The 56,230-nt window shown below is 57.0% G+C and carries 54 protein-coding genes and 1 tRNA gene (2 of these 55 running past the window's edge); 26 read left to right on the top strand and 29 right to left on the bottom strand.

Annotated elements, in window-relative coordinates:
- Positions 1-2,248, top strand: the 3' portion of a protein-coding gene (locus ACYVHC_RS06685; RefSeq protein ID WP_460612889.1) for a S8 family serine peptidase. The gene continues 386 nt to the left of window position 1, outside the view; the window shows 2,248 of its 2,634 coding nt (coding positions 387-2,634); its start codon lies off the left edge, out of view; its stop codon occupies positions 2,246-2,248.
- A gap of 513 nt (positions 2,249-2,761) precedes the next feature.
- On the opposite strand, the gene ACYVHC_RS06680 is transcribed toward ACYVHC_RS06685, so the two are convergent.
- Positions 2,762-3,565 (bottom strand): zinc metalloprotease, encoded by an 804-nt coding sequence (locus ACYVHC_RS06680; protein WP_460612888.1) that lies wholly within the window; start codon positions 3,563-3,565, stop codon positions 2,762-2,764.
- Positions 3,566-3,965: 400 nt separating this feature from the next.
- Between ACYVHC_RS06680 and ACYVHC_RS06675 the strand changes: the two genes are divergently transcribed.
- Together ACYVHC_RS06675 and ACYVHC_RS06670 are read left to right on the top strand one after the other, a co-directional pair.
- Positions 3,966-5,531: a PSP1 domain-containing protein gene (locus tag ACYVHC_RS06675; protein WP_460612887.1), complete on the top strand. Its 1,566-nt coding sequence runs from the start codon at positions 3,966-3,968 to the stop codon at positions 5,529-5,531.
- 12 nt (positions 5,532-5,543) lie between these two features.
- On the top strand, positions 5,544-6,047 hold the full coding sequence (locus ACYVHC_RS06670) for a gliding motility lipoprotein GldH (RefSeq protein WP_460612886.1): 504 nt from the start codon (positions 5,544-5,546) through the stop codon (positions 6,045-6,047).
- A gap of 82 nt (positions 6,048-6,129) precedes the next feature.
- Here ACYVHC_RS06670 and ACYVHC_RS06665 read toward each other — a convergent pair whose 3' ends face one another.
- On the bottom strand, positions 6,130-6,321 hold the full coding sequence (locus tag ACYVHC_RS06665; RefSeq protein WP_045688855.1) for a cold-shock protein: 192 nt from the start codon (positions 6,319-6,321) through the stop codon (positions 6,130-6,132).
- Positions 6,322-6,465: 144 nt separating this feature from the next.
- On the opposite strand from ACYVHC_RS06665, the gene ACYVHC_RS06660 reads away from it, so the two are divergent.
- Entirely contained in the window at positions 6,466-7,437 is a 972-nt protein-coding gene (locus ACYVHC_RS06660; RefSeq protein WP_460612885.1) for a hypothetical protein, read from the top strand.
- A 62-nt stretch (positions 7,438-7,499) separates the two neighbouring features.
- Here the strand turns inward: ACYVHC_RS06660 and ACYVHC_RS06655 are convergent, their stop codons facing one another.
- The gene (locus ACYVHC_RS06655) at positions 7,500-8,366 is read right to left on the bottom strand and encodes a hypothetical protein (RefSeq protein WP_460612884.1); all 867 of its coding nucleotides are present in this window, start codon (positions 8,364-8,366) and stop codon (positions 7,500-7,502) included.
- A 249-nt stretch (positions 8,367-8,615) separates the two neighbouring features.
- Here ACYVHC_RS06655 and ACYVHC_RS06650 point away from each other — a divergent pair, with 249 nt between their 5' ends.
- Entirely contained in the window at positions 8,616-9,194 is a 579-nt protein-coding gene (locus ACYVHC_RS06650; protein WP_460612883.1) for a hypothetical protein, read from the top strand.
- 458 nt (positions 9,195-9,652) lie between these two features.
- Positions 9,653-10,135: a phosphatase PAP2 family protein gene (locus ACYVHC_RS06645; protein WP_460612882.1), complete on the top strand. Its 483-nt coding sequence runs from the start codon at positions 9,653-9,655 to the stop codon at positions 10,133-10,135.
- A 1-nt stretch (position 10,136) separates the two neighbouring features.
- On the opposite strand, the gene ACYVHC_RS06640 is transcribed toward ACYVHC_RS06645, so the two are convergent.
- Complete coding sequence (locus ACYVHC_RS06640; protein WP_460612881.1) at positions 10,137-11,027, bottom strand: ComEA family DNA-binding protein; 891 nt, start codon at positions 11,025-11,027, stop codon at positions 10,137-10,139.
- Between the two features lie 559 nt (positions 11,028-11,586).
- On the opposite strand from ACYVHC_RS06640, the gene ACYVHC_RS06635 reads away from it, so the two are divergent.
- The 3 genes from ACYVHC_RS06635 (at position 11,587) to ACYVHC_RS06625 (ending at position 15,249) form a co-directional block, all read left to right on the top strand.
- On the top strand, positions 11,587-12,156 hold the full coding sequence (locus tag ACYVHC_RS06635; protein ID WP_460612880.1) for a DinB family protein: 570 nt from the start codon (positions 11,587-11,589) through the stop codon (positions 12,154-12,156).
- Positions 12,157-12,240: 84 nt separating this feature from the next.
- On the top strand, positions 12,241-13,437 hold the full coding sequence (locus ACYVHC_RS06630; RefSeq protein WP_460612879.1) for a threonine synthase: 1,197 nt from the start codon (positions 12,241-12,243) through the stop codon (positions 13,435-13,437).
- A gap of 429 nt (positions 13,438-13,866) precedes the next feature.
- On the top strand, positions 13,867-15,249 hold the full coding sequence (locus ACYVHC_RS06625) for an ammonium transporter (RefSeq protein ID WP_460612878.1): 1,383 nt from the start codon (positions 13,867-13,869) through the stop codon (positions 15,247-15,249).
- Positions 15,250-15,375: 126 nt separating this feature from the next.
- On the opposite strand, the gene ACYVHC_RS06620 is transcribed toward ACYVHC_RS06625, so the two are convergent.
- From ACYVHC_RS06620 to ACYVHC_RS06575, 10 genes are all read right to left on the bottom strand, one after another.
- Positions 15,376-16,590, bottom strand: coding sequence for a tetratricopeptide repeat protein (locus ACYVHC_RS06620; protein ID WP_460612877.1), 1,215 nt, complete (start codon positions 16,588-16,590; stop codon positions 15,376-15,378).
- Between the two features lie 33 nt (positions 16,591-16,623).
- Positions 16,624-17,835 (bottom strand): tetratricopeptide repeat protein, encoded by a 1,212-nt coding sequence (locus ACYVHC_RS06615; RefSeq protein ID WP_460612876.1) that lies wholly within the window; start codon positions 17,833-17,835, stop codon positions 16,624-16,626.
- A 22-nt stretch (positions 17,836-17,857) separates the two neighbouring features.
- Positions 17,858-19,243: an ATP-binding protein gene (locus ACYVHC_RS06610; protein ID WP_460612875.1), complete on the bottom strand. Its 1,386-nt coding sequence runs from the start codon at positions 19,241-19,243 to the stop codon at positions 17,858-17,860.
- Positions 19,244-19,352: 109 nt separating this feature from the next.
- Positions 19,353-20,153, bottom strand: a complete 801-nt coding sequence (locus ACYVHC_RS06605) for a ZIP family metal transporter (protein WP_460612874.1) — start codon at positions 20,151-20,153, stop codon at positions 19,353-19,355.
- 93 nt (positions 20,154-20,246) lie between these two features.
- On the bottom strand, positions 20,247-20,519 hold the full coding sequence (locus ACYVHC_RS06600) for a DUF167 domain-containing protein (protein ID WP_460612873.1): 273 nt from the start codon (positions 20,517-20,519) through the stop codon (positions 20,247-20,249).
- A gap of 3 nt (positions 20,520-20,522) precedes the next feature.
- Positions 20,523-20,723: a hypothetical protein gene (locus tag ACYVHC_RS06595; RefSeq protein WP_460612872.1), complete on the bottom strand. Its 201-nt coding sequence runs from the start codon at positions 20,721-20,723 to the stop codon at positions 20,523-20,525.
- Between the two features lie 34 nt (positions 20,724-20,757).
- The gene (locus ACYVHC_RS06590; RefSeq protein WP_460612871.1) at positions 20,758-21,471 is read right to left on the bottom strand and encodes an endonuclease III domain-containing protein; all 714 of its coding nucleotides are present in this window, start codon (positions 21,469-21,471) and stop codon (positions 20,758-20,760) included.
- A gap of 116 nt (positions 21,472-21,587) precedes the next feature.
- The gene (locus ACYVHC_RS06585; protein ID WP_460612870.1) at positions 21,588-22,544 is read right to left on the bottom strand and encodes a hypothetical protein; all 957 of its coding nucleotides are present in this window, start codon (positions 22,542-22,544) and stop codon (positions 21,588-21,590) included.
- Between the two features lie 351 nt (positions 22,545-22,895).
- Positions 22,896-23,306 (bottom strand): response regulator, encoded by a 411-nt coding sequence (locus tag ACYVHC_RS06580; RefSeq protein WP_460612869.1) that lies wholly within the window; start codon positions 23,304-23,306, stop codon positions 22,896-22,898.
- A gap of 76 nt (positions 23,307-23,382) precedes the next feature.
- Positions 23,383-24,867, bottom strand: a complete 1,485-nt coding sequence (locus tag ACYVHC_RS06575) for a sensor histidine kinase (protein WP_460612868.1) — start codon at positions 24,865-24,867, stop codon at positions 23,383-23,385.
- A 172-nt stretch (positions 24,868-25,039) separates the two neighbouring features.
- Here ACYVHC_RS06575 and ACYVHC_RS06570 point away from each other — a divergent pair, with 172 nt between their 5' ends.
- The 4 genes from ACYVHC_RS06570 (at position 25,040) to ACYVHC_RS06555 (ending at position 28,358) form a co-directional block, all read left to right on the top strand.
- Positions 25,040-25,846, top strand: coding sequence for a TrmH family RNA methyltransferase (locus ACYVHC_RS06570; RefSeq protein WP_460612867.1), 807 nt, complete (start codon positions 25,040-25,042; stop codon positions 25,844-25,846).
- 208 nt (positions 25,847-26,054) lie between these two features.
- A complete protein-coding gene (locus tag ACYVHC_RS06565; protein WP_460612866.1) occupies positions 26,055-27,560 on the top strand; it encodes a hypothetical protein in 1,506 nt (501 codons plus the stop codon).
- 170 nt (positions 27,561-27,730) lie between these two features.
- Entirely contained in the window at positions 27,731-28,021 is a 291-nt protein-coding gene (locus tag ACYVHC_RS06560) for an acylphosphatase (protein ID WP_460612865.1), read from the top strand.
- A 4-nt stretch (positions 28,022-28,025) separates the two neighbouring features.
- Entirely contained in the window at positions 28,026-28,358 is a 333-nt protein-coding gene (locus ACYVHC_RS06555; RefSeq protein ID WP_460612864.1) for a DMT family transporter, read from the top strand.
- An 11-nt stretch (positions 28,359-28,369) separates the two neighbouring features.
- Here the strand turns inward: ACYVHC_RS06555 and ACYVHC_RS06550 are convergent, their stop codons facing one another.
- Together ACYVHC_RS06550 and typA are read right to left on the bottom strand one after the other, a co-directional pair.
- Positions 28,370-29,113 carry a YqjF family protein gene (locus tag ACYVHC_RS06550; protein WP_460612863.1) on the bottom strand — a complete coding sequence of 248 codons (744 nt, stop codon included), beginning with the start codon at positions 29,111-29,113 and terminating at the stop codon, positions 28,370-28,372.
- Positions 29,114-29,205: 92 nt separating this feature from the next.
- Entirely contained in the window at positions 29,206-31,014 is a 1,809-nt protein-coding gene (gene typA / locus ACYVHC_RS06545) for a GTP-binding protein TypA/BipA (protein WP_460612862.1), read from the bottom strand.
- Positions 31,015-31,268: 254 nt separating this feature from the next.
- Between typA and msrB the strand changes: the two genes are divergently transcribed.
- The 3 genes from msrB to ACYVHC_RS06530 all read left to right on the top strand — a co-directional run bounded on the left by msrB (position 31,269) and on the right by ACYVHC_RS06530 (position 33,141).
- Positions 31,269-31,811 (top strand): peptide-methionine (R)-S-oxide reductase, encoded by a 543-nt coding sequence (gene msrB, locus ACYVHC_RS06540; protein WP_460612861.1) that lies wholly within the window; start codon positions 31,269-31,271, stop codon positions 31,809-31,811.
- 108 nt (positions 31,812-31,919) lie between these two features.
- Positions 31,920-32,714, top strand: a complete 795-nt coding sequence (locus ACYVHC_RS06535) for a DUF3050 domain-containing protein (protein ID WP_460612860.1) — start codon at positions 31,920-31,922, stop codon at positions 32,712-32,714.
- A gap of 76 nt (positions 32,715-32,790) precedes the next feature.
- A complete protein-coding gene (locus ACYVHC_RS06530) occupies positions 32,791-33,141 on the top strand; it encodes a hypothetical protein (RefSeq protein ID WP_460612859.1) in 351 nt (116 codons plus the stop codon).
- Between the two features lie 94 nt (positions 33,142-33,235).
- On the opposite strand, the gene ACYVHC_RS06525 is transcribed toward ACYVHC_RS06530, so the two are convergent.
- Positions 33,236-33,856: a hypothetical protein gene (locus ACYVHC_RS06525; protein WP_460612858.1), complete on the bottom strand. Its 621-nt coding sequence runs from the start codon at positions 33,854-33,856 to the stop codon at positions 33,236-33,238.
- A gap of 289 nt (positions 33,857-34,145) precedes the next feature.
- On the opposite strand from ACYVHC_RS06525, the gene metG reads away from it, so the two are divergent.
- A complete protein-coding gene (metG, locus tag ACYVHC_RS06520; RefSeq protein ID WP_460612857.1) occupies positions 34,146-36,191 on the top strand; it encodes a methionine--tRNA ligase in 2,046 nt (681 codons plus the stop codon).
- 131 nt (positions 36,192-36,322) lie between these two features.
- Here the strand turns inward: metG and pth are convergent, their stop codons facing one another.
- From pth to ACYVHC_RS06500, 4 genes are all read right to left on the bottom strand, one after another.
- Positions 36,323-36,886, bottom strand: coding sequence for an aminoacyl-tRNA hydrolase (gene pth / locus ACYVHC_RS06515; RefSeq protein ID WP_460612856.1), 564 nt, complete (start codon positions 36,884-36,886; stop codon positions 36,323-36,325).
- A 202-nt stretch (positions 36,887-37,088) separates the two neighbouring features.
- On the bottom strand, positions 37,089-37,661 hold the full coding sequence (locus ACYVHC_RS06510) for a 50S ribosomal protein L25/general stress protein Ctc (protein ID WP_460612855.1): 573 nt from the start codon (positions 37,659-37,661) through the stop codon (positions 37,089-37,091).
- Positions 37,662-37,893: 232 nt separating this feature from the next.
- Complete coding sequence (locus tag ACYVHC_RS06505) at positions 37,894-38,823, bottom strand: ribose-phosphate pyrophosphokinase (RefSeq protein WP_460612854.1); 930 nt, start codon at positions 38,821-38,823, stop codon at positions 37,894-37,896.
- A 91-nt stretch (positions 38,824-38,914) separates the two neighbouring features.
- Positions 38,915-38,987: transfer RNA gene (locus ACYVHC_RS06500), tRNA-Gln, on the bottom strand.
- A gap of 267 nt (positions 38,988-39,254) precedes the next feature.
- Here ACYVHC_RS06500 and atpD point away from each other — a divergent pair.
- From atpD to ACYVHC_RS06485, 3 genes are all read left to right on the top strand, one after another.
- A complete protein-coding gene (gene atpD / locus ACYVHC_RS06495; RefSeq protein ID WP_460612853.1) occupies positions 39,255-40,760 on the top strand; it encodes a F0F1 ATP synthase subunit beta in 1,506 nt (501 codons plus the stop codon).
- 92 nt (positions 40,761-40,852) lie between these two features.
- Complete coding sequence (gene atpC, locus ACYVHC_RS06490; RefSeq protein ID WP_460612852.1) at positions 40,853-41,092, top strand: FoF1 ATP synthase subunit delta/epsilon; 240 nt, start codon at positions 40,853-40,855, stop codon at positions 41,090-41,092.
- A gap of 120 nt (positions 41,093-41,212) precedes the next feature.
- Positions 41,213-42,334 carry a trans-sulfuration enzyme family protein gene (locus ACYVHC_RS06485; protein ID WP_460612851.1) on the top strand — a complete coding sequence of 374 codons (1,122 nt, stop codon included), beginning with the start codon at positions 41,213-41,215 and terminating at the stop codon, positions 42,332-42,334.
- Positions 42,335-42,524: 190 nt separating this feature from the next.
- On the opposite strand, the gene ACYVHC_RS06480 is transcribed toward ACYVHC_RS06485, so the two are convergent.
- The 3 genes from ACYVHC_RS06480 to ACYVHC_RS06470 form a co-directional block, all read right to left on the bottom strand.
- Complete coding sequence (locus tag ACYVHC_RS06480) at positions 42,525-43,667, bottom strand: DegT/DnrJ/EryC1/StrS family aminotransferase (RefSeq protein ID WP_460612850.1); 1,143 nt, start codon at positions 43,665-43,667, stop codon at positions 42,525-42,527.
- 90 nt (positions 43,668-43,757) lie between these two features.
- Entirely contained in the window at positions 43,758-44,450 is a 693-nt protein-coding gene (locus tag ACYVHC_RS06475; protein ID WP_460612849.1) for an acetyltransferase, read from the bottom strand.
- Positions 44,447-45,100 (bottom strand): sugar transferase, encoded by a 654-nt coding sequence (locus ACYVHC_RS06470; RefSeq protein ID WP_460612848.1) that lies wholly within the window; start codon positions 45,098-45,100, stop codon positions 44,447-44,449. Before ACYVHC_RS06470 ends, ACYVHC_RS06475 begins: the two co-directional genes overlap by 4 nt.
- Before the next feature lie 82 nt (positions 45,101-45,182).
- On the opposite strand from ACYVHC_RS06470, the gene ispE reads away from it, so the two are divergent.
- On the top strand, positions 45,183-45,995 hold the full coding sequence (gene ispE / locus ACYVHC_RS06465) for a 4-(cytidine 5'-diphospho)-2-C-methyl-D-erythritol kinase (protein WP_460612847.1): 813 nt from the start codon (positions 45,183-45,185) through the stop codon (positions 45,993-45,995).
- Between the two features lie 50 nt (positions 45,996-46,045).
- On the opposite strand, the gene ACYVHC_RS06460 is transcribed toward ispE, so the two are convergent.
- From ACYVHC_RS06460 to tgt, 3 genes are all read right to left on the bottom strand, one after another.
- Complete coding sequence (locus ACYVHC_RS06460; protein WP_460612846.1) at positions 46,046-46,981, bottom strand: DMT family transporter; 936 nt, start codon at positions 46,979-46,981, stop codon at positions 46,046-46,048.
- Positions 46,982-47,039: 58 nt separating this feature from the next.
- Positions 47,040-48,116: an LptF/LptG family permease gene (locus tag ACYVHC_RS06455; protein WP_460612845.1), complete on the bottom strand. Its 1,077-nt coding sequence runs from the start codon at positions 48,114-48,116 to the stop codon at positions 47,040-47,042.
- 711 nt (positions 48,117-48,827) lie between these two features.
- The gene (gene tgt, locus ACYVHC_RS06450) at positions 48,828-49,958 is read right to left on the bottom strand and encodes a tRNA guanosine(34) transglycosylase Tgt (RefSeq protein WP_460612844.1); all 1,131 of its coding nucleotides are present in this window, start codon (positions 49,956-49,958) and stop codon (positions 48,828-48,830) included.
- A 132-nt stretch (positions 49,959-50,090) separates the two neighbouring features.
- Here tgt and ACYVHC_RS06445 point away from each other — a divergent pair, with 132 nt between their 5' ends.
- The 3 genes from ACYVHC_RS06445 to rsmG all read left to right on the top strand — a co-directional run bounded on the left by ACYVHC_RS06445 (position 50,091) and on the right by rsmG (position 52,576).
- Positions 50,091-51,248: a glycosyltransferase family protein gene (locus tag ACYVHC_RS06445; RefSeq protein WP_460612843.1), complete on the top strand. Its 1,158-nt coding sequence runs from the start codon at positions 50,091-50,093 to the stop codon at positions 51,246-51,248.
- Positions 51,239-51,856, top strand: coding sequence for an RNA polymerase sigma factor (locus ACYVHC_RS06440; RefSeq protein WP_460612842.1), 618 nt, complete (start codon positions 51,239-51,241; stop codon positions 51,854-51,856). Before ACYVHC_RS06445 ends, ACYVHC_RS06440 begins: the two co-directional genes overlap by 10 nt.
- 96 nt (positions 51,857-51,952) lie before the next feature.
- A complete protein-coding gene (rsmG, locus tag ACYVHC_RS06435; protein WP_460612841.1) occupies positions 51,953-52,576 on the top strand; it encodes a 16S rRNA (guanine(527)-N(7))-methyltransferase RsmG in 624 nt (207 codons plus the stop codon).
- A gap of 90 nt (positions 52,577-52,666) precedes the next feature.
- On the opposite strand, the gene ACYVHC_RS06430 is transcribed toward rsmG, so the two are convergent.
- Positions 52,667-53,656, bottom strand: a complete 990-nt coding sequence (locus tag ACYVHC_RS06430) for a YheT family hydrolase (protein WP_460612840.1) — start codon at positions 53,654-53,656, stop codon at positions 52,667-52,669.
- A gap of 409 nt (positions 53,657-54,065) precedes the next feature.
- Here ACYVHC_RS06430 and ACYVHC_RS06425 point away from each other — a divergent pair, with 409 nt between their 5' ends.
- Positions 54,066-54,722, top strand: coding sequence for a DUF4142 domain-containing protein (locus tag ACYVHC_RS06425; protein WP_460612839.1), 657 nt, complete (start codon positions 54,066-54,068; stop codon positions 54,720-54,722).
- 348 nt (positions 54,723-55,070) lie between these two features.
- The gene (gene rpsT, locus ACYVHC_RS06420; RefSeq protein ID WP_460612838.1) at positions 55,071-55,328 is read left to right on the top strand and encodes a 30S ribosomal protein S20; all 258 of its coding nucleotides are present in this window, start codon (positions 55,071-55,073) and stop codon (positions 55,326-55,328) included.
- Positions 55,329-55,592: 264 nt separating this feature from the next.
- Here the strand turns inward: rpsT and pyk are convergent, their stop codons facing one another.
- Positions 55,593-56,230 carry the 3' portion of a pyruvate kinase gene (gene pyk, locus ACYVHC_RS06415; protein WP_460612837.1) on the bottom strand. The gene runs 802 nt beyond the window's last position, so only the last 638 of its 1,440 coding nucleotides appear in the window; the start codon falls outside the window, past its right edge — the gene reads right to left on this strand; its stop codon occupies positions 55,593-55,595.

Genomic DNA, 56,230 nt, shown 5'->3' with positions numbered 1-56,230 from the left:
GACCACGCACGCCCGCTACCCCCAGCTCACGGGCAAAGGCCTGACCGTCTCGGTAAAGGAAGACCCTTTCGATATTGAGGATATCGACTTCAAAGGCCGCCTGGTTAACCCCGATCCGCAGGCCAAGCTGCTGAACTCCCACGCTACGATGATGGCCACCCTGATTGCGGGCGGCGGCAACTCTTCGCCGAATGGCAAAGGCGGCGCGTGGCAGGCCCGCATTGCCCAGTCCAGCTACGATAACCTGCTGCCCGATGATGGTGCTACCCTGGCGGCGCAGGGCGTATCGGTGCAAAACCACTCGTATGGCGTGAGTGTTGAGAACTTTTACGGCCTCGAGGCTCGTGCTTACGACCAGCAAGTGCGCCAGTACCCGGCGTTGCTGCACGTATTTTCGTCGGGTAACTCCGGCACTCAGCCAGCCGCGGCCGGACCGTATGCGGCCCTAAGCGGGGTAGCCAACCTAACCGGGCAGTTTAAAAACTCGAAAAACACGCTGAGTGTGGGTGCTACTGATGCCCTAGGACAGGTAGTGCCGCTAAGCTCCCGCGGCCCCGCCGCCGATGGCCGCGTGAAGCCGGAACTGGTAGCCTTCGGCGATGGCGGCACATCCGATGCGGCCGCCCTAGTTTCGGGGATCAGCCTATTAGTGCAGCAGGCTTACCGCGACCAGCGGGGTACCGTGCCATCAGCATCCTTGGTGAAAGCTGCGCTGCTGAATGCGGCTGATGATACCGGGCGCCCGAACGTTGATTTTGTGGCGGGTTACGGTCAGGCGGATGCACTGGGAGCCGTGCAGGCCATTCTGGAAAACCGCTACGCCGAAGCCACCGCCACGCAGAACCAGGAGCGAGTGTTCATGATTACCGTGCCCGCCGGTACGCACCGCCTGAAAGCCACTCTGGCCTGGACCGACCCAGAAGCCGCGCCCGATGCCAGTCCTACTCTCATCAACGACCTCGACCTCAAGCTGACCAATACGGCCACCAATCAGCAGTGGCTGCCCTGGACGCTCAGCACCTTCCCGCACCTCGATTCGCTGGCATTGCCGGCCCGTCGCCGCCCTAACCACCTCGATAACACTGAGCAAATTACCCTGGATCTGCCCGCTGCCGGTACCTATGAGCTGCGGGTGCGGGGTTTTGGGGTGCCGCAGGGGCCGCAAGCATTTAGTCTGGTGTATGAGTTCGAGTCGGGCCTGACGTGGGTGCACCCCTCGGAGGCCCGAAACGTGCGGGCGGCGGAGTCGGCCTGGCTGCGCTGGCAGTGGGCCGGGCCGGCCACGGCGGCTCGGCTCGAATACCGGCTCGTAAACCAGGCTACCTGGACTACCCTTAGTCCATCCGTAAACCTTCAGGAGCAAAGTTTCCGCTGGGCCGTGCCGGAAGCAGTAGAAGGTATGGCACAGGTGCGGCTGCTTACCGGTGCCGGCGCCGTAGCCTCCGATACATTTTTCATAGCCCGCCCCCTAGCCCTAAATGTGGCCTATACCTGCCCTGATGAAACCTTACTAACCTGGGCCAAAGTGCCCGGCGCTACGCAGTACCAAGTGTATGTGCTTGGGGCTACGAACCTGCAGCCTTTCCGCCTGCTCCCTGATACCGCCTTGTTTCTGACGGCGGCTCAGGCGGCCGCCCAGTACTATGCGGTTGCGCCGGTAAGTGGGGGTAGGGTAGGAGAGCGGGGGAGTATCAGCAACGTCACGCAGGAAGCCTACGGCTGTTATATCCGTTCCTTCCTGCCCCAGCAGCTTGTAACCGACACGGTGCGCTTTAACCTGAACTTGGGTACTACCTACCAGCTTAGGGCCGTGGTGCTGGAGCGGCGTAATGCGGATGGCTCTTTTCAGCCGGTGCAAACCCAACGGTTAATTGCTGGAACCAGCCTAGTACTTACGGATCCGGCCCCGGTACCCGGCCGCTCCGAATACCGCGCTAGCGTGGTGCTGGCCAGCAACCGTACTTTCTATAGCCAGACTGAAGAAGTGTACTTTATTCGCAACACCGCCGATGTGCAGGTGTATCCGGTGCCCGTAACCAGTGGTGAGCCGCTGAACTTGGTTGGCCCCCGCGACCAGCCCCTGCACGTGCGCCTGTTTGACATGACCGGCCGCCTACAGCGCGATGTACTCACTGAAATCGGAACCATTCAGCCGTTGGATACGCACGGGCTCCAGCCCGGAACATACTTGCTGCGCATAAGCACTCCGGGCGGCCGTGAGGTTACGCGCCGGGTAGTAATCCTGTAAGTATAGGCGTTGAGGAGGCTTCTGGATGGTTTGTAGTAGAAACCACCCTAGGCGAAACCATGCCTGTACCTCCCTGGCGCTTGTTTCGGCTTAGCTTTCTGCAAGCCGAGTTCAGTAGCTTTCATACTTATATAGCTGGGTCGAAGGCCGCGCCCAGTTATAGATAGTGAAACATGTGATGCAGTGTGAACAGCTGGTGTAAAGAGCGTACTGCTTGATCTAGCGTCCGCGCAGTCGCAGCATCTCGCGTGCTGATGTTGTCAAACCAACCGTCCTGCTGAGCTTGCCGAAGCATCTCTACCCCTTCGTTGCAAAAGGCCTAGGCCTGTTGGTTGGTCAGAGGGAGAGATGCTTCGACAAGCTCAGCATGATTAATTGATTTCGCCTCCAAGCAATGACCACTTCGGCTTCACTTCTACCAGGTACTCTGAGTAGCCAAACCTCCCAAACTCGACAAAACAAAAAGCCCCGGCTCTGGGAAGAGCCGGGGCTTGGTTTGCGACTAGCGGAGGGCTAGTACACGTAGTTCAGGGCAGTTACGTCGTTCGTGTTGAACGGACGGTTAGCACCGGAGCCGATGCAAGCCAGCATCCAAGAGTTCGGATCTGGGCCCGATGGCGTGCCGGGGATGTAGATAGCGCCTACCGTGCTGGCACCCTCGTTTACCGCCGAACCACCGCAGCTATACTGACGGCTCATGTAGTCGGTGTGACGGAAGCCGATGCAGTGACCCACTTCGTGCGCCAGAATGGTAGCAATGTAGGTAGAGGCGTTGGCCGTGCCGATAGCGCCTACGTTCACCGAAACCGAGCCGTAAGGATTACCACCCGACGGGAAGCCAGCCGAAGCCAAGTAGCTAGAACCGGAAGGAGCAGCAGTCATCACAATGTTGCCACCCGAAGTAACACGAGCAAAGCGTACCCGCAGGTTTTGCGCGTTGTAGCGGCGGATCAGCTCATCAGTAGCCGTGATGTAAGCCGAAGGCAGGCTAGTGGAAACACGGATGGTGAGGGTGCGGGGCAGGCCGCCAACCAGGTTCGTGGTGCGGTACTGCTCGGCGTCACCTACGCGCAGCATCTTGTAGTCGGGGGTGCTAGCCAACATTTCGTTGGTCAGAACGATGTCGCCTTCAACCAGCACACCGCCTTCAACCAGCTTGGCGCCTTCTGCGGTAAAGCCCAGGGCTTTAATCTGGCCGATGGTCTTTTCTGAAACTTCATTCTTTACCTGAACACCGGCTTCTTCTTGGCACGAAGACAGGGAAAGGGTGGTGGCTGCGAGCAGCGCAAGGGGGGCGAGGAATCTGAGTGTTTTCATTAGGGTTTGGTTGTGGAGTAGTAAAAGAACGAGGTAAACTTAGGGTATTATTGATGATATTTCAAAATTGAGCCTGTATAATTATCATAATTATATACAATGGCCTGTATCGTTACTTTATTCCTAAAAGTGGAAAAAAGCACTAGCTTGCCTCCTTTTTGCACCTGCAGAATGCAGGAGTAGCTGCTGGCTTATCGGTAGGAAACCATGTAAAAACGGCTTTGGTTAAGGGGGTACCTAGTATTGCGCTGGAGTTCTCATTTTAGGAAAAAGCGCGTTTATGACTCAGTTCTGCCACTTCAGCATACCTGATCCTGGGCCGCTCTATTTTCCTATCTTTGTCCATAACCGTTTTCACGCAAAGGCATCGCCTTCGCTTTACCTATAGATCTTTCAAGCCGTGGCTTGCACATCCTGCTCCTCCTCCGGCGGGGGCTGCTCCACTACTTCTGCTCAGGGCTGCGGCTCTAAAGGCAGTTGTAGCAGCGGCTGTACCCGCCTTAATGTATTCGACTGGCTCCAGGACCTGGATATGCCCAGTGATTTTAAAGAATTTGACCTTGTGGAAATCCGCTTTAAAGGCGGCCGCAAGGATTTTTACCGCAACAAAAGCCGCTTACCCCTTATTACCGGCGACGCCGTTGTGATTGAAGCCGCCGGCAATGGCTGGCACTTGGGGCACGTTTCGCTGAAAGGTGAACTGGTGCGCCTCCAGATGAAAAAGAAGAAGGTGCCCGAAGACTCCAAGGACATCCGCAACATTCTGCGGGTAGCTACAGAGCAGGATGCCGAGCGTTGGCAGGCCGTCCGCGACCTGGAAACCGGCACCATGTTTAAGGCCCGGGCCGTGGTAGATGAGCTGCGCCTGAAAATGAAGCTCTCGGATGTAGAGTACCAGGCCGACCGTACCCGCGCTACGTTCTTTTACTCAGCCGATGACCGGGTTGACTTCCGCGACCTGATTAAGCGCCTGGCCGATGAGTTTCGGGTGCGGGTAGAAATGCGCCAGATTTCGTTGCGCCACGAAGCCGGCCGCCTCGGCGGTATTGGCTCCTGTGGCCGCGAGTTGTGCTGCTCTACCTGGCTCACCGACTTCAAGAGCGTAAGCACCACCGCGGCTCGCTACCAGAACCTGAGCCTGAACCCGGCTAAGCTTTCGGGCCAGTGCGGGCGCCTTAAGTGCTGCCTCAACTATGAGTTGGACACGTACTTGGATGCCCTGAAGGATATCCCGCAGGTGCAACGCCCTCTGCTGACGGAAAAAGGCGAATACACGCTTCAGAAGACCGATATCTTCAAGAAGAAGATGTGGTTTGCCGTGCGTGGCGACAATAACTGGGTGGTAGTGCCCACGGAGCGCGTGCGCGAAGTACTGGAACTGAACAAGCGCGGCGAAAAGCCCGAAAGCCTGTTGCAGCCCGTGCGGGAAGAAGAGAAAGCGCCCGAGGTTACGGCCATTGTAGAAGGCTCCCTAGAGCGCCTCGATGACAAAATCAAGGCCTCGAAGCGCAGCAAACGCGGCAAAAAGAAGAAAGAGCCAGAAGCCGCTGCCCCCACCGGCGAGCGGGTTTCTCGCTCGGGCCGTGGTGCTAGCACACGTGCGGCCGCCGTGGAGGTGGTTTCTCCTGACCCTTCTGTCAGCAATGAAGCTGATGCTCCTGCCAACAGCGAAGAACGGGCTCGTCCGCGGGGCGCGGCGGCCCGGCCGCTGAACCGCCGGGGCCGCGGCCGTGGGGAAGGCAAGCGCTCTGATGCTGCCCGCTCCGCCGATGGAACCGCTCCGGCTTCGGATGCTCCGCGTCCGCCGCGTGGCGACTCAGGCCGAGCTGCACGCAATGCTTCCGATACGCCCGATGCTGCTGGTAACCGGCCCGCCGGCGAGGGTGGCCGTAGCCGCTCGGGCCGCCGGGGGGCACGCCCTTCGCGGGGCGGAAGCGCTGATGCTTCACCTCCAACGGCTTCTTAAGTAATGCTGAGTATGCGCGCACTCCCTCGCCTGCTGCCGGCCTTACTAGGCCTTGCCTTGCTGACAACCGCCTGCGACCCCAACCAGGTGTATGAAAAAAACATTGATCTGAAGTCGCCGAGCGGCGAGCCTTATGTATGGGCCGTGCAGGAAAAGCCCACGTTTGAGTTTGATATTCCGGACACCACGCAGCGCTACGATATTTACTTCAATATCCGCAACGCCGCCGATTACGAGTATTATAACCTCTACGTGAAGCACACGCTCACGGGGCCCGATGGCAAACCTGTGTCGAGGTTGCTGCACCAAATGCTGCTGCTGGATCCGCAAACCGGCGAGCCCCACGGCCACGGCACCGGCGACATCTACGACCATCAGATTCTGGCCCTGCCCAACCAGCAGTTTCGCCAAACCGGCACGTATAAGATCATGCTGGAGCAGTACATGCGCCAGGATCAGCTTCGGGGAATTATGGCCGTGGGCGTGCGGGTAGCTAAAGACGCGCCCGGCAAGTAGGTAGTCTAGCTCGGTTCCCGATAAAAGCAAAAAGCCTCATCAGATGCATCTGATGAGGCTTTTTCGGTAGGTACTACCTGCGCTAGATGCGCTCAACCTTCACGGCGTTCTGACCTTTTTTGCCGTCGATAACATCAAACGATACCCGATCATTCTCGCGGATTTCGTGCACAAGGCCGGTCTGGTGTACGAAGATTTCTTGGCCATTTTCATCCTGAACGATGAAGCCATAGCCTTTCGATTCGTTGAAAAACTTCACTTTGCCGGTTTTCATAGCGGGGGGTAAGCGGTTGTGGGGTGAAAGAATGGCGGTAAATCTACATGGTTTTCCAGATTGACAAAACCCCTGAGCTCGGAACGTGTGCTCAACGGTTGCGTATGAAAGCCTAATTGTACGCATCCCTACTACACTACTGCCATGGCTGATACCCCGAATTCCACCGACAATACACCCACTACCCCTGCTTCCGGCACCAACCCACCGGCGGCCTCCGCTGCCGGCACACCTGCGCAGAACAAAGCAACGGCCCAACCCGGCGAGCCGGAAAACCAGGAACTCACGCTGCCTGAGTGGCAGGCGCCAGCCAATACAGTAGGGCAGCAACCTTTCGCTCACGACCCCAACCATTACCAAAATGAAGTAGCCGGGGCCAGCCGCGGTGAGTTTGGCCGGCAATCAGACCTAGGCACTACCCAGGGGGGCTACGGCAATGAGCTAAGCCGCGGCAACGCTACCTACGCTGGCTCTCTCGATACGCCCGCCGCTACCACCGGCTACATCGGCGAGCGGGAGCAGCGCCCAGGTGGGTTCCCCGATGCGGGCAACGGGAGCTTTGGTACGCAGCCGGTTGGAGCTGCCATGCCAGCTAGCTCGGCCGTAGGCCCGGAATTCGCGAACGATAATGCTGCCCCCAAAGGCCCCGACTCAGGCTATGCTGATTCGTATGGTACCTCTTCCTTAGGCGGCGGTACTACCGCTGGTGCGCAGCCCAACTCTACGCACCGCAACCAGCAGGAAGATTATTTGCCAAACCGCCCAGAAGGTGGGCCGCAGGGCCAGCAGACCGGGGTAGCGCCTTCCAACAGTAGCCAGGGCACCCAAGAGGCCGATGCCACGCCTACTTCCGGCTCTCGGAGCGGCTACGATGCTGCCCCCGGCACCAGCGCTCAGGGCAGCGAAGAAAGCGGCTTCGGCACCAAAGGCGGCTCCTACAACGACGAATACGACTCGGCTACCCCCAATGACACTGCCGACGGCTCGCCCTCCCGCGGTGACTACAACCGGCAAGATGCCGCCCAAAACTATGGCGGTGCTTCTGACGACCGCACTGGAAAAGACAAAGGCGCAGACTATGGCCCCATGCCGGGCCGCACCAGCACCCCCGACTAGGTTCTCATCGGCCTCAAACCCTGCCGCCCGGCTACGTACGTTGCGTAGCCGGGCGGTTTAGGTTAGGGCTTACGGGCTGCCGAGAACAGCTTGCCTTTTTCGTTGCTGAAAATAAAATCCTGGTCATTCACGAAAACCAGGGCTTCGGCTTGCCCGGAACTGGGCAGGTTCAAGCAGGTTTTCAGGCCATCGAAAAGCCGCCGGCCGGGTAGCCGCTCAAACAGATATACATGGCCGTAGCCCAGCAGCGCCACGCGCTTGCCATCGGGGCTGATGTCGGCGGAGGTTACCCAACTGGTGAGTTCCAGGCTGTCGGTGAGGCGAGCCGTGTGGCGGCCGGGCCGGGCGGGTAGCACGTACTGCTTTACCCATTGGCCCTCGCCCCGGTTTTTGGTGAACAGGTACAGGCTGTCTTGATAGTAATAAAAGGCTTCGCAGTCGAAGTTGCGGTTAGGCTTGCGGGGCGGAAATGCCCGCTGATCGGAGTAGCTGAACTGGATGGTATCTACCTGGTCTAGCTTGGGGCCGCTGAGCCGGTAAATGCACAGGTTGCGGCGCTTGTTCTGGTTGTTGCCAAAGTCGCCGACGTAAATCCGGCGCTCATCGTCTTGGGTCAGGTCTTCCCAATCAATATTCGGAAGCGGCGCTAGGTCAACGGATTGCAGCAAGTCGCCTTGCTGCGTTACCTTGTACAGCCGCGAGGAGTTACCGCCATCGGCATTGGTCCATAGGTCGCCTTCGGGACTGGCGATTTCAATGCCCGAGCTTTCGGCCACTTTCTCTTTGTCAAGCCGCCCGAGCTCCTCCACAGTATACTGGTCCGTGATGGTGGCAAACTCGCCTCGGCCTTGGTCGCGAGAGCATCCACATAGCACCGAGTGCAAAAAAACGAACACCGGAAACAGCTTATCGCGCAGTAGATAGAGCATAGGGAAAGGCAAAGGTTAGCCAGAAAACAACCCAAAAGTAGGCTGCTTACGCAGTGCAAGCTGAAGCAGCCGGCCCGGAGTGTGCTTATCTTAAGGTACAAGCTTTGCTATACCCGTGAATATAGGGTTCAGCAACTTGGCAGGCCTAGTACCTAAATGGGTTCCGGTTTCAGAAAGAAATAGGGGTAGTACGGAATCCTATTCACTTCTTTGCATCAGCATGTAATGTCATGCTCCCCGCCATATTTTATGAAATTTCTACTGACCTGTAAACCCTGGCAACTCATACTATTCCTGCTAGGAGGATTTATTCTGGTGCCAGTTATTGCAACGGTCATACTTACTGTCGGTACTGCCGAACTGCTACCGATTACACTTCCGGTGCTGGCGGTGCTGAGCGTGGTGCCGTTTTTTTGCTGGCTCTACACCTTGGCTACCAACCTGCACACTAGGCTCCCGGCAACAGCCAACCTCAATCTAACGCGGTTTAAGATGGCGTTATTCTTCCCGGTGGTTTATCTGCTGATGGTGTGTAGCGTTGGGTTCTGGGTGGCCTCAACAACCAACGGAGGAGCACCGAATCTGGCCCTCTTGGCTCTGATAGTGCCCTTTCACCTGCTCTCTATCGGGTTCATCTTGTATAGTTTGAAGTTCACAGCCAAAGCCCTGAAATCTGTTGAGCTGCAAGCGCCCGCGCACTTGGGTTCGTATGTGGGTGAGTTTTTTATGCTCTGGTTTTTCCCAATTGGTCTTTGGGTGCTACAGCCCCGCATCAACCACCTGTTTTCAGATGCAGAAGCGGAACAGCAGTTTCAGCGGCTTGCCTAGGCTCCGCTGTAGCGCAAAGCGTTCCGGGAGCTACACAGGCTCCAGCAGACTATTTGGCGAAAAATACGCTTTCCTGAACCAGCGTTGGTGCACAAGGGGGCCGGAAAGGCCTATCTTGTAGAACTGTCGTGTCTATATCCGGCACCATTCCCCGTATGCGTTTTCTGCTTGGTGTTCTCCTGCTGTTTCTCTCAGGGCCGGTTGCGTGGGCCCAACAGTTCGCTCCCGCTTCAGACTCGGCAGCTGCTTCCATGATAGGCGTATCGTCTGCTCCGCCTGCTTGGCGACGAGCCATAGTATGGCGTACGGCTATTCCGGTTTCGTTGATTGGACTTGGATATATAAGCCATAACGAAAATCTGCTGGATGAGGTGAAAGAGGAGATGTAGCACGAAACGCGGGAGGCTTTTCCGCGCTTCCATACTCATTTCGATGACTACTCGCGCCACCTGCCCATCGTGGCGGCCTACGCCATGCAGGCTGTGGGATTGCACGGTGAGCGGGGGGTAGTGCCTTTCACTGTGTGCTATGGGCTTGCGCATGTACTGAGCTCAGGGGTAGTTACGCATCTCAAACAGTTGGGCCATACTGGCCGCCCCGATGATCCTGCCGATTTCAGTTCTTTTCCCTCCGCCCATACTGCCGAAGCCTTCCTGACAGCCACGCTGCTACACGAGCAGTTTGGGCGGGAGCATCCGTGGGCATCCGTGGGAGGTTTCGGGGTGGCAGCGGCCACCGGCGCCATGCGAATGCTCAACAACCGACACTGGGTTACGGATGTATTGGCCGGGGCGGGGGTAGGGTTTTTATCGGCCGAAGCCGTTTGGCGCTTATATCCCGTGGCTGCTCATCTGCTGCCCACCCGGGTTGGGCAGAAGCTGCTTCTGCTGCCGATGTATTTTCCGGGCGGAGCTATGGGTGTTTCGGTAGTGGTGCGCTAGGCTATTTCACCACCAGATAGGGCTGCATTTTTTCAAAAGTGGCTTCATCCAGAATGCGAATCTGCCGTAGATCGGAGGCTTGGCGGAAGGGGCCGTGCTGCTGCCGGAAGGCAACGAGCACCCTGGCCAGCCGTTTGCCCACGTACGGATGCGCCTGCAACACCTCAAACGAGGCGTTATTCACGTCCACGAGTTGGGGCATGAAGCCTGTGGCCACAAACGTGTATTTGCGCAGGCTGTCCACGAGGTCGGGTGCGTCGCGCAGGGAGTAGATTTCCGCTACCTGCTCTTCGCGCAGAAAGCCACCCAGGCGCTGCCGGTATTCTACTACCCGCCGCGCATAGCCGCGCCCAATGCCCCTAATCTGCATCAGTTGCGTGGTATCCGCCGAGTTCAGGTCAAAGGCAGTCAGGTGCGCAGGCTTGCGCGGAAAGCGGTCGGGCTTCTGCTCAAACGGTTGCCGCTCCGGGTAGGGGCTATGGCGAGAACCAGCGTAGGAGCGGGCTTCGCGCGGCGGAAGCTGGTCGGGGAGCAGAATGTAAGGCGCCAACCGAGTGTATATGGAATCCTCGAGGCCATACGTGCGGCGTATTTGTTCCTTAGCCCGGAATCCGCCAATGACTTTACCATACTTCACGATGCGCTGGGCTACGTAGTGGGGCAGGCCCCGGGCTTCCCAGTCGGTTTCCGTGAGCAGGTTGGGGTTGAAGGGTGCCAGCGTTACCTGGGGCACCACGGGCCGGCGGGAGTAGCGGCTGGCGTAGGTAGGGCGTGCCGTGCGCCGGGCGGCCAGTTCCGCTGCCCACTGATCGAGCTGCCGCTGGTCAGAAGCCGGGTTGTACTTCGGCAGACTTGGCCGCAACAATTGGGGTAGCGCCAACCATAGCACCATAAGCGCCAGAAGTACTACTAATCCCGAGGTTTCGCGCCTCGAAAAGCCAAAGTAACGCCGCACTGCCCGGTACAGAACCGAAGCCGACGTTCGACGGGCAGTTAAAGCTGGCTTAGGCGGCGCAGCCGGGCGCGGAGCTGACATAGCGAATACGAAATAGGTAACTAATAGTGCGGCGCATGGCACGCGACGTAGCCAGTGTTACAGCGGCGCTTTCCTCAAAATGCGGGCTTGAGAATAGCAGGAAATCAGGAGGCACACAAGCTCAACTACTAGCCCCTGCTGGCAGCCAAACCCGACTATATAGTGCTCAGCAGGTGTTCAGGGGCCGTTTTAAGCACTTGGTGAATGCGCAGAAAAGCGGGCGTTTCGGTACTGAAAATCTAGTTGAGCGGAGCCGGAAAGCAACAGAAGCAATAGCCGCTGGAGTGAGGCGTTTGGCCAAGCGTAGGCACGCGGTTTTTAGGCTAATCAGGCCGCAAACTACCCGAACCGTTGCTGAAACGGTCTGCAGCCCGTATCATTACAGCTGTTTCCTGCCTATTTGCCCGGTACTACTATGAGCGTTTCCCCCCGCCGCACCACTGATTTTCTGGATTCGCTGGCTGCAGATCTGCAACAGGTTCGGGAAATTACTACCCGCCGCTTCCGGCCGCTTACCGATGACCAGCTGAACCGCGGGCCCGGGCCCGGCAAGTGGAGCGTGGGCCAATGCCTAGAACACCTCAACATTGTGGGCGGGTTGTATCTGCCCATTATGAGTCGCAAAATCAAGGCCGCGCGGGAACGGGGCTCCAAACCCAGTGAGCTGGTAGCGCACGGTTTTTTTGGCAAGAAGATGACCGATGCCATGCGGGTGCCAGCCAGCGAAAAAGCCATGAAGTCGCCGCAGCAGTATGCGCCCAGCGGCTCGCGGCTGCCGCGTACCGTGATAGAAGTATTTAGCCGCCAGCTGGATGAGCTGGAAAACCTGATTGAGCAGACTCGCGGTGTGAATGCCAATGCCATCCGCATTCCGAATCCTATTGTGCCGCTGCTGTTACCCCGCCTGACCGATGCCCTGGAGCTACTAGTGGAGCACACCAAGCGCCATGTGCAGCAGGCAGAGCGGGTGCTGGATGCCCGCTAGGTATTCCAAACGGATATAGCCTATTCCAAATTGCCGTTTGCGAACGGAATAGGAGGAGGGGAGTTTTGCGTTCATCCTGACGCTATGACTACTCTCCTCGCTACCACCTCGCGCCTCCACGAACTGCACTGCGCCGCCTGCCACGCGCCGCATTCGGCTTTTACATTGCAGCGTGTTTCTGACTGCTGTGCGCAACCCTTGCTGGCTTCCTATGACCTAGGCGAGCCACTAACCCGCACCGCCGGCATCCGAACGGCCGAAAACTCCATGTGGCGGTACGGCGCCCTGCTACCCCTGCTCGATGAGCGTAACCGGGTAACCTTGGGCGAAGGCTGGACGCCGCTACTACCTCTGCCGCGCCTGGCCGCCCATTACGGCTTTGCCGACTTGCTGCTCAAAGATGAAGGCCAAAACCCTACTGGCTCGTTTAAAGCGCGCGGGCTTGGTATGGCCATATCCAAAGCCAAAGAGCTGGGCGTATCCGGCTGCATTATTCCCACGGCCGGCAACGCCGGGGTAGCCATGGCTGCCTATTGTGCCCGGGCCGGATTGCGCGCGGTAGTGGTGATGCCCCGGCACACGCCCCAGGCATTTCGGGAGGAATGCTACTGGTATGGGGCCGAAGTGCACCTAGTAGATGGCCTAATCAATGACTGCGCTGCCCGTGTGCGCGAGCTGAATGCGGCCGGTGAACTGCTCGATGTATCAACCCTAAAGGAGCCGTACCGCTTGGAGGGCAAGAAAACCATGGGCTATGAAATTGCTGAGCAGCTAAACTGGCAACTGCCCGATGTATTGCTATATCCGGCCGGCGGCGGAACAGGCCTCATCGGCATCTGGAAAGCCTTGCGTGAGATGCAGGCCTTGGGCTGGTTGTCGGCGCACGCCAAGTTGCCCCGGATGGTGGCCGTGCAGGCTGCTTCTTGCTGCCCCTTGGTGGCAACCATATCGGGCCAACAGGCGAATTGCCACAACTACGTAGGGCAGCCAACTATTGCCAATGGCCTGGCGGTGCCACGCCCCCTCGGCGAGCCGCTGATGTTGGAGGTACTTCAGCAATCAAATGGCATGGCCTTAGCCATCACCGACGCACAAATGTTGGAAGGCCTGCGGGAACTGGGCAAAGAGGAGGGACTATTTGTGGCGCCAGAAGGAGCCGCCGTCTGGATGGCCGCCCGACACCTGTTGCATACCGGCTGGCTGCGTCCTGAGGAACAGGTGCTGCTGCTCAACACCGGCTCGGCCCAGAAGTATTTGGAGAATATCGTTGGCCAAGCGTAATCTGCCTCCTGACTTAGTAACGTAGAGTAGGCAGTGCACCTACATAAACGCCTGCTTCACCTGACACGGCCTTGCTGTCAGCGGAAGTAGGCGTTTGCGTTGGCCCTGAAGCCGACTATGCTCAGCAGCATGACGGGCATCTAACTAAGTCCAGGTTTTTAAAGCAATTCTAGTTAGCGAGAAGCGCGAACGGCAAGGGTGAGCAAGAAGAGATTATGCGGTGAAATAAGGCTGAGCTATTGGATGGGAGTAGGGAATAAGCAAAAAGAGAATATAAAACAGGTGGCCGTAATTTTAAGGGTAGTGAGTAAGAATATAGTACGCGTGATGCTGAAGGTGACATTGAGTTGAAAGGGGTATTTGTGAAATATATATCGTTTTTAAGTAGATTGCCCTTGTAAAAGAAGGCTGTTACTTAAAAACGATAGTATGACACCGAAAGTCGCCCCTTTTCGCCCAGGCATTAGTCTGTTCATGCTGGGCACACTCTTGGTATTAGCGCTGGTGGCTGCTTTGGTGCGCGTGCCTCACCCCGCCGCCGTCCCCGGCTCACTCAACGGTGCCGATGTAGCCTGGATGCTGACCGCTACAGCTTTTGTCTTAATTATGACGCCGGGCTTATCGTTCTTCTACGGCGGCATGGTGCGCCCCAAAAACGTTATTAGCACCATGCTACAGAGTTTTGTAGCACTAGGTGTCATTACCGTGGTATTCTACTTTGTGGGCTTTTCGCTGTGCTACGGCGACTCCTGGTATGGCCTCATCGGCGACCCGCGTACGTTTATTTTGCTGCGTAATGTGGGCACGGCGCCGCACCCACTGCTTTCGCCTACCATCCCGTTTATCCTGTTTTTTGCCTTTCAGCTCAAGTTTGCCATTATCACGCCGGCCCTCATCACCGGCTCATTTGCTGAACGGGTTAGGTTTAAAGGATACCTGGCATTCATGGTGCTGTTCAGCCTGTTCATTTATTGCCCGCTGGCCCACTGGACCTGGCACCCCGAGGGATTCCTGCGCAAATGGGGCGTGCTGGATTTTGCTGGCGGTACGGTGGTGCATATCTCGGCGGGCGTAGCGGCGCTGGCGGGCGCCATGGTGCTCGGGCGCCGCTCGGCCAGCCTGCGTAGCACTTCTTTCTCAACACCCAATGTGCCGTATGTACTGCTCGGGACGGGCTTACTGTGGTTTGGCTGGTTTGGGTTCAATGCCGGCTCGGCCCTAGGCGCCAACGAGGTAGCAGCCCTGGCCTTCGTGAATACCAATTTGGCTTCAGCCGCCGCTCTTATTGCTTGGCTGCTGGTGGAGATAGTGCGAGGCGGTAAGCCAACCGCAGTTGGGGCGTGCACCGGCGCGGTGGTGGGCTTGGTAGCTATTACGCCGGCTGCTGGCTACGTCGATTATGGCCAAAGCATCTTGTTTGGGGTACTGGCTGCCTTAATCAGCCATGCGGCGGTGCATTGGCAGAACTCACGCACTACCATCGATGATACCTTGGATGTGTTTCCGTGCCACGGGCTGGGCGGTATTGTGGGCATGCTCCTGACCGGGGTGTTCGCCGATAAAGTGGGCCTGATTCATGGCTCCTTCACCACCTTCGGCTACCACTTGCTAGGCCTGCTGATTGTGGTAACCTACTCGTTTGTGGGAGGCTGGGTGCTGCTGAAAATCACGGACCGCATTTTTGGGTTGCGTGTGAAGCTACAGGAAGAAGAGCTTGGCCTCGACCTCAGCCAGCACGAGGAGTCCACGTACCACATCGACGAAGACTTTGAGCGCACCTACCGCCGGGAGCTAGCCCCCGAAAATGCGTGAACCCCAGCTTCTGGCAGAAGCAAAAGCAAAGTTCATCATAAACACTAGCCCCTCCTGTTGTCTAGAGCCACTCAACGAGTTTTGGGTGGCTTTAGACAGCAGGAGGGGCTAGTAAGTTTAAGAAGACTAGGAAGGACGCAGGGCCATCGTCCAGGTATAAACAACCAACACAAGCAGCAGCAAGCCCAGCACCATAGTGTAGGCGCCAGAGGCGGGGGCAAGCAAGCTGATGACTGAGCCCAGCAGTCCGAGGCCAACCAGCATCACCAGCGTACCAATGGCCCAGTTGCGAGGGCGCGCCGCAATACGCGGCCGCAGCGCCACTACCAGCGGAAACAAGCTGCCTAGCAACCCCCAGCCCGTGGCATCAATCCACCCTATTGACCAGATAGTGGAAACCGCCAGCAGCCCCAGCGCACTAACCAATACCACTGCAAACGCCAGCGCCTGCCGCCGCTGCGCCTCAGAAAGCGCATGCCGGCCGTAAGTATTTAGCAGAAGCAAACCGTTAAACATGGGGTCAGCGAACCAGCTCATAAACACTAGCGGCAGGTACAGCGGCAACAGCACGGGCATAAAGCGCACCAGCACATACAGCCCGATAAACAACAGCTGACGTTTGCCGCCACTTAGCTTTTCCGTCCAGACGGTGAAACGCAGAAACGCACGGTATACCCAGTAGCGGGCTTTCAATGATTCCACTAGGCCTTCGCGGGCGTAGTTGGAGGTAGGCTGCCGGCGCAGGGCGTCGCGGAAGTGCTCTAGGGCTTGGCGGTGGCGGCCGGCTTCCAGTGCTACCCAGCCGGCATCGGCGTGGGTGCCGGCATCGTCTGGGTCGTACCGAAGGGCGGTTTGCAGCGAATCGGCAGCATCTTGGGCGCGGCCGAGGCGGGCTAGGCAGCGGCCGCGCAACCCCAGGCAATCTACGTGCTCGGGGTCATAGGCTAGGCCCATTTCGGCAGCTCGCAACGCACCCTCCCACTGGCCCCGCTGAAACCGGATCAGGCCCAGCGTGTGGTGGTAGTTAGAATCGGTGGGGTCGAGGGCTAAGGCTTGCTCAATAGCTTCTTGGGCCTCCGAAAGCCGTTGCTGGCGCTGGTGGGCGAGGCTGAGCAGGTAGTACGCAAAATCAAACTCGGGCGACAACCCTATGCTTGTTTCAATGTGCTGCTGGCCTTCTGCTAGCTGGTTCTGGTCGAGGAGCGCCATGCCCAGCCACGCATGCGCCAAGGCATCGTTGGGCTCGTTGTGCAGAATGCGGCGCAGCTCCTGCTCCGCCTGCGCCGCCCGGCCCTGGCGCAGTAGCAGTAGGATGCGTTCAGACCAGTTGGTTTGTTCCATAGGGGGTGGCAGTGGCAGGGAAAGTGAAACGCATTAATCGTTGAAGGGGAGCTGAGGAGTTTCCTTTTTGGAAAACCATACCACAATGGAAACTACGAAGGCTACTAAAAGGAATAGAGCAGCAATATCTTCTCTTGATTGTGTATCCAACCAAAGTCGAAACCCAATAACCAGAGCCAGGCACCCTAGTCCCACCAATATCACCAAGAGTATTCGCCAAGCAAGCATCAGGGGAGAGACGTATAGGTCCAGCATCCGCACATCGGGGTGTCGGCGCCACTGCACAGCGGCAATCGCATGCAACAGAATCAGCGGGAGACATCCGAAGGCAATAATGGGGCATAGTACCAGAAGCAGCAGAAGCCATCCTTTGAGCTGGCGCTGCCGGGCTTGTTCTTGTATAGTTGTTGCCCAGTCATCGAAGCGAAGCAATTGCCGCTTGAGCCAGAATGTACGCTTCGCTAGCTGTTCTATGCCCTGGCGTGCTTCCGGATAAGTGGGTTCCAGATGCCAGGCCTGCAGAAAGTAAGCACGTGCCTGCCTCAGCTCGCCCTCAGCCTGTGCTTGCTGCCCAAGCCGAACCAGCAGGGGGAGTAGCTTCTTTTTAGCTCTTTCATCGGTGGGGCCAAGCCGCATGGCCTCCCGAAAGTGCGCTTCGGCTGCAGTAAGCTGAGATTGGTGGAGCTCTTCTTCGCCCTGCAAATAATGCGCAAGCGCTAACGTGGGGTACCAGCGCAGGAGTTGCCCAATGGTTAGGGCCGCGGCCTCTGGCTGATGCAAGTTGCGCAGGGCCCTGATGCGTTGAAACAAGCACTCCTTATGGCTGGGGTTGCTATACAAGCCGAGCTTTGTAGCGGCCAATGCTTCCTCATAGCGCGTGAGCGTGTTCAGGATAACTGCCTTATGCCCGAAAAGCGAAGCGCTGCGCGGATTAAGCCGTAACGCCTCCTCGATGGCGCGCAACGCCTCAAAAGGTTGCTCGTTGCGCAGCAGCGCAACGCTATGGAAATAGTGGGGGTCAGGTTGCTGTGGGTCAAGAGAAATGGCTTGCCGAACCGCCGTCAATGCCTCTGCATGACGGCCGGGCTGGTGAAGTAGCACCAGTCCGAGCAATTCGTGCCCGGCGGCTTCCTCCGGATGAGATGCCAGGCGCCTCCGCACGAGCTGCTCCGCTTGCTCCGGGCGGTGCACGGCCAGCAAGTGCTGCACCGCTTCCTGCCACCGGCTGTTCTCTACGAATTCCATACGCTTTGGCCCTGCAGACTACCTAGGGTTTTTTAATGCCCAGGTACACCAGAATATCGTCGTAGATGCCACCTTCGTTGGAGTAGAGGGCGTAGTTTTTGGCGGTTGCAAACCACTCGCGGGTACTAGGCTTCACTTTGCCGGCAGCCTCCAGCAAGGTGTTTTGCTCCAGCGGCAACGGCTTTCCGGCCTTCATCGACTCGCGCAGGCGGCTTTCTATGGCCACATCAATCACCGCTTGCAGGTCGGCACCAGAGTAGCCGGCCGTTTGGGCCGCTAGCTTGCGCAGATTTACAGTCGAGGCCACGGGCTTGCCTTGCAGCAGCACCTCTAGTACGGCTTCACGGGCGGGCTCATCGGGGGGCGTAACCAGCAGAATCCGGTCGAAGCGGCCGGGGCGGCGGAAGGCGGAGTCGAGTTGCCAGGGCGCGTTGGTAGCCGCCAGAATCAGCACGCCGTCGTTGGAGCGGGTGGCCCCATCCAGCTCCGAGAGAAACTGGTTGATGACGGTGCGGCCAGCGCTCTGGCGCAAGTCGTGGCGGTTGGCGGCCAGGGCATCTACCTCATCAAAAAACAGCACGCAGGGCGCCTGCAAGCGGGCCTGCTCGAAAATCTGGTGCAGATTCCGCTCGCTGTTACCCAGCCACATATCCAGAATATCGTTGATACCCACATGGATAAAACTAGCCTGCACCTCGCCGGCCGTAGCGCGGGCCAGGTGGGTTTTGCCGCAACCGGGCGGGCCATACAGCAGCAACCCACCGCCAGCCGCTTTGCCGTAGGCTTTGTACAGATCAGGAAACTGCAGCGGATGAATTATTTTAAGGCGTATTTCTTCCTTGATGGCTTCCATGCCACCCACATCCGCAAACGTGATTTTGGGGCGCTCCAGCCCGCTAAACAGCGTGTGTTCGATGCTGAATTCTTCGTCCTCGGAACTGCCGGAGCCCTCCTGGCTTGAAAAGGCAATGGGTGAGCCGCCGTGCGCCGGTTGAGCCGTACCGGCGCTACCGCGCAGGCGCGCTAGTAAGTCGGCATCTTCTAAGGTTGGGTTGTGGTGCAGCGCTGCTTGGTAGGCCTCACGGGCCGCAGCGGCCTGGTTGGTATCGAGCAGTAAACGGGCGTGCAGCAGGTGGCCGCGAGCGTGCTCCGGCTTGGCGGCCAGTAGCTCTTCTACCACCACAAAAGCCGCCGACGTCTTACCCAATCCCGCGTAGGTAGTGGCTAAGCCGAGCTGCAGCTCAACGTCATCAGGAGCTTGGCGCAAGCCGGTGCGGTATAGGTCTTCGGCCTCGGTTAACCGGCCCGACTGGCCTAGTAAATCGGCGACGTGCTTGCGAAGAGCCAGATTATCGGGCGAGAAAGCCAGCGCTTCTAGTAAGGGTTGAATAGCAGATGAATCAGGCATAGGTAGCAAAACAAACAGTAGCTGCAAGCTACGGAATGTAGGGCGAAGGCTTGCCTCGAGGTTCGAATTCAAGTGCCAACCAGCCCGCAGCAGAACAGGTTGGCGATGCCTAGCTGCCGAGCTTGCTCAGCACGAATGACGCCAGGAAGCCCAGCACCGTGATGAGACCCGTGAAGTTGTGAGCGGCCTCAAAGGCTTCCGGAATCATGGTGTCGGCAATCATGGCCAGCACAGCGCCGGCGGCTACTGCCATGGTGGCCGCTACTATCTCGGGCGGAAAGCCGCTAAACAAGGTGTAGCCCGCCAGCGAAGCTAGGCCCGATATTATGGCAATGCCGCCCCAGAGCAGAAGTACGTAGCGAGCTGAGCGGCCCGCCCGGCGCATGCCCGAGGCACTGCTTAGGCCCTCAGGTAGATTACTCAGGAAAATGGCTACCACCGCTACCATACTCACGCTACCGCCCGCTAGCATGCTCAGCCCGATAACAATGCTTTCCGGAATGCCATCGAGCAGGGCGCCAACTGCCAGCGCCATGCTATTGTCGTCACCGGCTTCAGTGCCTTCTTTCTCCCCTTTTTTCACCGCTTGCCGTTCGTGCGCTTGGTGCCGGCCGGAGCGTTTGCGGTGCTTGGCGCCGTAGCGGGCCAGCAGCCAGTTGGCTACCGTATAGGCGGTTGCGCCTCCCAGAAAGCCTAGGGCCGTGGCCAGAAAGCCGCCGGTTTTGTAGGCTTCCTCCATGAGTTCCAGGGAGAGAGTTGAAATCAGTACGCCGCTGCCAAACGCCATAATGGCGGCAATAAGCCGCTGGGGCACGCGCGCAAAATAGCCTAGGGCCGCACCCAGCAGCAAAGCTGAACCTGACACTAGGCCCCAAAAGCCAGCCAAGGCCCAGGTAGGAAAATGCATCATAAAAGGAGGGGAGAGGAGCGGGCGCGGCAAGCGCCGCAGTACAGGTATTGCTTCAACGCAAACCTTCGGTGAAGGATACACCCTCGCTACCCCCTACGCCACCCGAAACCGCTCCAGCACCACTCGGAACTGCTCGTCGCTGAGGCCCGCCACTTCTACTTTCTTGAAGGGCGCCGTATGGCCGCTAAGCAGTGTAACGCTGGATTTGCTGACCCCGAATACCTCTGCCAGATAGCCCAACAAGCACACATTGGCTTTACCATCTTGGGCCGGTGCGTCCAGCCGAACGGTTACGGCACCATCGGGGGCTAGCTCCAGCAGGTTGCGGCGGGCGTTGGGTTTGGCTTTCAGGTGCAGAACGGGCACACCTTAAGCGGGGTCGTTGTAGGCATCGTACACGTTCCAGGCCCACAGCACGAAGGGCACAATCAGCGTCCAGGACAGCAAAAAGCCCACAATGCCGCCTACTACCCAAATCAGAATGGCCTTTATGATCTGGCCTTTAACGAGCTGTCCGAGGCCGGGAATAAACACTGAAAGCAGAGCAGGTAATCCGTAGGTTGTTTTCATGAGAAAGAGAGATGAGACGGGAAGTTGCAGAAACTTATCGGTTCAGGCGAGCCTGTCCAAACGGGCAGCGTTCCAGCACCACGCACCGACCGCAGGCGGGCGTATGAAAGTAACAGCATTTCTGACCATGAAACATCAGCGCCTCGTGGTGGTCGTATACCTGCTGCGCGTCCCAGCCCTCGGGTAACAACGCTTCTAGTAAGGCATGAGAAGCCTCCGTCCCCACTTTTGGCCCAATGAGGCCCAGACGCTGGGCCACGCGGTGATGGTGGCTATCGACGGGCATGGCCGGGCGCCGCAGGGTGCTGAAAAGCAGTACGGCCGCGCTGGTTTTGGGCCCTACTCCCGGCAGCTGCTCCAACCACGCCCGGGCCTCCGGAATGGGCAACGTAGCTAGGAATTCCAGGTCGCAGGGGCCGCCGCAGCGCTGACTTACCTCGCGCAGCACCTGTTGCAGACGCGGGGCTTTCTGCTCGGGCCAGGTGCAGGGGCTGATGGCTTCTTCTACCTCGGCCGTGGGGGCCTCACGCACGGCATCCCAGCTCGGAAACCGGGCCCGTAGTTGCTGGTAGGCGCGGTGGGAGTCCTGGTTGCGGGTCCGGTGAGACAACATGGAGCTGATCAACTCACTGAGCGGGTCCTTGGTGCTGAAGAACGGAAACGGCGCGCCATACTCAGCGCACAACCGCTCATGAGCCCACAGGGCCAGGTCGCGGCGCTCAGCAAGGGTAGTATCAGGTGCAGGCAAGGAAGAAGATTTCACTTGGTAGCCTACGCAACTGTTGGCCGTTGAGGTTAGCTGGGGCATAAAAAAGCCTTCCCACTGAGGTGAGAAGGCTTCTTATTACCAAGAAAACGGTTGCGCTATTGTCCGCGGTTGTAGAGCAGAATAGCCTGTTTGATGTTGTTCTGCTGCTTGCCGCCAATAACCAGCGGCACAATGGCCAGCGGAATGGCCGCATACATCAGCGGCGAGAGTGAAAAGCTATTGCTGCCGTTAAAGCTGGAGAGTACGCCCGCCAGCATCAAACCACCCGCCCCAATGTAGCTGAGCGTGGTATAGGTTTGGTAGCGGCGGGCACTGGCCAGCAGCTGCTGCGAGCCCGCATTATCAGTAGTTGCCAACTGCAGGTTCCGGATGCTCAGGTCTTCAATAGGGCCGTTGTCTTTGCTGAAGTACTCCTGACGCACGGTGCGGTAGCCCCCGAAGCCGCCCATACCACCGTAGGGGTAGCCGCCGTAGCGGCCCATGCCGTAGGGGCTCATGCCGTACGGGTTATTGGAGTACTGCTGGCTAGTGATGGAGTACAGGCTGATGCGGCCCACCCGGTCGCGGCGCAGAGTGGTTTCGCGCTTGGAGCGGCCTGGCAGGGTAGTGCGCACATAGAAGCCGGTTTCGTCCTCATAGTAGCGCACATCGTTCAGCTCGAAGCGCTGCTGTCCATCAACCAACACAAACGTGCGGCCCAATAGCGGCTGCTTTAACTCTACATCATACCCTTTAATCACCTGGCCCGATTTCAGGCCCACAGCATAGCGGCTGGTATTGGCAGGCGGCAGCTGAGTTTGGCGCTGTTGGGTGCGGGCCGAGTCGGGCACGGCCGGCGGAGAGGCCAGCGTACGGGGCTGCGGGGCGCGGCGGGCAGTATCGGCCGGGGCGGCAGGCGTAGCGGCTGCGGGGGCAGAAGCTGGCGCTGGCGCCGGAACGGTAGCCGGCTGCGGAGCGCCGGGCAGCGTGTTTAGCTCACGCGGCGTTTGCTGCGCCAAGGCCGGAAAGGCCAGCGCGCAGAGTGCAAGTAGGGAGAGAGAACGGAGCGACATACGAGCAAATAAAGCAGAAAGCGGAGAATATCAGACGCCAAGCCCCCGGACAGTGCAAATTGTGGGCAGCAGGCCCCTCGAAACAGCAGATTTCCGCCGAAGGTGCCCGGGCTGCCCAGCAAACGAAAATCCTCATTTCCAGCGTATGTGCTACTTTCCGGCAGGTGCGGTTTTTTTGCCTTGAGCACCCTAGGGGCTGAAAGGTTGCATCCTTCCAGGAGCCAGCTGGGCTAGTATGGGGCAGAGGTTTGCGGCTGCGAATGGGGTAGTACTTCTGCCTGCGTGCGGCAATGTCGGCATCAGGGCCGCGCTGCCCATGGTTGGGGCATAAGCGGGGCCTAGTGTTGCCTATTACCGCAGCAGCTTTTCCAGCAGACTGATGCTGTCAACCATGTCGGTGCTGGTTTCAAAATCCAGGGGCTTGATGATGTAACCGCTTACGCCCAGGTTTTGGGCGCTGAGGCGGTCGACGTCCATGCCAGAGGTAGTGATAATGAAAACCGGGATGGTGCTTAGCTCCGGATGCGTGCGGATTTCTGCCAGAAACTCGTGCCCGTTCATTTTAGGCATGTTCAAATCAAGCAGAATTACCTCTGGCAGCGGCTGAATCTGTTCCACGCCGTTGGTGCCAAGTAGCATATCCAGGGCCTCTAAGCCGTTGAAGGCAGTGTACAGGTGATGCGGAACGCTGAATTTCTCGAAGGCTTTTTGGGCCGTCATGGTATCAAAGAAGTCGTCTTCAACAAGCAGAACTGAGCGCATGAGGGAAGGAGAATGGAGTGGTTGAAATAAGCGAGACGCTGCCGCGCAGGTATCGGCGGCGGGCTAGGCTGGAGGGTTACTTGGGCCAGGTGAATATAAAGGCGGCACCCTGCCCTTCGGCCGAATCAATATGAATCGTGCCCTTCTTCTCTTCTAGAATCTTTTTTACGATGCTGAGCCCGATGCCGGTGCTTTCGGCGGTATTCCGGTCGCGGAGGGTCTGAAACATCAGGAATACTTTCTGGTGAAACTGCGGGGCAATGCCCGGGCCGTCGTCCTGCACCCGAAACTCATAGCATTCATCTACATCGCGGCAGCTAACAGTAATAAGGCCATCGGGCCGGTTGTGGTATTTGGCGGCGTTGCTCATCAGGTTTGTGAGCACCTGCTGCAGGCTAAGGCGGTCGGTGACAAAAGTAGGCAGGGGAGTAGGGGTTTCGACGCGAAACGTAGGCGGCACCACCAAGTCGGCTACTTCCTGCACCAACTCCTGCACGTTTACTTCTTCCAGCACCTGCTCCGCGCGGCCGGCGCGGGCATACGCCAGCAGCCCGTTAATGAGGTCTTCGAGCCGATGCAGGCGCCCCTTCATCATGTCCAGGTATTGGCGCATCTGCTCGCTGAGTTCCTGCGGCAGCTCGTCCTCAATCCATTTCATAACGGTTACTACCCCGCGCAACGGCGCTTTCAGGTCGTGGGAGGCTACATAAGCAAACTGATCAAGCTCCCGGTTCCGGTTTTCCAGCGCCGTAAAGCTATTGTCCAGGGCCTGGGTCATGTGGTTGAGCGCTGTGGCCAAGTTGCCGAGGCTGTCCTGCTCCAGGTCAGATATTTTAACGGAATAATCGCCCTGCACTACCCGGTTTGCTAGCCCCTCAATCAGCCTAATCCGGTGTGCAACGCCTTCGTTGCTGCGGGTAAGCTGTAGCTGTAGCTCTTCATTGGCTTGCAGCTCTTTGGTAATCTTGCTGAAAAGCCATAGCACAATGAAAGTGGCCAGCACCGCCGATACCACAATGGCAATGGGGGTGGTTTTCTCAAAAAACTCCTGCCGCTGCCGGCGGCCGCGCAACAGAAGCTCCTCATCCAGGCGCAGGCGCTCCAGTAACTGGCGCAGCTCCATCTGGCGCTTCCGGTCGCCGATTACCAGCTGCCGAACTGCCTTGATACCGGGTTTTTGTTTGGTCCAGCTATCGAGGTATGCTACTTCTTCCTGCATGGCCTGCTCCAGCGTATCGAGGCGCTGCTGCTGGCGTTGGTTATCAAAGGTAAGTCCGCGCAGCAGGTTGAAGTCGGCGTAGGCAACCGGTAGCACCTCGCGGAAGGTTTGTAAGGAAGCTGTGTCGTTGAGCAGCAGATAGCCGCGTACATGGCTTTGGGCGTCGCGCATGTGGCCCCGCAAGCTGGCAGTGCCGGCCAATACCTGGTAGGTATGCTCTACCTGCTGGGTGTAGTAGGAAAGCTGCTGGATGCTGTACCACGATGTCAGGGACGTTGCCAGGAGTACTCCGAGGGCAATGACAAAGCCCAGGATAATTTTGGTGTTAAGCGTGAAACCCATGAAGCGCGGCAAAAAGTACAAGCGGCAAATGCGGGCCTAAGGTACAAGCTGCCGCCGGACTGTGCCCTACCAGACCGCGCGGCCCGAGCAGGTTGGCTGCGTATCTTCGTGGCGCCAGATACCACTACGTGCTACCAAAGCGTTGCTTTGGAAATGCCCTTATTTCGCCTTCATGCCCGATTTCATTACCAGCCCGCAAAACCCGCGTATTAAAAATTTGCTTCGTTTGCAGCAGAAGTCATCGGAGCGGCGGGCGCAGGGCCTCACCATTATTGAGGGTTTTCGGGAGCTGACCATTGCGCATGGTGCCGGGGTAGTGATAACCGCCCTGTTTGTGTGCCCGGAGCTGGCTGGCCCGGAGCGCCAGCAGGAGCTGCACCGGTTGTTTGGCGCCAACGGTCCCGAGTGGTTTGAGGTATCAAAAGCCGTATTTGACAAAGTTGCCTACCGTGAGGGGTCTGATGGCCTGCTTGCCCTAGCAAAGCCGCCCCTGCTTACGCTGGAGGCTCTGCCGCTGCCGGCCGCGCCGCTGCTGCTGGTGCTGGAAGCCGTGGAAAAGCCGGGCAACCTGGGCGCCATTTTGCGCACCGCTGATGCGGCCCAGGCCACGGCCGTTATCGTCTGCGACCCACGCACGGATCTGTTCAATCCCAACGCCATCCGGAGCAGTATTGGCTGCTCCTTCACGGTGCCTACCATTGCCACCACTCGTCCCGAGCTGCTGGCGTGGTGCCGACGCCACGGCATCCGGACGTACGCGGCCGCCCTCACGGACCACGCCGTGCCCTACACCACCTGCGACTTCCGGGGTCCCACTGCCCTCGTAATGGGCACCGAGGCTGATGGCCTGACTCCGGAGCTTATGCAGGCCTGCGACCAGACCATTATCATCCCGATGCGCGGTGCCATCGACTCCTTAAACGTGAGCACGGCCACCGCCATTCTCACCTTTGAAGCCGTGCGCCAGCGCGGAGCTTAGCCAGATGTCCTATCTTGAGGCTGCAATAGTTGAGCTTTAATGGATTCTGGAAGGCAAATGCATTGTTTGAGGTGGTTGGAGCAAGTGGCCTGTATCAGCCAACAGCCACGGGCGTTGCTATGCAATAGAGGCTGGTCAGGAGCATACAGTGTTCGGATGCCTGCAGTGGTTCCGGGCCAGATAGTGGGTAAGGTATAAGCATGTGGCAATGAATCGGCTTATCCTTTTTTTCTCCTCACACGCCCGGGCGTACCGGTTTGTCTTTTTTCTGGCCCTAGTGCTGCTGCTGGCTAGCACATATCAGCGCGTTATCAACCTCGATGAATCCTGGATTGGCGAGCAGGCGTACTGGGCCGCCAAAGAGGGCGTGGTGCGTTCTGAGCTGTTTAGAGGTTTCATCCAGGCCGAGATCCGGCAGCTGGTGTATCATAAGCTATTTGTGTGGCAGGGTGCCGGTATGGTGCGGCTGTTGGGCTGGTCGGTGCTGAGTTTGCGCCTGCTGAGTGTGCTGTACCTCATGTTGTTTGGGGTGCTTAGTTACCGCTATCTGCAAACCCTAGGCCTGCGCAACCCCCGAACCGCCACCTTCCTGTTTTTCTCACTGCTGTTGATTAACGCGCTGGTGGTCGAGTTCAGCTTTATGTTTCGGCCCGAGCTGATGCTTATGAGCCTGGGGTTTGCCTCCTGGGTGTGCCTAGAGCAAGCGCGGCCGCCCGAACGACGACTGTTGTACTGCATTGGTGCGGGCGCCCTAGCCGGGTTAGCGGCCCTTACCCACCTCAACGGGCTTATTTTTGTGGTGGCCGGCGGCGGAGTGCTGCTGTGGCGGCGCAACCTAGCGGCGCTGGTTGGGTTTGGACTGCCAGTGCTCGTTTGTGTGGGGCTGTACTTTCTGGAAGTAGTCGTTACCGACTCTTGGGCGGCCTTCTGCCAACAATTACAGCCCGCCATGAAGCAGGAAGGTACTACCCTGTGGGGCTACGTAGAGCGCCTGCTACAGGAGCACAAACGCTTGTTTCACTCCTCCAAAGAAGCCTCGCTTTCCGTATTTGCGCTGCTGGCGGGCTACGTGCTTTTCCGGCTGCGGGCCACGTTTCCGGCGGGCTGGCTAACTGAAGTGGTGGGCTACACGGTGCTGCTGATAGCGGCGCTGGCTTGCATTGGCCAGAATCGCAACTCGTTTTACACGGTGCTCTACATTCCGTTCCTTGTGCTGCTTATTACACTGGCCTTCGACCGGCTCTCGGTGGTAGAAGGAAATCGGCCGCTGAGTGCCGTAATGGGCGGGTTGTACGGCCTGTACGTGGTGCTGAACTGTGGAAATATCTTCTACCTGATTAATCTGCATCAGGATACCGTGCGGCAGAATCGGTTGTTGGCGCAACATCTGGCTCCCTATCAGGGCAAGCGGGTGGTGGCGCCTTTGTCGTTTGTGTTCAATGAAATTGGCCGCTTCCAGATTCAGGGCACGTTCTGCTATCATCTGCTGGCTACCAATGGCTTCGCCGGCACCAGTGCTCAGTCGCCGCTGTGGTTTTTCAACCGCGCCGCTGAGTTCCAACGACAGGTGCTGCTGCTCGACGACGAATCGTTGAAGGTGCTGCAGCTGCCGCGGCCAGCCGTGGCGGGGCAGCAGTTTGGGCAGTACCGTTTCAGCCATCAGTTTCAGCGCTTTTACATCTACGAAGCTTTGCCGCCGGCTCTTCCTCGCTGATTGCGGCGGTTTGCGCCATACGCGACCCTAGTAAATTGCCTGGGAAGCTGGCCTGTTAGGTGTGGTAGTGCCGTTAGGTACTAGGCCTTGCTCTTCGGTAAACCCAGCGGCGGGCGTCACGTTTCGATGTACTAGTGTATTTTGGCCAGACTCTTCCTTAGGCTCCCGCAATGAACCAAGCTACTGAACAACGCACCATTCGAGTTTACGGGCAGGTGCAAGGCGTTTTTTATCGTCAGAGCGCGTCGCAGCAAGCCTCCAGCCTCGGGCTGGCCGGCTACGTTCAAAACAATCCGGATGGCACTGTAACCTTGAAAGCCGAAGGACCTGCCGCCGCCCTTGATGCGCTGGAAACCTGGTGCCGGCAAGGCCCCCCCGCGGCGCGGGTAGAGCGGCTGGAAGTAACCACCGGCGAACTACAAGGCTACCGCGGCTTTGAGGTGCGTCGGCACACTGCATAAGCTCATGAAATACTGGATGTTTCTACTGCTGGCTATTCTGGCCGAAACGGCCGCTACCACGGCGTTGCGGGCCTCAGAGCAGTTTACCAAACTGCTACCCAGCGTGGTAGTGGTGGTCGGCTATGGGCTGTCATTCTATTTCCTGAGCCTAACGCTGAAAAGCATTCCGATGGGCATTGCATACGCCGTATGGTCGGGCATTGGCATTATCCTGATTACCCTGGCCGGCATCGTGCTCTACAAACAAACCCCCGACACACCCGCGCTTATCGGGATGTTGCTGATTCTGGCGGGTGTAGTCATTATCAATATTTTCTCGAAAACACCGGCATCCTAAGGTTACTGGCCCTACACACGCCGCAGTTCCCGCACCCACACGTCCAGCGAATCGGCGGCATGAAGCAGGGGTGGGCCTAGCGGCGTGGGCAACCCGTGGCTTTCGATTAGAGTCGAGCGCCATTCGCTTACAGTCGCTTCGCGCAGGGGCCAGGGCTCGTGCAGCAGATGCCCGCGCCATAAGCTGGAGCCATGGCTGCCGGGGCGAACCTCTGGGCCAGCGGTGTACAAGTGGTAGCGCTCCGTCAGAAAATAGGCCAAGGAGCCGCGCTTTGCCTGTGGCAGGGGGGCGCCTAGGGTCCAGGTAGCGGCAAAGGTGGCTGGCGCCGCGCCCCGGTGTGTGCGCTCAGCCGTTGCCCGCAGCGTATCACCAGCGCGGTTCAACGACATGCGTGTATGCAGGTAGGGGAGGTTGAAGAGGGTTCGGGCTGCCCACACCCCTAGGGGCTGCGTGGCATCCAAGGAAAGAAACCACACGCCCGGCACCCCATCTAGGCGGGCATAAGTGCGTACATTCAGTTCATGCAGGGCGCTCAGGCCCGGCACCGCCGGCAAACCCAAAGGCCGAATGTGGCTCATGGTGAACGGTACCACTCCCAGCCACGCCCGGCCCTCATACAAATCCAGCTCTAACCGCTCCGGCAGATACGGCCGCAACAATTCGGGCGCCACTGCCCAGTGTGCAAACAGCAAGTTGCTCCAGCGCTGGCGCATAAGGGGCAGGCAGGGAAAGCGAGCGGAAACTGCATTGGGCATAGAAATAGTGGGTAGCGGGTGTTGGATTTAGTAGTAAAACAAAAAGGGGGCAGCCATTGGCTGTCCCCTTTTTGTTTTTAGTTGGCTGGCAACTAGTCTACTTTCTTGGCGTAACGCAGACGCTCGTTTTCGTCGAGCAGGATCTTACGCATCCGCACCGATTTAGGCGTCACTTCCAGGTACTCATCCTTCTGGATGTATTCCATGGCTTCTTCCAGCGAGAACTGGCGCTTCGGCACAATCTTCACGTTGTCATCCGTACCCGAAGCACGCATGTTCGTGAGTTTCTTGCCTTTCTGGATGTTAATGGTCAAATCGTTGGGGCGGGTGTGCTCACCGATAACCTGACCAGCGTACACTTCCTCACCGGGCTCAACGAAGAACTCGCCGCGGTCCTGCATCTTATCAATGGTGTACGCAGTGCCAGCACCGGTATCCATCGAAATCAGCGAACCAGAAATACGGCCTGGAATCACGCCCTTGTACGGCTCGTACGAAGCAAAGCGGTGGTTCATGATGGCCTCACCAGCGGTGGCGGTCAGCACGTTGTTACGCAACCCAATCAGACCACGCGCCGGAATGTTGAACTCCAGGTGCTGCAGGTCGCCTTTCGGCTCCATGATGGTCAATTCGCCTTTGCGCATCGTTACCAACTCGATAACCTTGCCGGCAGTTTCTTCCGGTACGTCAACTACTAGGTGCTCAATAGGCTCCAAGCGGTTGCCGTTTTCGTCTTCGCGGAACAGCACCTGCGGCTGGCCTACTTGCAACTCAAACCCTTCGCGACGCATGGTCTCGATGAGAACGGACAAGTGAAGAATACCGCGGCCGTACACCAAGAATGTGTCTTCCTTATCGGTTTCCTTTACGCGCAGGGCTAGGTTTTTCTCAGTCTCTTTGAACAGACGGTCACGCAAGTGGCGCGAAGTCACGAACTTACCTTCCTTACCGAAGAACGGCGAGTTATTGATGGTGAACAGCATGTTCATCGTTGGCTCGTCGATGCTGATGATGGCCAAACCCTCGGGGTTCTCGGCATCAGCCAGCGTATCACCGATTTCGAAACCTTCGATGCCGGTTACGGCGCAGATTTCGCCGGAGCTAACTTCCGAAACCTTGGTACGACCCAAGCCTTCGAACACCTGCAGTTCTTTGATTTTTACTTTCTTGATGGTGCCATCACGCTTCACCAGGCTCATGTTAGCGCCTTCTTTCAGCGTGCCGCGGTGTACGCGACCAATAGCGATACGGCCAACGAACGACGAGTAGTCGAGCGAAGTAACCTGCATCTGGGGCGTACCATCCAAGGTAGGAGCCGCCGGGATAGAAGCTACCACAGCGTCGAGCAGCGGAATGATGCTGTCGGTTTTAACTTTCCAGTCGGTGCTCATCCAACCCTGCTTCGACGAGCCATACAGCGTCACGAAGTCCAGCTGATCTTCAGTAGCACCTAGGTTGAACATGAGGTCGAACACCTGCTCGTGCACCTCGTCGGGGCGGCAGTTTTCTTTGTCTACCTTGTTCACCACCACGATGGGCTTCAGGCCCAGGTCAATGGCTTTGCCCAGTACGAAGCGGGTCTGGGGCATGGCACCTTCGAAGGCATCGACGAGCAGCAATACGCCGTCGGCCATCTTCAGTACACGCTCCACCTCGCCGCCGAAGTCGGCGTGACCAGGGGTGTCGATGATATTGATTTTTACGTCCTTATAACGTACCGATACGTTTTTAGAGACGATAGTAATGCCTCGCTCACGCTCCAGGTCATTGTTATCCAAGATGAGGTCGTCGAACTGCTGGTGTTCGTCGAACAGCTTGGAGGCGTGAATGATCTTGTCCACGAGCGTGGTCTTGCCGTGGTCAACGTGGGCGATGATGGCGATATTCCGAATGTTCTGCATACAAAGGTTTTTCCGGGCGCAAAGGTACGGAATGTTTAGCGCAAAAACTTGTCGGTAATTAATTGTTAATGAGAGAGGAAGAAACTACCGACGATATGCAAGACAACTCGTTGGGTTGCTGACGTTCCCGAAAAGATGAGTTTCTGATTTTCCGCTAGGCAAGACCGAACCGTAGACCTCCTCCGTATGTTAGCCCAGCACGCGCTACCGCAGTGGTTGGCGCGTTTTTCTCCCTGATCCAACTTCTTGCCTGTATGCGTTCTTCCTTCCTGATTCTGGTGTTATCAGTACTGACACTTAACTCGGCGTGCTCCCAGAAAAAAAACGGGTCTCCAGAGAAAGCCCAAGCGGCGGCGGCCAGCGCCTACCCCAAACCCAAAGTGGTAACTGGCAAGCCAGATGAGTTTCCTATCCGCAAGACTGATGCGCAGTGGAAGGCCCAGCTGACTCCCGCGCAGTACTTTATTTTGCGCCAGCAGGGTACAGAGAGGCCTTTCGTAAACAAATACGCCAACAACCACGCGAAAGGAAGTTACTACTGTGCCGCTGACCACAACTTGCTCTTCTCTTCTGAAACCAAATTTGAATCGGGAACGGGCTGGCCCAGCTTCTGGGCGCCTGCTACCGACAGCAGCCTAAAAGTAACCGCCGACAACTCCTTGGGCATGAGCCGCGACGAACTGGTGTGCGCTAAGTGTGGCGGCCATCTGGGCCACGTTTTCAATGATGGTCCGGCGCCCACCGGGCAGCGCTACTGCATGGATTCTGACGGAATGATCTTCGAGAAGGCGAAATAACAGCTGCACTGTAATTTTGCGCACGGCCCCCTGGCAATCCAAGTCAGGGGGCCGCTTCGTTTATTACTGTTCAGTTTCCCTGGGCACTGGGCCCACTTCTCTTTTTCTATGTCAGCTCAAGTGTATTCTGATTCAATTGCCGACCTGCAGGAGTCATTGGTGCCAGCCCGCCAGCAGCTAGTGGCGCACAGCGTATACCACGCCTTGCACTCGCTGGACGATTTGCGCGTGTTCATGCAGCACCATGTGTTTGCCGTGTGGGATTTTATGTCGCTTTTGAAGGCCCTGCAGCGCGAGCTTACCTGCGTAGCGGTGCCGTGGGTGCCGCGCGGCAACCCTGCCACCCGGCGCCTCATCAATGATATTGTGCTGGAGGAGGAAACCGACATAGACCCGGAAGGCAACCCTGCCAGCCACTTTGAGCTGTATCTGCGCTCGATGCGCGAGTGCGGCGCCGATACCGCGCCCATTGAGCGCCTGCTGGCCGCCCTAGCTGGGGGCGCTACCGTCGCGGAGGCATTGCAACAAGCCCAGGCGCCGGCTTCAGTGCAGGCATTCGTGCTGGATACGTTTCGCATTATTGAGTCCGGCAAAGCGCATGCGGTAGCAGCAGCCTTCACCTTTGGCCGCGAAGATGTAATTCCGGACATGTTCCGCCATCTGGTGCACGACCTGCGCCAGCGCTTCCCCGGCCAGCTTGATACGTTCACGTACTACCTCGACCGGCACATTCAGCTAGATGAGGAAGTGCACACGCCGCTGGCCCAGCAGATGGTGCGGGAGCTGTGTGGCCACGACGCCCAGCGCTGGCAGGAAAGCCGCGAAGTGGCGGCGCACTGCATGCAGGCTCGAGTGGCGCTCTGGGACGGAATTCAGGCCGACTTGCTGAAAGCACAGGGCTAGCGCCAACCTCGCTGCCGCCAGTCCGTTAGCACAGAAGCTGGCCTGTTGTAAGTCTGGTGATTCTGTATGTTTTCCTATGAAAGTCTCTGGCTATATTCGTTTCTGCCTACCTGCCCTAGCTCTGCTGGGGGCTTGTACTACCTCGCAGGAAACCACCTCTGAAGAAAACGCGGTGCAGCGCCCACCAACCCGGGTGCTCACCGATGCCGACCGCCAGGCTGCCTACAACAGCAATGCCGGCTACCGCGGTGCCATTCCCGATGCCACCCCCGGCCGGGTTGCCGTGGGCGAGCAGGCTAGTGGCATCAACTCCCGCAAGCGCCCCGAAAGCCTGAATACCAACGACAACAACACTACCACGCCGGAAACGCGCCTGCAACGCCTCAACGGCGCCCCGGCCGACACGCTGCGCCTGCCGCCCCAATAAAGAAAGCGGCTAGCCTCTCGCAAATGGTAAAGTCAAGGGCCCACTGCTAGCTAGCAGTGGGCCCTTGACTTTATTGAGAAAAGCATCTTAGTGTTTACTGGCCGGCTTCATTAGCAGCGGCTTCGGTGCCGTTGGGTGAGGGAGCTGGCTTTGGGGCCGCCGAGCGGGAACGGCTGGGGCGCGTTGAGGTGCTAGCGGACGGTGCGGCTTTAGGCGCGGCCGGGCGGGCTGCGGCGCGACTGGCCGGAGCGGAGGCTTTGGCAGCTGCGCCCGTGCGGTTGCGGGCACGAGAGGGGCTAGCAGCTGGGGTGCCGGCAGAGGCAGACTGCTCCGAAAATCCATCAATGCTGTCGGAGGCGCCGGGAGTGCCGTTTTCCTGATGCCGCACAATGGTATGCAGGGCCTGCTCAAACAGCTGTTCCATATCCACGTCCAGCCGCTGGGTGGCGTCTTTCACTACTTCCTTCAGCTTGGCTTTGGTTTCCTGCCGAATGCGCTTTACCACCTCGTTGATGCGGCTGTCCAGCTGCTTTTGCAGTTGCTTGGCGGCGGTTTTAAGCGCCTTCTTCTGGCTCGATTTTTTAGTGGCGCGGGTATCTGCTACAACGGCGGTAGCCGACTTAGCAGCTTTAGCTGCCTTGCGTTGGGCTTTTTCAGCGGGGTCTTTGTCCTTCTTCGCCTTTTTCACTGGCTTTTCTTGCGCGGAGTTTTTCATATCGTTGGTATTAGGGAGTGCGTATTGATGTAAATACGAGGAAACGCTACAGTAAGTAGCTTAAATATAGAAGAAGTTGTATGTGGAGTGGTTCCAAGCTACAACTTTACGAGGCAATAAGCAGGGAAGGAGCAGGTGCTTGCCTCCCGGTTCCTGAGTTATACTGACTGCGTAGGGTTCCCTAACGGCGGAAGGAGCCAGCGGCGGCATCTTCCCTTTTTACTCGTTCCTTTGTATTTCAACTTATTCGCTCCGCCGGATAGTTTATCTGTTTCTCCGATTTAGACCTATGTCTGCTACTCCCCAACGCTACACCGTTACGGCGGCGCTGCCCTATGCCAATGGCCCCGTACACATTGGCCATCTGGCCGGCGTGTACATTCCGGCCGATATTTACGCCCGCTACCTGCGCGCTCAGCAGCGCGACGTCAAGTTCATCTGTGGCTCCGATGAACACGGCGTTCCGATTACCATTCGGGCCCAGAAAGAAGGCGTAACGCCCCAGCAGGTAGTAGATAAGTACCACGCCATCATCCGCGACTCGTTCCGCGACTTTGGCATCTCCTTCGATATCTATTCCCGTACCTCGTCTAAAACCCACGCTGAGGTAGCCAGCGGCTTTTTCAAGAAGCTTTACGAAGAAGGCAAGTTCATTGAGCAGACCTCGCAGCAGTACTATGATGAGAAGGCCGACCAGTTTCTGGCCGACCGCTACATTGTAGGCACCTGCCCCAATTGCGGCAACGACAACGCCTACGGCGACCAGTGCGAGAAGTGCGGCACCTCCTTGAGTCCTACCGAACTTATCAACCCTAGGTCGATGCTCTCGGGCAACCAACCTGTGTTGCGCGAAACCAAGCATTGGTACTTGCCCCTCGACCAGTACGAGCCCTGGCTGCGCGAGTGGATTGTGGAAGGCCACAAGCAGGACTGGAAAACCAACGTGTACGGCCAGTGCAAATCCTGGATCGACCAGGGCCTGCACCCCCGCGCCGTCACCCGCGACCTGGACTGGGGCGTGCCCGTGCCGGTAGCCGGAGCTGAAGGCAAAGTGCTGTACGTGTGGTTTGACGCCCCCATCGGCTACATCTCGGCCACGAAAGACCTGCTGCCCGATACCTGGGAAACCTACTGGAAAGACAGCGGCACCAAGCTGGTGCACTTCATCGGCAAGGATAACATCGTGTTCCACTGCATCATCTTCCCGGCGATGCTCAAGGCCCACGGCGACTACATCTTGCCCGATAACGTGCCTGCCAACGAGTTCCTGAACCTGGAGGGCGACAAAATCAGCACCTCGCGCAACTGGGCCGTGTGGCTGCACGAGTACCTGCAAGATTTCCCCGGCCAGGCCGATGTGCTGCGCTATGTGCTCTGCGCCAACGCCCCCGAAAACAAAGACAACGACTTCACCTGGAAAGACTTTCAGGCCCGCAACAACAATGAGCTGGTAGCCAACCTCGGCAACTTCGTGAACCGTGCTACGGTGCTCACGCACAAGTTCTTTGGGGGCAAGGTACCCGCAGCTGTGGGCTTTACCACCGAGGACGAGGACGTGTTGCGTCAGCTCAGTGAGTTTCCGCAGCGCGTGGGCGAGCTGATTGACAACTACCGCTTCCGCGACGCCCTGAACGAGCTGATGAACCTGACGCGCCTGGGCAACAAGTACCTGGCCGATACAGAGCCCTGGAAGCTCATCAAAACCGATGAAGCACGCACCGGCACGGTGTTGCACGTGGCGCTGCAGTTGGCGGCTAGCCTTGTAACGCTGCTGGAGCCCTTCCTGCCTACCGCGGCTACTAGGCTCGGCAACATGCTCAACACCCAAAAAGGCACGTGGCAACAAGCCGGCCGCCCCGATTTGCTGGCCGCTGGTCATCAGTTGGCCGAAGCGGCGTTGCTCTTCACCAAAATTGAAGACGCCACCGTGGAAGCACAGGTGCAAAAGCTGCTCGATACCAAGAAAGCCAACGAGCTAGCTGCGGCAGTATCAGCCCCAGCCAAGGAAGACATCAGCTTCGAACAGTTCCAGACGATGGACCTGCGCATTGGCACCATTGTAGCCGCTGAAAAAGTAGCTAAAACCAAAAAGCTGCTCAAGCTGAGCGTTGACCTAGGCTTCGATGAGCCCCGCACCATCGTGTCGGGCATTGCCGAGCACTTCCTGCCCGAAGCCCTCGTAGGCCAGCAGGTGCAGGTGCTGCTCAACTTGGCCCCGCGCGAAATCAAAGGCATCCAGAGCCAGGGCATGTTGCTGATGGCTGAAAACGCCGACGGCTCTTTGTCGCTGATGCAGCCGAGCAGCCACGTGCGCCCCGGCTCCGGTGTAGCATAATTGCGCGTAATACGCAGTTCCGTACCAGAGACTAGGCCTCTTACAAACACAAACCCCTCTCTTCTGCTCAGTGCAAGAGGAGAGGGGTTTGTGTTTGTAAGAGGCCTAGTAGATAAAGGGAAAGTTTAGCCTTACTTCACGTTCACCACATTCATAGCGCGCTCCAGGCCCACAGTGCCAAACAGCAATACTGCTTCGGCTGCTTTTTCCAGGCGTGCTTCCAGGTCGATTTTTTCATCGGCAGAGAAGGGACTGAGCACGTAGTCGACTTGCCGGCCTTTGCTGAAGCTGGAGTCGATGCCGAAGCGCAAGCGGGCGTACTCATCGGTGCCAAGGGTTTCCTGAATGTGCTTCAGACCGTTCTGCCCGCCCGCCGAGCCCTTGCCTTTCAGGCGCAGCTTGCCATAAGGCAGAGCCAGGTCGTCGGTTACCACTACCATCTGCTCCTTCGGGATTTTGAGCGCGCTTAGCCAATGAGCGGCGGCCTTGCCGCTCAGGTTCATGTAGGTAGTAGGCTTTGCCAGTACAAACGTGTGGCCCTTGTGCTTGATTTCGGTGGTGAAGGCATGACGACCCAGCTCAAAGCGGGCTTCGTGCTTTTTTGCTAGGTAGTCGCCTACCATAAACCCTACGTTGTGCCGCGTATCGGCGTACTCCGGCCCAATGTTGCCCAGGCACAGAACAAGGAACTTCATAAAACAGCAGGTTAGAACGAATTTGTGGGGTTGCGCGGATAATGGCAGCTAGTGAACTGCGCTACTCTTGCTTTTAGGGCGAAAGCAGCTAGCCACTAACACAACAAAAGAGCCGCCCTGCAAGCAGAACGGCTCTTTTGGTAGACAGATTGACTCGGGTACGAAATTCGTGTACTCCGAACAGTCCGCCGTAATCCGTGACTTATTTCTCAGCCTGCAGCGTGCCTTTCAGTGCGCGCGGGATGGTTACGGTAGCAATAGGAGCCATCATGTTGGTGAGGATGGTGTAGCCTTTTGGCTCAACCTTGTTCACCTTGATGGATTTGCCCAGAGCCAAGTCTGAAATATCAACTTCCACGTAGTCGGGCAGGTTTTCGGGCGAAGCCTTCACCTTGATCTTACGCAGTTTGCTAACCAGCTTACCACCAGCCAGTACGCCCGGCGATACACCGATGTACTTCACTGGAATGTCCATTTTCACTTCTTTGCCTTCTTCCAGCTCCAGGAAATCGACGTGCAGCAGCATTTCGTTTACGGGGTGGAACTGCGCGTCCTGCACGATAGCACGACGGATGTCGCCTTCGATGTTCAGGTCAACGATGTGCACCTCGGGGGTGTACAGCAACTCGCGGAACAAAATGGCCGGAACGGAGAAGTGAACCTGGTCAGTACCGCCGTACAGTACGCATGGTACGTACGAATCGAGGCGGAGTGCTTTGGCATCCTTCTTACCGAGATTCGCTCTTTTAAACCCTACAATCTCGAGGCTTTTCATAAACGTGTTCTTTTGAAGAGAAAATCGTTTACCCACAGCAGGTAAACGGGCCGCAAAGATAGGCGGATTGTTTGGGAATAGAAAGCTCTATATAAACCTAGCTAGTCATGCTAAGCCTAAGGAGCCCCCTGCCAAGAGCCCACGCACCTCACTGACGTACTTGCGTAAAGACAGGCCGTCATGCTGAGCAGAGCCAAAGCATGACGGCCTGTATTTGGCTATTACTGGTAGTCTATATAAACAGCGAGCTGATGGACTCGTGAGTTACCACGTTGCGGATGGCTTGCGCGAATAGCTCGGCCAGTGAAATGACCCTGATCTTGGGGTTTTCCTCCTTCAGCGGAATCGTGTCGGTGATAACCAGTTCTTCCAATACCGAGTTGCGAATCCGCTCGTGGGCGGGGCCGCTAAGTACGCCGTGGGTAATAACGGCCCGCACGGATTTGGCACCGCGCTCCATGAGCAGCTCGGCGGCTTTGCAAATAGTGCCGGCCGTATCCACGATGTCATCTACCAGCACCACGTTCATGCCCGTCACATCGCCGATTACCTGCATCGAGGCAATTTCATTGGCCCGGAGACGCATTTTGTCGCAGACCACAATTTCAGCCCCGAATTTCTTGGCGAAAGCCCGCGTGCGCACTACCCCTCCCACGTCGGGCGAAGCGAAAATCAGGTTATCTAGCCCCAGCGACTTGATATAAGGTACCGATACCGTAGCGCCATCTAAGTGGTCAACGGGGATATCGAAGAAGCCTTGGATCTGGCCGGCGTGTAGGTCACAGGTCATCAGGCGGTCGGCACCTACGCTTTGCACAATGTTGGCCACCACTTTGGCGCCGATGCTTACGCGTGGCTTGTCCTTGCGGTCTTGGCGGGCATAGCCATAGTAGGGCATTACCACCGTCACAGAGGCCGCCGAGGCGCGCTTGGCGGCATCCACCATCAGTGCCAGCTCCATCAGGTTTTCGGCGGGCGGGTTGGTGCTCTGAATCAGGAACACCGCGCAGCCCCGGATGCTTTCATTAAAGCTGGGCCCTAGTTCCGTATCGGCGAAGCGCTGGAGGCTAAGGTCGCCGAGCGGGATGCCGTAGGCGGCAGCAATTTGCTGGCCCAGTTCGCGGGAGGCATTGCCCGCGAAGATTTTTACCTGCTGTGACATGGGGTGGTGGATGAGAAGGAAAATAAAAAAGCGAAAGGCGCCGACTCTTCCGATGCAGGAAGAATCAGCGCCTTTCGCGTTGTGTTGTCGGTTGTCCGACCAGGGCTCGAACCTGGACTTTCTTGAATCAAAATCAAGCGTGTTGCCAGTTACACCATCGGACAATTTCCAAAGCGGTAACCGGTGTAGGTGTGCCGTTTGGTTGTGCAAATGTACAGCAGCTTTTATTGAAGGCAAATTTCCCGCAAACTTTTTTTTGCTCTACTAGGCCTGTGTAGGCCTCAAACCAACCTTTTTTAGTTGATTTTCAGCCATTCAGAGGTTGAAAAAAAAGTTGAGGGAGCGGGGACAACAGCTCCCTTGGCAATGCCGGGATTAAGCCGTACTTTTGCGACCTGAAACGTTGCACCCATCCCCTTATATAAAACGCAATGGCGAATACCGGCAAAATCACCCAGGTTATCGGTCCCGTGGTGGACGTGAGCTTCGCGGGTGAAGGTTCTAAGCTTCCCAACATTCTCGACGCGCTCGAAGTCATCAAAGACAACGGACAGGTAGTTATCCTGGAGTGCCAACAACACCTGGGCGAAGACCGGGTACGTACCATCGCCATGGACTCGACTGAGGGCCTGACCCGCGGTGCTGCTGTTCGTGACCTGGGCTCCCCCATTACCATGCCCACCGGCGAAGGTGTGCGCGGCCGCTTGTTCAACGTGATTGGCCATGCCATTGATGGTATTGCTCAGCCCTTGAGCGACGGTGGTCTGTCGATTCACCGCAATGCGCCGGCCTTCGAAGACCTCGCTACCTCTTCGGAAGTGTTGTTTACGGGTATCAAAGTAATTGACCTGCTCGAGCCCTACGTAAAGGGTGGTAAAATTGGTCTGTTCGGTGGTGCCGGTGTAGGCAAAACCGTACTTATCATGGAGCTGGTAAACAACATCGCCAAGGCCTACGGTGGCCTGTCGGTGTTTGCTGGTGTGGGTGAGCGTACCCGCGAAGGCAATGACTTGCTGCGCGAATTCCTGGAGTCAGACGTAATTAAGTACGGCGACGGCTTTAAGCACTCGATGGAAGAAGGTGGCTGGGACCTCACGAAAGTAGATTCCGAAGCCCTGAAAGACTCGAAAGCTACCCTCGTGTTCGGTCAGATGAACGAGCCTCCCGGAGCCCGTGCCCGCGTAGCTCTGTCGGGCCTCACGGTAGCTGAAAGCTTCCGCGATGGTGACGGCACCGGCGCTGGCCGCGACATCCTGTTCTTCATCGACAACATTTTCCGCTTTACCCAGGCTGGTTCGGAAGTATCGGCTCTGTTGGGCCGGATGCCTTCGGCCGTAGGTTACCAGCCCACGCTGGCTACTGAAATGGGTGCTATGCAGGAGCGTATTACCTCTACTAAGCGTGGTTCTATCACGTCGGTACAGGCGGTATATGTACCTGCCGATGACTTGACTGACCCGGCTCCGGCTACCACGTTTGCTCACTTGGATGCTACCACCGTACTGTCGCGTAAGATTGCCGAGCTTGGCATTTATCCCGCAGTAGACCCGCTGGACTCCACGTCGCGCATCCTGGACCCCTCCATCATTGGCGAGGAGCACTACGGTACGGCCCAGCGCGTGAAAGAAATTCTGCAGCGCTACAAAGAACTGCAGGACATCATCGCCATCTTGGGTATGGACGAACTCTCCGAGGAAGACAAGCTGACCGTAACGCGCGCCCGTCGGGTACAGCGTTTCCTGTCGCAGCCTTTCCACGTAGCAGAGCAGTTCACCGGCCTGAAAGGCGTTCTGGTTGATATCAAAGACACCATCAAAGGCTTCAACGAAATCATCGACGGCAAGTACGACCACCTGCCCGAAGCAGCTTTCAACCTAGTAGGTACCATTGAGGATGCCGTGGTGAAAGGCGAGAAGCTGATGGCGGAAGCCAAGTAATTATCGGTTACCAGTTGCCCGTTGTCAGGTATAGGTTCTTTACAGAGCCGCTAGCTGCAACGGGCAACTGATACCTGGCAACTGAAAAAACTATGCATCTGGAAATCATCACGCCGGACCGGAAGGTGTTTGAAGGTGAGGTTACGTCGGCCCGGTTTCCGGGTGCTGATGGCCTCTTTGAAGTTCTGAACAACCACGCACCCCTCATTTCGGCGCTACGGCCCGGTGAAATTGTGCTGAACGGTGGCGCTTCTTCTTTCCGCATTGAAGGCGGGGTAGTAGAAGTGTTGCGCAACAACGTGATTGTGCTGGCAGAAGGCGCTTCGGCGTAACGCTAGCCTAGTCTTTTAGAAAAAGCCTTTCCTTTGCTGGAAAGGCTTTTTTGCTTTTCACTATTTCCAGCCTGAACTCCTTCTTTACACCTGCGGCCCACCCAGCCTCTACTACCGCACATGGAAATCCACCCCAAAATCACTCCCATTTACCAAACGTCGGTTTTCAAGTTTGAAGATCTTACGGAGCTAGCCCAATACTTTGAAGAGCCGGGCAGCCGCTACCTGTACTCGCGCAATGGAAATCCCAATTCCGATGAGTTAGCGGCAGCAGTAAACACCTGGGAGGGAGGCGCTGGAGCCATAGCTACGGGGTCCGGAATGGCCGCCATTTTTGCGGCCCTGATTACGTGTTGCCAAGCCGGCGACCATGTGCTATGCGCGGCGGATATTTACGGGGGCTCATCGTCGTTGCTGAATCAGGAGCTGAGTCGCATGGGCATTAGCGTGACGTATGTGCCGTTTGAGCAGCTCTACGACCTAGATCAGTTTGTGCAGCCAACCACGCGCGCCATGCTAGCCGAGACGTTCAGCAACCCGTTGCTGCGCGTAGCCGATCTGCGCCGCCTGTCCACCGAATGCCACCAGCATGGCCTGAAGCTGATAGTGGACAATACGTTTGCTACACCTGTCCTGACGCGCCCGCTGGAATTGGGAGCTGATCTGGTCATGCACAGCGTAACCAAATACATTGCCGGCCACTCTGACGTGACGGCGGGGGTAGTAGTAGCCGCTGACCCAGAGCTAGCGGCTCGATTAAAGCAGATCAGCACCCTGTATGGCCTGACACTAAGTCCCATGGAAAGCTGGCTGGCGGTGCGAGGGCTCAAAACTATGCGCCTGCGAGTTCGGGAGCACAGCCACAATGCTCGGGCTATAGCGGAGTTTCTTCAGCAACAGCCCGGCGTGCGCGCGGTATATTATCCGGGCCTACCAGACCATCCGCAGCACGCGTTAGCGCAGGAGCAAGGTGGCGGACTTTTCGGCGGCATGCTCTCTATTCTGCTAGCCGATGAGGAAGAGGTAGTAAACCGCTTCATGCAACGAAGCACGCGGTTTCCTTTCGCGCCTTCCCTTGCCGGCGTCGACTCGTCCTTGTCTTATCCGCTGGGTACCTCGCACCGCTACCTCAGTCCGGAGCAGCAACTGGAGGTAGGTATCAGTACTGGGCTAGTGCGTATTTCCGTTGGCATTGAGCCAGTGGAAGAATTACTGGCCGATTTGGAACAGGCGCTGCGGTAGAGGATTTGTGCTTCTCTATCCCGAGGATTCAACAGCAATATGGCAGTTTGTCAAGCAAAAATTTGCCTGGCGAACTGCCATGTTTCTGTTTATCAGGCTGTAGTGTTTATACTAGCTAACGGATGTTTTGTGCGTTGTATACTGTAAAATGAACTTTATATACCATTATACAGCTGAAGGGGCCTTTTCACTAGGCCAGAATAGCCTTCAAAGCGGAAGCTACTCGTTGTAAATCGGCATCTGTCATGGCCGAACCGGATGGTAGGCAAAGGCCTTTGGTAAACAAGTCTTCGCACACGCTGCCGCCTACCATGGGCGTACCTTGGAAAAGTGGCTGTAAGTGCAGAGGCTTCCAGAGGGGGCGACTTTCTACGTTATGCGTTTCGAGGTGCAGACGCACTTGTTCAGGCGTAATGGGCGTCTCATTGGGGTTAAGCAGGATGGTAGTAAGCCAGCGGTTGGAACGGCCACCGATTGGCTCCGTGGGGCCGAAGCTCAGACCTGGCACGTTGGCCAGGTTCTTTTGATACCACGCATAAATTTCGCGGCGCTTTTTCACGCGGTCTTCCAGCAGGCCCATCTGGCCCCGACCAATGCCGGCTAGCAAGTTGCTCAGGCGGTAGTTGTAGCCTACCTCCGAATGCTGGTAATACGGCGCTACATCTTTGGCCTGTGTTGCCCAGAACTTGGCTTTCTGCGCCCACTCAGGGTTGTTGGTAACCAATACGCCACCACCACTAGTGGTCAGAATCTTGTTGCCATTAAATGAGAAAACGCCTACTGCACCGAAGGTACCCAGGGGCTGACCATGGTAGCGGGAACCCAAGGCTTCAGCAGCATCTTCCAGCACCGGCACATCAAATTCCGCTGCTAGGTCCAGAATTTCGCGAAGCCTGGCCGGCATGCCGTAAAGGTGTACCAGAATCAAGGCCTTTGGTCGGCGGCCTTGCTGGCGCATGTTTTCTAGGGCTTCACGTAGTCGTACCGGGCACAGATTCCAGGTTTCGGCCTCGCTATCGATAAAAATAGGGGTAGCACCCAGGTAGAGGATCGGGTTGGCAGTAGCTACAAACGTGAACGAAGGGCATAACACCTCATCGCCGGGGCCAACGCCCAGCAGCCGCAGGCCCAAATGGATGGCAGCCGTACCCGAGGTAAGGGCTACGCAGTGGCCCGCGCCCGTGAACTCGCAGATGTCGCGCTCAAATCCGTCCAGATTCGGGCCGGCCGGCGCTACCCAGTTGTCCTCAATGGCTTTGTGCAGGTAGTTGAGCTCGTGACGGCCGAGGTGGGGTGGGGAAAGATATAATCGGTCGTAATCCTGACTACGCATATAAAAGGGCTAAGACAGGAGCCTACAAGAAATTCTTGAGGCTCACTAAGGCAAAAGAACGGCTAAAAGTCGGATACCGCTTTGCAAGGGCTAAGCATGCTGTTTAATTACTTGCGCGGGCACTCCCACGGCCGTGCAGTTTGCGGGCACATCGCGCACGGCCACGGCACCGGCTCCCACAATAGAGCGGGTGCCCACACGCACCTGGTTGATGACAGTGGCATTAGTGCCCAAATACACGCCCGTTTCCAGGTAAGCCTCGCCGCCTACATTGGCGTGGGGCATCAGGGAGCAGAAGTCTTCCAGCACGGCATCATGGCCAATGGTACAGCCCAGGTTTAGGAGCACATGCTGGCCTAGGCTGATGTCGCAGGTCAGGATGCAGCCCTGGCTGATGATGCTACCGGCTCCTATTGTCACTTGTTGGTAGGGCTGCCAGGCTACACTAGGGTGTATTAAGGTTGCAAACGTAAGCGGCCCGGAACTTAGCCGTGCTACCACCGCCTGCCTACTATGGCTGCTGCCCACGGCTACCACTACATGTAGCGGGCTCTTGGAAGCAACTAAGTCAGCGGTAGTACCGAGGTAGGGTAGGCCATGGATGGTGGAAGTACTAGGGGCGCGGTCATCATAAAACCCCACCACATCCCAGGTAGCGCGGGTTTCGTTGATTTGACGGGCTAGCACCAGCACCTCACGGCCCAGCCCACCGGCCCCCACAATGGCCAACTTCGGCAATGAAACAGGGCTAGTACCTTGGGGTGGGGTAGGAGTAGTATTCATGCGGAAGGAGACGAATCAGAAGCGGGAGGAGTACCGGTAAATGCCGTGGTTGTGGCCTGTCCGGGCTCCGAAATACCGTGAGCCCCTAGCACTCGGCCCACGGTGCGAACCAGAATGCGCAGGTCAAGGGCAAACGACACATGGTCTACGTACCACACATCATACGCGAATTTCTCTTCCCAACTGATGGCGTTGCGGCCATTTACTTGGGCCCAGCCCGTAATGCCGGGCCGAACGGCGTGGCGGCGAGCTTGCTCCGGAGAATATAGCGGTAGGTATTGCTCTAACAGCGGCCGAGGGCCCACTAGGCTTATGTCGCCGCGCAGCACGTTCCAGAGCTGGGGCAGCTCATCAAGGGAGGTTGCGCGCACCCAGCGGCCTAGGCGCGGGAGCCGTGCTTCATCGGGCAGCAAGTTGCCACGGGCATCGCGCGCTGAGGTCATGGTCTGGAGCTTGTAGAAGGTGAACAGACGCCCCTGCAACCCCGGGCGGCGCTGCCGAAAAAGCCAGGCACCCTTATTCTGCACGGCCAGCGCCACGGCTAGCGGTAGCAACACGGGCACCGCTACCAGCAGCAGCGGCGCGGCTAGCACCACATCAAACAGGCGCTTGCCAAAGCGGGTGTACCAGGAAGTTGCAGCACCAGACATAGCCTCAAAAATAGCCGGAAATATGCGTCGGGCTTGACTTCGGCAGGCTTCGTTTTAGCTTGCGCCACATTCTGCGTCTCTTATGCTCGTTTTCCCTAACGCCAAGCTCAACCTCGGTCTGTATATCACTAGCCAACGGCCCGACGGTTTTCGCAACCTTGAATCGGTGTTTGTGCCACTGCCTTGGACTGATGCGCTGGAAGTGCTGCCCGCGGCCGAAACCTCGCTAGCCCTAACTGGAATCCCGATTCCCGGAGCCGTAGACACCAATCTTTGCCTGCGAGCTTACGAGTTGCTGAAAGTTGATTTTGAATTGCCGCCTGTGCAAATGCACCTACATAAGGTAGTGCCCATTGGTGCTGGCCTAGGCGGCGGCTCCGGCGACGCGGCTTTCGCGCTGCGGGCCCTCAACAGCCTATTTGCCCTCGGGCTTTCGGCTGATGTGCTGGAGAGCTACGCGCGCCGGTTAGGGTCTGATTGCGCGTTCTTTATCCGAAACAAGCCCGTATTTGCCTATGAGAAAGGTGACGTGTTTGAGGATATCAGCCTCAGCCTGACTGGTATGGCCTGTAAGGTTGTGTATCCGAATCTGCACATCAGTACGGCCGAGGCGTACGCGCGCATCACTCCCCGGAGGCCGCGTCATGACCTGCGCACAGCTCTTACTCACTCCGTAGAAACCTGGCGCGACACCATCAGTAATGATTTTGAAGAGGCCTTAACTCCGCATTACCCTGTGCTCGGCAACATCAAGCAGGCGCTTTACGACGCGGGCGCCGTGTACGCTAGTCTTTCGGGCTCGGGTTCAGCGGTGTATGGTATATTCCCAGGACTAGAAATGCCGCCAAAACTGGATTTTCCGGCTGAATACCAAGTGTGGGACGGCCAATTGTAGCACACTGGTTGGTCAGGTACTAGGTTGTAAAGCCGCACCAACCGCAGTGCTTATCCCATCAGCACATCGGCGGCCTCTTTGCGCCGCACGCGGCGCTGGTTCCACTGGTCCAGCACCGGATGAATCAGTACACTCAGCAGAATCACGAGGGTGCCCAGGTAGAATTCTGTAGACAACTTCTCTTGCCCGAAGCCCGGAATCCGCAGCGTGTACATCAAAACCGCCAGCAGAATGCCGTATACGGGCTCCAGGTTGATGGTCAGGTTCACGACGAAGGCGGAAATCCGCTTCATCAGTTCCACGGAGGTAGAGAAGGCATACACGGTACACACGCCCGCCAGCACCAGGAGCCAAAGCCAATCGAAGCCGGAAAGGGCCAGCTGCAACCCTTGGCCTTCGGTGAAATAGCGGCTATACAGGGGCATGAAGAGCGCAATGCTCAGGCAGGCGCCCGTCATTTCATAAAACGTGAGGCGCAGCGGGGGGTGGCGCTTTACCAGCGTTACGTTCAGCACACTGAACAGCGCCGACAGTCCCGCTGATAGAATGGCAACCAGCAGCCCCGCCATTTGGTCTAGCTCGGCCCGGGATACTAGATATAGGCCAACCATTGTCAGCAGTCCTAGACCTACCTCATAAAACCGCACCCGCCGCCACAGCACCAACGGCTCCAGCAACGAGGTCCAGAGCGCTAGGGTGGCCATTCCGGCCAAGCATACGCTTACGGAAGAAAGGCGGGCTGCTAGGAAAAACGTAATCCAGTGGGCGGCTACTAGCACTCCTACACCGAGTAACCGGGCAACATCAGCAACCGGCACTTTCCAAGCCTGCTTGCGAGCTAGCAATAGCACCGCAAGGCCTGTGGCAGCTAACAATGTCCGCCAGAAAACCAGCTCTACCGGTGGCACCGAAATAAGCTTGCCTAGGATGGCCGTAAAGCCCCACAGCAACACAATAAAATGCAGGCGAAGGTAGTCTTTGAGCATGAGGGGAGCTGGTGAGAAACGGCGCTGGCCGTAAGAAGAAGGCCGTACTAGGTCCTCGTTATTGCGGAACTACCCGGTACAAAATCAGGCCGATGCCGGTAAACACAATACTGGGTACCCAGGCGGCCAAAAGCGGCGGCAAGGAGCCCACGGCAGCTAGGTTGCGGCTCAGAATCACGAAGATGATGAATACAAATGCCAGCACGAAACCCAAGGCAATTTGGCCGCCTACGCCGGCCCGGCTTTTGCGCGCACTCATAATCACCCCAATCACCGTCAGGATAAACATGGCGTAGGGGTAGGCGTAGCGCTCGTATTTCTCGCTCAAGTATAGCTGCGTGTCGTCGGAGCCGCGGGCTATCTTTTGGTCGATGTAGCGGTTGAGCTCGGGTAGCGTTAGGGTTTCTGCTAGGCGGTATGTGCTGGCGAAGTCCTTGGGGTACAGGTTCAGCGTCGTGTCGCGGGCGGGCAGGCTTTTTAGGGTTTCCTTTTCGCCGTTGAAGGTGCGAACCAGTTGAGGCGTGAGGTGCCATGCCCGTTTGGTCGAGTCCCAGGTAATGGCTTCAGCTGTCATGCGGCGCTTGAGCAGCGTGCCCTCAATGGTTTCGAGCGCAAACTTGTAGCCCACGTTGTTCACGTTGTCGTAGCTCTCCATGAACGCATAGCTCTTCGGCCCGATTTTGATGTGCACGTTGCGCGCATCGTAGCGGTACGGGTTCTTGATGTAGGCCTTTTCGAACTGCACGCGGGTTTTGTTGGCAATCGGAATCAGCCAGCCCGTCATGGCCATCGTCAGAATGCCCAGAATCACGCTGCCCATCACGTAGGGCAGTAAAAACCGCTTGAAGCTGATGCCCGACGCCAGCATGGCCACTACCTCTGTGCGGGAAGCCAACTGCGCCGTCACGAACACCACGGCTATAAATACCGTGATGGGGGAGAGGAGGTTGGCGAAGTACGGAAACAGATTGAGGTAGTACTCCGTCATAATCTGCCAGCCCCCGAGCTTGTGCTGCAGGAAATCGTCATTCTTCTCCGTGAAGTCAATAACGCAGATAACCGATACCAGCAGCACCACCGCGAAGAAAAATGCGGTGAGAAACTTCTTAAGAATGTATTTATCGAGGAGCTTCATGAAAGCAGTTTACGGCTGTTGTAACGAGTACTGCGAACGTAACGTGCGCTGTCGCCGGAGCCACATATACCTAACCTCTAATACAGCCAGTAAAGTACCCAGCTTTATACAAGCCGCTTGCGACGCTGGGAACATAGGCATACCGCTCAAGGTCAAAGGTGGATAAATCGTCCAGCCCTCTATAGGAGAATACGGCACTGGCCAACCATAGTAAGGCCACCAATATTCAGGCTCAGAAGGAATTGACAAGCCTGAGTAGTTGAGCTCCTGTAGTAGAGGGTAACATACAATGTGAATGATGCTCCCCATCAAATAAGTAATCAGCAGTATGCTAAGCAACTGTCCAGCTAATTGCTTATTCGACATTACAGGTTTAAGTAGCGGCCGCTTTCCTAAACTGCGAGCCAATAAACATCCTGCTAACAACACCAGAATTGCTACGCCAAACCCAATCCAAAGTGGAGCAAGTCGAAGTACTAGCTGAAGAATATCTAGTTGATGCTCTGGTATTTGAGCGGCTGGCGGGTAGTTTGTTTGAAGTGTTAGGCCAACAGAATCAGTGTCAGAATCCGACAGGTAAAACCAGCCAAATACCATATTGAGGTCGGCTGCTATGGTCAGGAGGCAATAACTGATTGGCAGTACAATCAGCAGAATCCACAGAAGGATACGAAGCAGACGATTTACGGCGGGCGACATGTTTCTCAATGACTACAGTCGGGTCATTACCTGCTTCACCATCTTGTCTTTCCACTCGCGGAAGGTGCCGGCCAGAATTTGCTCGCGAGCCTGCTTCACCAGCCACAGATAGAAGGTAAGGTTATGAATGGAGGCAATCTGGGGGCCTAGCATTTCCTTGCTGTGGAACAAGTGGCGCACGTAGCTACGCGAGTAGAACGTGCTGACGTAGCCGCCCAGTTCTTCGTCAATGGGAGTGAAGTCGTCGGCCCACTTCTTGTTGGCAATGTTCATGATGCCCTGCGTGGTGAACAGCATGCCGTTGCGGGCATTGCGGGTCGGCATCACACAGTCAAACATATCCACGCCCAGCGCAATATTCTCCAGGATGTTGGCCGGCGTGCCCACGCCCATGAGGTAACGCGGCTTGTCTTTAGGCAGAATGTCGCAGACTAACTCGGTCATTTCGTACATCAGCTCCGCCGGCTCGCCCACGCTCAGGCCGCCGATGGCGTTGCCCTCGCGGCCCTGCTCGGCAATAAACTCCGCCGACTTCACGCGCAGATCCTTGAACGTACTACCCTGCACAATCGGGAAAAGCGTTTGGGAGTAGCCATAGTGGCCTTCGGTGCTGTCGAAACGCTGTATGCAACGCTTCAGCCAGCGGTGCGTCATGTCGAGGGAGCGGGCCGCGTAGTCGTACTCGCAGGGCCAGGGCGTGCATTCATCAAAGGCCATGATGATATCGGCCCCAATGGTGCGCTGAATGTCCATCACGCCCTCGGGCGAGAACAAGTGCTGCGAGCCATCAATGTGGGAGCGGAACTTCACGCCTTCTTCCTTGATTTTGCGCGTGCCCGAAAGCGAGTACACCTGATACCCGCCCGAGTCGGTAAGAATAGGCCGGTCCCAGCCATTGAACTTGTGCAGACCGCCGGCTTTGCTGAGCACTTCCAGGCCTGGGCGTAGGTAGAGGTGGTAGGTATTGCCGAGAATAATCTGGGCCTTGATATCGTCTTTCAGGTCGCGCTGCTGCACGGCTTTTACGGTGCCGGCCGTGCCCACAGGCATGAAAATAGGCGTTTCAATAGCGCCATGGTCGGTGTGTACTACGCCGGCGCGGGCTTTGGAATGCGGGTCGTTGGCTATTAAGTCGAAGGTCATTCTGGGAAGTCGGTTGCCAGGCGCCGGTTGCGGATTTTCGGGCAGCTCGTGTTTCGTTGAAAGCACAAACCAGCACCTGTTCCTTCACTACGGGCACCTGATACAGCTGCAAAGGTACTCGCCCCACCCCGAATGCCTACTTTTGCTTTCCGATTCACTCCTGACGTTTTGCCTTTCCATCTGTCCCCGGCCCTGTGGCTGCTGCTCGCCTGCGTGCTGGTGCAAATTGCCTACGCCGCCTACTACTTTCTGCCCTTCGCCTTGCGCCCCCCGGAGCCTACTGATGGGCCGGATGCGGAGCCGGTATCGGTGTTGGTATGCGCCCACAACGAGCTAGAAAACCTGCGGCGGCTGCTACCCCTGCTGTTGCAGCAAGACTACCCCGCCGGCTTTGAGGTAGTACTCATTAATGACCGCTCCGACGATGACACGTTTCTGTATGTGCAGCAGCTTACGCAGTACTACCCCCATGTGCGCCTCGTAACCGTCAATAAGACGCCTGACGGATTGTCACCAAAAAAATATGCGCTCACGTTAGGAATAAAATCGGCGAGAAATTCCCACCTTCTCTTCACTGATGCCGACTGCATTCCGGCCACCAACCAGTGGCTCAGATACATGCAACGTGGCTTCAGTCAACCCGCCGACCTAGTACTCGGATACTCGGCCTACGCCGAGGAACCGGGATTTTTGAATAAGCTGATCCGTTTTGAAACCTTCCTGACGGGGGCACAGTATTTGTCCTTCGCGTGGCGCGGCCAGCCTTATATGGGGGTGGGGCGCAACTTGGCCTACACTCAGGAGGTCTTTTACCTAACCAAAGGGTTTGCCTCCCATATCCGCAGCCTTTCCGGCGACGACGACCTGCTGGTGCAGGATGCCGTCGCCCATGGCGCTCGGGTAGCAGTGGTAGCCCAACCCGGAGCTCATACCTACAGCGAACCAGCGCACACCTGGGGACAGTGGTGGCGTCAAAAGCGTCGGCATTTGTCGGCGGGCAGCCGCTACCGCTTGGCTGATCGGCTCCGGATTGGGACCTTTATAGGGGCCAATGTGGTTTCTTATGGCATGGCAATCGGCCTGCTGTTTTCCCGCCCCGATTGGGTACCTTTGGCTGTGGTGTGGAGTGTGCGCACCGCAATTATGCTGGCCGTGTACCACCGAGCCGGCCGCCGCCTTGATGAACGGTTGCCGTTAGCGTGGCTCCCGATCCTCGACGCTGTCTATTTTTTTTATTATCTCGCTCTGGGAATGTCGCTGTTCCTCTACCGCACCCTCCGATGGAAGTAAACAATCAGGAAAAACAGTTCTCCGCCAAAGCCAAGCATGACTTCAAGCTGATTCGCGCCGCTGTTGAGCAGGGCGATGAAAAAGCGTACGCCGAGCTGATGCAGATCTATAAAAAGCCGGTGTACCACGTGGTGCTCAAGATGGTCCGTAACCCCGACGATGCCGAGGACCTGACCATTGAGGCTTTTGCCAAGGCCTTCCGCAACCTGCACAAGTTCAACCCCGAGTTTGCCTTCAGCACCTGGTTGTTCCGCATTGCCACCAATAACTGCATCGACTTTATTCGCAAGAATAAGATCAAGACGATGTCGATTGACTCGGCCATCAAGATTGACAACGGCGACGAAATCACCATTGACTTCCGCGACCAGAACCTGAACCCGCAGGAGACGGCCATCAAGAATCAGAAAATTGAAATCATGCAGCACGTGGTATCTCGGCTGCCCGAAAAATACCAGCGCCTGGTTACGCTGCGCTACTTCGATGAGCTGAGCTACGAAGAAATTGCGCAGGAGCTGAAAGCCCCGCTTGGCACTGTGAAAGCCCAGCTGCACCGTGCCCGCGAGCTGCTCTATGACATGGTGAAAAACAAGAAAGAAATTATCTAGTGAAAAAGCCCCGCCGCAAGTCGGGGCTTTTTTTATGCCTAGGTGCTAGGGGGCGGCAGTGCTACAACCGTCGGTGGCCTTACCTTTGCTGGCATCATGGACATCATCAGCCACTACTTCCCGCACCTCACTGACCACCAGCGCCACCAGTTTCAGCAACTCGAAACCGAGTTTCGAAGCTGGAATGAACGCCTTAACCTGGTGGCCCGCACCGACGTGGACAACCTCGCGGAGCGGCATTTTCTGCACTCACTGGGTATTGCCAAGGTAGTAGAGTTTCCGGCGGGCGCTTCGGTGCTGGATGTGGGCACGGGCGGCGGTCTACCCGGCTTGCCGCTGGCCATTTTGTTTCCGGAGGTGAAGTTTCACCTCGTAGACAGCATTGGTAAGAAAATACATGCCGTGCAGGAAATGGCCCACGCCCTGCACCTGACCAACGTAACGGCCGAGCAAATCAGGGCCGAGCAGCTGCGCACCAAATACGACTTCATTGTGAGCCGCGCCGTCGCGCGCTTAGCCACCTTCCACACCTGGATTGCTCACCGCTACAAGCCTAGCACCTCGCCTCTCAACGGCCTCTATTACCTGAAAGGCGGCGACCTAACGGAAGAAATCGAAGAATCGGGCTTGAAAGCTACCGTGCACGAACTCAAGGATATCTTTCAGGAAGAGTTTTTCGAAACCAAGAAGGTAGTGTTCGTGCCAGTTCCTTCGGCTTAATGCTAAGGAATGCCTAGTAACACCAACGCCTCCGGCTAAGCTTGCAGAAGCCCTACCGGAGGCGTTGGTGTTATTAGATGCCTATAGCTGCTAAGCCGGTGTTTCGGCGGTCAGGAAATCTACAGCGCGGCGCTCAGAGTAGTAGTCGCCATCGGGTGAGCCTTCTGCAAACCCTACGTGGCCGCCATCAGAAGGTGTTTCGAGGTACACAAACTTACTTGCCGCGGCTACCTCGCGCGGAAAGCAAGAGGGAGGCAGGAAGGGGTCGTTTTCGGCGTTGACGATTAGCGTGGGCACCTGAATACCGCTGAGGTAGCGGCCGGAGCTAGCGTGCTCATAGTATTCATCGGCCGACTTGAAGCCGTGCATGGGGGCCGTATAGCGGTCATCGAACTGCGGGAAATCCTGTAGCTCATCGAGGCCAGTCAGGTCCACTTGGTCGGGTAGGAGGGCTGCTTTTTCGCGCATTTTGGCCCGCAGCGTTTTCATGAAGCGGTTCAGGTAGATGCGGTTTTCTAGCCTAGCAATTTGCTGAGAGCTGGATTTCAGATCCGTCGGAACCGAGAAAACGGCGGCACGCTGCACTTCGCGCGGAATGCGGGCGGGGTTTTCACCCAGGTATTTCAGTGTGACGTTGCCACCCGCTGAGAAACCCGTCAGGAACACCCTCCGGTAACGGGCCTTGCCTAGGGCATAGCGCACCACAAAGTCCAGGTCGTCGGTGTCGCCGAGGTGGTAGGAGCGGAGCAACCGGTTCATTTCACCGCTGCAGCTGCGGTAGTTCCAGGCCAGAGCATCCATGCCAGCGTGGTTAAGGGCCCGCACCATGCCGCGCACATACGGCCGGCCGGCGTCGCCCTCCAATCCATGCGACACAATGCCCAGCGCATCAGTTGGCTGCCCATTAACCGGCAGCCTCGACCAATCCAGGTCCAGAAAATCACCATCGTCGGTTTCTACCCGCTCCCGCTGGTAGCGTACCTCGGGCACCGCGCGCCAGAGGCTAGGGACGATGGTTTGCAAATGACCATTAAATAGATAAAATGGCGGCCGGTAGGGAGAGGTAGTAACGAGAGGCATGGTGGCGCAAGCTAGAGGTGAAGGCTCGTTGGGCAAAATACTATACGGAGAAAGAAGTAGGCATGCATACAATTGCGGCGTAGCATATCGTTTCATTGTAGCTTGTCCGCAAAGGCTATGAACTTACTAGGCTACCAAATTGGGCAAGCCGCTGATAGCTGTAAGCTCTTGGATTCTAAAGTCTGAACTGTTGGGAATAGGGGAAGGTTCTCTTCTAAAAATGCATAAAATTATTGACTTGTTTTCATGGTATGATCGTATAAATGTGTCCTGATCAACACATTCTTTCTGTATGAAAACAACAAAAGTAATTCCACAATTCTTGGTTGCCAGCACCTTGCTGTTTGGCACCGCCTGTAGCACCAGCAACACCGGAACGGGGACAAGTGCTACTACCTCTGGAAGTACTATGGAAACCGGTTCCGCCATGGATGCCACCAGTGGCTCCTCGGTTAGCGGCGCGGGATCTACCGGCACGAATGCCGGCGCCACTTCTACTAGCAGCACTGGCATCAGCAGCCCCGGTACCAGCGGCACAATGGCCATTAGCGGCTCCGGTGGCAGCAATGCTACCGATGCTACTGGCAGCGCTGCCGGCGCCGATATAAATGCCACCTACATGGCTTCCTTCGCCACCATGCAGGACCCCGTATTTTTGATGAATGCGGCCAGCAGCAACATGCTGGAGATTCAGATGGGTAAGATGGCTGTGCAAAAATCGACTAATGCCGATGTAAAGCGCTATGGCCAGATGATGGTGGACCACCATACCAAAGCTACTCAGGAGCTCCAGACGGTGGCCTCGCCATTAGGGGTAACGCTACCACAAACCATGCTACCTGTGCACCAAGCCATGGCCGACCGACTCATGAATAAGACGGGCAAAGACTTTGATGAAGCTTACATGGATGCCATGGAAACAGCGCATAAGATGGACATTGCCATGTTTGAGGTGAAAAGTAGCGGGGCCCAAATGCCCGCCGTGAAATCCTTTGCTACCAAAACACTGCCTATGTTACGCTCGCACCATACCATGGCCGACGAACTAGAAAAGAAGGTAGATTAACCTGATATGCAGTTTCGACCTATCCGGCTGCCCACTATGGCAACCAACCTGAGGTGCTAAGTGAAGCGCAGCCTCCCGCACTAGCCCTAGCTCGTGTGCTCATTGCACGGGCTAGGGCTAGTGTTTCAAGTGGAAACTGCGTTAGTGCGACTAGGCTACCTAAGTTGCCAAACCGCCAGGGGGCACGTAGTATGCGGATTTAGGGCATAACTACAGGCAAGCCCGCTAGGAGGTAGCAGCTATTCCTGCAGTCAATAATGAAATGGGTGTTTGCTATTTCAAAGCAAAGCTTTACCTTTGCACTCCTCAATTGAACTGAATTCGAGCAGAAGACCCTTTTCATATCCCATGGCAAATCATAAGTCGGCCCTCAAGCGCATCCGTTCCAACGAAGCTAAGCGCGTGCTGAACCGTTACCAGGCTAAATCTACCCGCACCGCTATCAAGAAGCTGCGTGGTACCACTGATGCTACTGCTGCGCAGGAGCTGCTGCAGAAAGTATCCTCGATGCTGGACCGCCTGGCCAAGAAGAACATCATTCACAAGAACAAAGCCGCCAACAACAAGTCGAAGCTGGCTAAGTTCGTGAAGTCGCTGGCTGCGTAAGCAGACAATCGGCGCTCTGCTCTATATACACAAGGCCCTGGGCGCAAGCTCAGGGCCTTGGTGCGTTTAATCTCATGTAAGTGGTGCATTACTACAACTGCATAGCCACCCAAAACCTAGTGTAGGTTCTGCCAAGGAAGGGTTGACCGACAAATCGGGGCTAGTAACTGCGCATCTGGTGCTGAAGCGTGCTGCTGTAGCAGCAATAAAAAAGCCCGGGCAACACCTGTTGCCCGGGCTTCTCAGCTAACTAGACCTAGTAACCTAGGCCACGCTTACTTTCACCATGTTGGTTTTGCCTTTCTCATTGATCGGCATAGAGGCCGTGTTGATAAACACGTCGCCTTTCTGCAGGTGGCCGGTGGTAGTCAGAGCATACTTGATGTCTGAAACCGTGCTGTCGGTGCTTACCATGCGGTCGTAGTAGAAGCCACGCACGCCCCAAATCAGGCTCAGGGTAGTAAGCAAGGGGCGGTTATCCGTGAAGATAAAGATGTTGGCTTTGGGGCGGTACTTGGCAATCTGGAAGGCCGTGTAGCCGCGGTGCGTCATGCCGGTAATGGCTTTGGCTCCGGTATTCTTGGCCAAGTGGCAAGCCGCCGACAGTACGCTGTCTACCATGAAGGTAGGAGAGCTAGGGTCGATGGGGAACCAGTGGTGGTAGAGGCTAGGCATGCGGCTCTCCACGCTCAAAATAGTCGCTACCATCGAGCGGATAACCTCCGCCGGGTAAGCTCCTACGGCCGTTTCAGCGGAAAGCATCACGGCATCAGCGCCATCAACCACAGCATTAGCAACGTCGCTGGTTTCAGCACGAGTTGGGCGCGGCGCCGTAATCATGCTTTCCATCATTTGGGTGGCAACAATTACGGGCTTGCCCACCTTGTTGCACTTCTCCACGA

This window comes from Hymenobacter seoulensis (assembly GCF_054780535.1).
The sequence above is the reverse complement of the archived record's forward strand: the minus strand, read 5'-3'. Positions and strand labels throughout refer to the sequence as shown.

Coding starts and splice junctions, on each gene's coding strand:
- msrB (WP_460612861.1), top strand. CDS start 31,269: ATGCGTTCTTCCTTCCTGATTCTGGTGTTATCAGTACTGACACTTAAC.
- ACYVHC_RS06670 (WP_460612886.1), top strand. CDS start 5,544: ATGCGCGCACTCCCTCGCCTGCTGCCGGCCTTACTAGGCCTTGCCTTG.
- ACYVHC_RS06665 (WP_045688855.1), bottom strand. CDS start 6,321: ATGAAAACCGGCAAAGTGAAGTTTTTCAACGAATCGAAAGGCTATGGC.
- ACYVHC_RS06680 (WP_460612888.1), bottom strand. CDS start 3,565: ATGAAAACACTCAGATTCCTCGCCCCCCTTGCGCTGCTCGCAGCCACC.
- rsmG (WP_460612841.1), top strand. CDS start 51,953: ATGGACATCATCAGCCACTACTTCCCGCACCTCACTGACCACCAGCGC.
- typA (WP_460612862.1), bottom strand. CDS start 31,014: ATGCAGAACATTCGGAATATCGCCATCATCGCCCACGTTGACCACGGC.
- ACYVHC_RS06580 (WP_460612869.1), bottom strand. CDS start 23,306: ATGCGCTCAGTTCTGCTTGTTGAAGACGACTTCTTTGATACCATGACG.
- ACYVHC_RS06475 (WP_460612849.1), bottom strand. CDS start 44,450: ATGAATACTACTCCTACCCCACCCCAAGGTACTAGCCCTGTTTCATTG.
- ACYVHC_RS06655 (WP_460612884.1), bottom strand. CDS start 8,366: ATGCTCTATCTACTGCGCGATAAGCTGTTTCCGGTGTTCGTTTTTTTG.
- ACYVHC_RS06470 (WP_460612848.1), bottom strand. CDS start 45,100: ATGTCTGGTGCTGCAACTTCCTGGTACACCCGCTTTGGCAAGCGCCTG.
- rpsT (WP_460612838.1), top strand. CDS start 55,071: ATGGCAAATCATAAGTCGGCCCTCAAGCGCATCCGTTCCAACGAAGCT.
- ACYVHC_RS06460 (WP_460612846.1), bottom strand. CDS start 46,981: ATGCTCAAAGACTACCTTCGCCTGCATTTTATTGTGTTGCTGTGGGGC.
- ACYVHC_RS06455 (WP_460612845.1), bottom strand. CDS start 48,116: ATGAAGCTCCTCGATAAATACATTCTTAAGAAGTTTCTCACCGCATTT.
- ACYVHC_RS06430 (WP_460612840.1), bottom strand. CDS start 53,656: ATGCCTCTCGTTACTACCTCTCCCTACCGGCCGCCATTTTATCTATTT.
- ACYVHC_RS06640 (WP_460612881.1), bottom strand. CDS start 11,027: ATGGTGCTATGGTTGGCGCTACCCCAATTGTTGCGGCCAAGTCTGCCG.
- ACYVHC_RS06620 (WP_460612877.1), bottom strand. CDS start 16,590: ATGGAACAAACCAACTGGTCTGAACGCATCCTACTGCTACTGCGCCAG.
- ACYVHC_RS06605 (WP_460612874.1), bottom strand. CDS start 20,153: ATGATGCATTTTCCTACCTGGGCCTTGGCTGGCTTTTGGGGCCTAGTG.
- ACYVHC_RS06610 (WP_460612875.1), bottom strand. CDS start 19,243: ATGCCTGATTCATCTGCTATTCAACCCTTACTAGAAGCGCTGGCTTTC.
- ACYVHC_RS06595 (WP_460612872.1), bottom strand. CDS start 20,723: ATGAAAACAACCTACGGATTACCTGCTCTGCTTTCAGTGTTTATTCCC.
- ACYVHC_RS06535 (WP_460612860.1), top strand. CDS start 31,920: ATGTCAGCTCAAGTGTATTCTGATTCAATTGCCGACCTGCAGGAGTCA.
- ACYVHC_RS06570 (WP_460612867.1), top strand. CDS start 25,040: ATGCCCGATTTCATTACCAGCCCGCAAAACCCGCGTATTAAAAATTTG.
- ACYVHC_RS06630 (WP_460612879.1), top strand. CDS start 12,241: ATGACTACTCTCCTCGCTACCACCTCGCGCCTCCACGAACTGCACTGC.
- tgt (WP_460612844.1), bottom strand. CDS start 49,958: ATGACCTTCGACTTAATAGCCAACGACCCGCATTCCAAAGCCCGCGCC.
- pth (WP_460612856.1), bottom strand. CDS start 36,886: ATGAAGTTCCTTGTTCTGTGCCTGGGCAACATTGGGCCGGAGTACGCC.
- ACYVHC_RS06530 (WP_460612859.1), top strand. CDS start 32,791: ATGAAAGTCTCTGGCTATATTCGTTTCTGCCTACCTGCCCTAGCTCTG.
- ACYVHC_RS06585 (WP_460612870.1), bottom strand. CDS start 22,544: ATGTCGCTCCGTTCTCTCTCCCTACTTGCACTCTGCGCGCTGGCCTTT.
- metG (WP_460612857.1), top strand. CDS start 34,146: ATGTCTGCTACTCCCCAACGCTACACCGTTACGGCGGCGCTGCCCTAT.
- ACYVHC_RS06555 (WP_460612864.1), top strand. CDS start 28,026: ATGAAATACTGGATGTTTCTACTGCTGGCTATTCTGGCCGAAACGGCC.
- ACYVHC_RS06425 (WP_460612839.1), top strand. CDS start 54,066: ATGGAAACCGGTTCCGCCATGGATGCCACCAGTGGCTCCTCGGTTAGC.
- ACYVHC_RS06480 (WP_460612850.1), bottom strand. CDS start 43,667: ATGCGTAGTCAGGATTACGACCGATTATATCTTTCCCCACCCCACCTC.
- atpC (WP_460612852.1), top strand. CDS start 40,853: ATGCATCTGGAAATCATCACGCCGGACCGGAAGGTGTTTGAAGGTGAG.
- ACYVHC_RS06635 (WP_460612880.1), top strand. CDS start 11,587: ATGAGCGTTTCCCCCCGCCGCACCACTGATTTTCTGGATTCGCTGGCT.
- ACYVHC_RS06575 (WP_460612868.1), bottom strand. CDS start 24,867: ATGGGTTTCACGCTTAACACCAAAATTATCCTGGGCTTTGTCATTGCC.
- ACYVHC_RS06445 (WP_460612843.1), top strand. CDS start 50,091: ATGCCTACTTTTGCTTTCCGATTCACTCCTGACGTTTTGCCTTTCCAT.
- ACYVHC_RS06625 (WP_460612878.1), top strand. CDS start 13,867: ATGACACCGAAAGTCGCCCCTTTTCGCCCAGGCATTAGTCTGTTCATG.
- atpD (WP_460612853.1), top strand. CDS start 39,255: ATGGCGAATACCGGCAAAATCACCCAGGTTATCGGTCCCGTGGTGGAC.
- ACYVHC_RS06560 (WP_460612865.1), top strand. CDS start 27,731: ATGAACCAAGCTACTGAACAACGCACCATTCGAGTTTACGGGCAGGTG.
- ACYVHC_RS06510 (WP_460612855.1), bottom strand. CDS start 37,661: ATGAAAAGCCTCGAGATTGTAGGGTTTAAAAGAGCGAATCTCGGTAAG.
- ACYVHC_RS06440 (WP_460612842.1), top strand. CDS start 51,239: ATGGAAGTAAACAATCAGGAAAAACAGTTCTCCGCCAAAGCCAAGCAT.
- ACYVHC_RS06550 (WP_460612863.1), bottom strand. CDS start 29,113: ATGCCCAATGCAGTTTCCGCTCGCTTTCCCTGCCTGCCCCTTATGCGC.
- ACYVHC_RS06525 (WP_460612858.1), bottom strand. CDS start 33,856: ATGAAAAACTCCGCGCAAGAAAAGCCAGTGAAAAAGGCGAAGAAGGAC.
- ACYVHC_RS06650 (WP_460612883.1), top strand. CDS start 8,616: ATGAAATTTCTACTGACCTGTAAACCCTGGCAACTCATACTATTCCTG.
- ACYVHC_RS06615 (WP_460612876.1), bottom strand. CDS start 17,835: ATGGAATTCGTAGAGAACAGCCGGTGGCAGGAAGCGGTGCAGCACTTG.
- ispE (WP_460612847.1), top strand. CDS start 45,183: ATGCTCGTTTTCCCTAACGCCAAGCTCAACCTCGGTCTGTATATCACT.
- ACYVHC_RS06505 (WP_460612854.1), bottom strand. CDS start 38,823: ATGTCACAGCAGGTAAAAATCTTCGCGGGCAATGCCTCCCGCGAACTG.
- ACYVHC_RS06565 (WP_460612866.1), top strand. CDS start 26,055: ATGAATCGGCTTATCCTTTTTTTCTCCTCACACGCCCGGGCGTACCGG.
- ACYVHC_RS06660 (WP_460612885.1), top strand. CDS start 6,466: ATGGCTGATACCCCGAATTCCACCGACAATACACCCACTACCCCTGCT.
- ACYVHC_RS06485 (WP_460612851.1), top strand. CDS start 41,213: ATGGAAATCCACCCCAAAATCACTCCCATTTACCAAACGTCGGTTTTC.